Below are 57,212 nucleotides of genomic sequence, written 5' to 3' on the forward strand. Positions count from 1 at the left end.
GGGCGTCGGCTTCGCCTCGGCAGCGGCTTCGGCCAGGGCGATGTAGGTGTAGGGGTCGGAGGTGGGTGCGGGGGGCGGGGTGGATGCGGGTTCCGGGGCCGGGGTGGGTTCCGGGGCCGGGGTGGGTTCCGGGGCCGGGGTGACTTCGAGGGCCGGGGCGTGTTCCGGTGCCGGGGCCTGTTCTGGTGCCGCGGTGGCTTCCGGGGCCGGGGCGAGTCCCGCGGCCGGGGTGGCTTCCGGGGCCGGGGCGGCATCCGGGGCCGGGGCGGTGGAGACCTGCGGAGCAACGGCGGATATGGCGGGCGCGGGCTGCGTGGCGGCCGGAGGCGTGCCGGGCCGGGACATCTCGGGCGGCGGGCCGAAGACTCCCTGGGGCACGGTGACCGCGCCGGGGGCGGTCCCGTCCCGCTGCGGCTCGGGAACCGCCCGCAGCGGGACCGTCCGGGGCGCCTGCGGTTGCCCCTGCCCCTGCCGCTGCGGCTGCGGCTGCGGCTGCGGCTGCGGCTGCGGCTGCGAGGTCAGGTGGCTGGAGCCGTCCGGGTCCACGCGCAGGGGGACGACGTAGCCGAGACGTTCGTCGTGGATCGTGGCGAGGACGGAGTGGCCGCCGGCGCGGGCCAGGCGGTGCAGATGGGCGAGGACGGCGTCCTGAGCCTCCTCACCGGGCCCCACCGGCAGCGGCACACCCGCGACCCAGGCAGCGGCCCGGGCCACCGCGCGGCCTGCCTCATCCGCGACCGAGCCGTCCACCGCGACACGGACCTCCAGCGTCTTCACGCGGCTGAGTCGAGTCATCGCTTCCCTCACTCCCGATGCGTCATTCGGACTCGACGGCGAGCCGGCGGACGGCACATGCGTTTCCCATGGTGTTCCGGGCCGCACAACCCGTGTGAACACGCACTGTCGAGTCTCGCTCCTCCTGCCCCGCGCGCGGGTCACCACCCCGTCACAGACTCGTCCCGACTTCCGGCCCGGCTCCCCGAGCCCACCGGGATTAAATGCGCGTGCATGCAACGTTGACGCCTCTGATCACCGTAACCGAGTACCAGGGGGATGCCATGACCCGCCGTTTCCTGTTCGTGCTGGGCAGCAGCCGCGACGACGGCAACACCGAACTGCTCGCCCGCAAGGCCGCCGAGCAGCTCCCCGAGGACGTGGAGCAGGAGTGGATCAGCCTCGCGGAGCACCCGCTGCCCGACTTCACCGACCTGCGCCACGACAGCGACCACGTGAGGCCCAGCGGGGACAACACCGCACTGCTGCTGGACGCCACGCTCGCCGCGACGGACCTGGTGATCGCGTCCCCGCTGTACTGGTACTCGGTCTCCGCCCACACCAAGCGCTATCTGGACCACTGGTCGGGCTGGCTGCGCACCCCCGGCCTGGACTTCAAGTCCCGGATGGCCGGGCGCACCCTGTGGGGCGTGACCGCCCTCGCCCACCCGGAGCAAGAGGTCGCCGACCCGCTCGTCGGCACGCTCAACAACTCCGCCGCCTACCTGGGGATGCGGTTCGGCGGCGTCCTGCTCGGCAACGGCAGCCGCCCGGGCGACGTGCTGTCCGACCACGCGGCGCTGACCCGCGCCAAGACCTTCTTCGCCGGTGACGCACCGCTCGCCCGCTTCCCGTACGAGCGCCCGTGAGCCGCTAGACGGTGATGTCCTTCGCCGTGAAGCGAGCCCATGCCGCCGAACCGAACACGGCGGCGTACAGGCCCTGGAGACCGAGGTTCTTCACCAGGTCGTCCCAGTAGACCGGTTCGCGCATCAGATCGGCGAAGGACAGCCAGTAGTGCGAGAAGAGATACGGCTGTATCGCGTGCAGCTGCGGGAACTGGTCCAGGATCTGCACGGTGATCAGCAGCCCCACGGTCGTCGCCATCGCCGCGATACCGCTGTTGGTGAGCGTGGAGACGAACAGTCCGAGCGCCGCCAGCCCGATCAGGGACGCGGCGACGGCCAGCGCGATCAGCAGGGCCCGGCCGAGCCCCTCCGCGAAACCGATCCTGGTGCCGGAGATGGTCGTCAGATCGCCGAGCGGGAACAGCAGGGCCCCGACCAGCAGCGCCGACACCGCGACGACGAGAGTGGCGAGCAGACAGAAGGCCATCACCGTCGTGTACTTGGCGAGCAGCAGCCGCGTACGCCCGGCCGGCGCGACCAGGAGATAGCGCAGGGTGCCCGCGCCGGCCTCGCCGGCGACGGCGTCGCCCGCGACCACACCGACCGCCATCGGCAGGAAGAACGGCAGGGTCGCGGCGAGCGCGGTGAAGACGAGGAACAGGCCGTTGTTGGTGACCTGTGAGATGAACGCCGGTCCCCCGCCGCCGGACCCCGACGACGAGCCGTCCCCCGTCTCGATCCGCACGGCGATCCCGACCAGGACGGGCACCGCGGCCAGCACTCCCAGCAGCGCGAGCGTGCGCCAGCGCCGCAGAGTGATCAGCAGTTCGCTGCGGAAGAGCCCCAGGGTCCACAGGAGCCGTACCGCACGGGCCGGACCAAAGGCGGTGCCACCGCCCGCGGTGACGGCGGTCGTGCTGCTGGTGTCAGCCGGCGACATCGAAGCCCTCCCCCGTCAGCGCCACGAACACGTCCTCCAGCGAGGCCCGTTCCACGCCGAAGCCCCGCACTCGTATCCCCGCCGCGACCAACGCGGCGTTGAGGTCGGCCGGTTCCGACTCCGGCGGCTCGCCCGTCACCCGGTCCTCCGCCACGACGACGTCCCCGACGCCCCGTTCTTTCAGCACCCTGGCCGCGTCGGAGACGTCCGGCGTCGTCACCACCAGCCGTCCGCGGGCCCGCGCCGCCAGGTCGGCGACCGCGCCCTGGACGACGAGCCGGCCGCGCGCCATCACCGCGGCGTGCGTGCACACCTGCTCGATCTCGTCGAGGAGGTGCGAGGAGAGGAAGACGGTCGTGCCGTCCGAGGCCAGCTCCCGCACGAGCGCCCGGATCTCGCGCATGCCCTGCGGGTCGAGCCCGTTGGTCGGCTCGTCCAGCACGAGCAGGCGCCGGGGCTGGAGCAGCGCGGCGGCGAGCCCCAGCCGCTGCTTCATCCCGAGCGAGTACGCCCGCGCCTTCTTTCCGGCGGCCGCCGTCAGCCCCACCCGCTCCAGCGCCGTGGCGACGCGGGTGCGCCGGGTGCGCGGGTCGGCGGTCGGGTCGGCGGCGTCGTAGCGCAGCAGGTTGTCCCGGCCGGAGAGGAAGCCGTACAGCGCGGGCCCTTCGATCAGCGCGCCCACCTGCGGCAGTACCGAGCGGGCGGCCCGGGGCATCGGCTGCCCGAGCACCCGCGCGGCGCCGGAGGTCGGCTCGATCAGGCCCATCAGCATGCGGATGGTGGTGGTCTTGCCCGACCCGTTCGGACCGAGGAAGCCGAAGACGCTGCCCGCCGGGACGGTCAGGTCCAGGCCGTCCACGGCGAGCTGCCCGCCGCGGTAACGCTTGGTGAGGGCGCGGGTGTGGATGACGTACTCGTCCTCCGGCTCCTGCTCACCCCGCGCGGCGGGCGCTGCGTCCATCGGCTCCCCGATCGTCTCCCGTGGGCCGGCGGTGTCTCCCGCCGGCTTACCTGCCCGCGTCGGCGGCCTTCACCAGGGCGTCCTTGGTGACCGCGCCGACGTAGACCTTGCCGTCGTCGGTGATCAGGGCGTTCACCAGGCGGGTGGAGAACACCGTGCCCTTGCCGAACTTGCCCGAGACCTTGTCGCCGAGCGAGTCCAGGAAGCCGCCGAGGTCGCCGCCGACCTCGCTGCCGGAGGGCACACCGCCCTTGGCGCCGGTGTCGAGGACCGCGATGGCGTTCCAGCCCTCACCGAGGACCTTGGCTCCGCCGAGCCCCTTGCCCGGCGCCCCGCCCGGCACGGGCAGGAGGTGCTCGGGGAGCCCGCCCTTCAGCGGACCGTCGCCGTGGGGGCGATCGCCCTTGGCGTGCTCACGGTCGCCGCCCTCGGTGACCTTGGCCCCCTTGGGCGGGGTGAAGTCGAAGGTGGAGGCGGCCGGTCGGGCGAAGCTGACGTGCGTGAAGCCGGCGTCGACCACGGCTGCGCCGCCGCTCTTCGGGGTCAGGGTGAACTTCAGCGGCACGCCGGTCTTCGCGTCCACGGCGATGGTGATCCCGCCGACCGTGCTGCCGGACTGCTTGGGCTTGATCAGCAGCTTGTAGGCGTCGCGGCCGGCGACCTGGGCGGTGCCGTCCACCGTGACGGCGGTCGTGGAGTCGACGGCCTTGAGGGCCTGCTCGGCGAAGTCCTTGGGGGTGCCGGAGAAGTCGTCCGTGCCCCGCGTGTCCTTGCGCTGGTCCTTGCCCTGGTCCTCGCCGGTGGCGTCCGAGGTGGCGTGGTACACCTCGTTGGACTTGCTGTCGTAACCCCAGACGTCCTTGCCGTTGTGGATCAGGCTGTACTCGGCGGCGTCCTCCAGCACCGACACCTTCTGCCGGTCCGGACCGTCGGCCGCGACCCGCAACGTGTGCGAACCGGTGGCGAGTTCGGTGATCTTGGCGGACGGATCGGCGGCCGAGCCGTCACCGGAGCCGCCCGCCTTCCCGCCGAGACCGCCCGCGAGCCCGCCTACGTCGGGCAGCCCGAGGTCGGTGGTGATCCGCACGGTGCCCGACATCTGCCGGCCGTCCGACGCCGCGATCTTCTCGATGAGCTGCTGCGCGGTGATCTTCGGCAGATCCGGGTCGCCCGAGCTGGCGAGCGCGGGGACGATCCCGATCGTCGCGGCGGCCACGCCCACGACGGTCGCGGGCACGACGTACCGCGCGGCCCTGCGACGCCCCCCGCCCGACGAGCCGGGCTCCTGCACGGCCGTCGCCCTGTCATCGCTTCCATACGGTGCCATGTGTGCGCTACCTCCGTCGTCGGCGGCGGCTGTCCTTCCCGTGACCCCCGGCGCGTGCTCCCGGCGGGCCCCACCCCAAGCCGCCATTCTCACCCGAATCGGTGAGGAGTGGTGTCTTCCGTGCTTTCCATGAGACCAAATCGGCCGCCGGGAAGCGTCACTCCACGGACGCAACTGCGTGTACTGCTGGGGTATGACATGGCGGGGGCTCAGGTCGCCCTACCCGTAGGGGAGGTGGGGGACCGGAGAGCCACGGGAACGAGCAGCTGGGCCCCACCCGGGGGTGCGGATGCGCCGGGAGGAGGTGTCCACCCGAGCCGTGGTGCGGCGGTAGGTCAACCCGGGGGTGCGGTCACGCCAGGGGGAGGTCTCCAGCCGGGGTGTGGCGACGGCTCCACCGAGGGTGCGCTCACGCCAGGAGGAGGTGTCCATCCGGGGGTGGGCACGCCGCGCCCGCGAGGCGGAACCGCCCGGGCGGCTGCGGTCAGCCCGCCCGGTGCACCACCGCGTCGCACAACTCCATCAGCGCCGCCTTGGCGCCGCACTCCCGCAGCGGAGCCAGCGCCGCACGCGCCTCCTCGGCGTAGCGGACGGTGTCGCGCCGCGCCTGCTCCAGCGCGGGGTGCGCGCGCAGCGCGGTCAGCGCCTCCGCGTGTCGCGCGTCGTCGCTCAGATCGGAGTCCAGCAGCTCGCACAGCGCCCGGTCCTCCGGCAGCCCCAGCCGCTCGGCCTGCTCCCGCAGCCGCAGCACCGGCAGCGTAGGAATGCCCTCGCGAAGATCCGTGCCCGGCGTCTTGCCGGACTCGTGCGAGTCGGAGGCGATGTCGAGCACGTCGTCGGCCAGCTGGAAGGCGACACCCAGCCGCTCGCCGTACTGGGTCAGCACGTCCACGACCGTCTCGTCGGCGCCGGACATCATCGCGCCGAACCGGCACGACACCGCCACCAGCGATCCGGTCTTGCCGCCGAGCACCTCGAGGTAGTGGTCGACCGGGTCGCGCCCGTCCTGCGGCCCCGCGGTCTCCAGGATCTGCCCGGTGACCAGCCGCTCGAACGCCAGCGCCTGAACCCGCACCGCCTCGGGACCGAGGTCGGCGAGGATCTGCGAGGCCCGCGCGAAGAGGAAGTCGCCGGTCAGTACGGCGACCGAGTTGCCCCACCGCGTGTTCGCGCTGGGCACCCCGCGCCGTACGGCGGCCTCGTCCATGACGTCGTCGTGGTACAGCGTCGCGAGGTGGGTCAGCTCGACCACGACCGCCGACGGCACCACACCCGGCGCATACGGATCACCGAACTGCGCCGCCAGCATCGCGAGCAGCGGCCGGAACCGCTTCCCGCCCGCCCGCACCAGGTGCTGCGCGGCCTCCGTGATGAAGGGAACCTCGCTCTTGGTGGCCTCGAGCAGCCCTTCCTCGACAGCCGCCAATCCGGCCTGGACATCGGCCTCGAGAGCCTGGTCCCGCACGCTAAGCCCGAACGGCCCGACGACGGTCACGAGGGGTCTCCTGTCTGCTGGTGCCGGTAGGCGATTACACGGTTTGTCGATAGGTCGCTGACATCACTCAAGTCAGCGTATCCGGTCACGTTTCGATCACCGATAGCGCCCACGGTTACAGGCCAGGTGGTATCGGATCACGCCCGATATGTTTATCGATCAAATCTGATCGGCCGAAAAGTACCGATATCAACCACGCGCGTGCCGCGAAGACCATCCCCCACCCTCCGTGAGGCACCCCGTCACAGCGCGCCACAACACGACCCGACTGCCCGTTTTGCCGTAATTAATCAGCCGATTCACCTTGGCCGCCTTAGTACCAAATGTGTTTCCCGTGTGACACCAGTGAATTGGGTCACGCGCCGCCCTCACCGGCCTTCTCTCCGTCTGCCCCGGGTTTCGCCAGTCCCCACAAGCGAGTTGAGCCTTGCCGATCACAAAGGATCAAGCCCCCCAAACACCCCGGACCAAGGTCAACCAGGGCATTAGGTGAAACCGGTACTTGTTCCCGGCATCAGCTCTCGCATAACTTCCCGGCCTGTCGGATGGACGCCCAATCCTGCCGCCGTCCGGCATCCACCATCGGACCAACTCATCCGTGTACGGCAGGAGCGGGGGACCCAGGTAAGTCGCCGAGCCGGACGTCGTCACCCCGACGACGCCCCGGACCGGCTTGGGGTGAAGCCGTGCCGCAACCGCGGCCGGCCGGGCATCTCCAGCCCGAACCCGACAGCTCACCTCGCAGGCGTGGGAGAGGAACTTCGTCATGTCTGCTGCCGGTCAGCACCGCCGCACCCGCACGTCCCGCCTCGTCCGCACCCTCGCCGTCGCCGGCACCGGTGCCGCCGCCCTCGCGCTGCCGCTCTTCGGCGCCACCAGCGCCTCCGCCGCCACCCCGGCGACCAGCGCCACCGTGATCACGGCCGCCAACTCGGTCTACCCGAACAACCTCGACGGCTGGATCCGCCAGTCGCTGGACATCATGTCCCGGCACGGCATCCCGGGCACCTACGACGGGATCTACCGCAACATCATCCGCGAGTCCTCCGGCAACCCCGCCGCCATCAACCTGTGGGACTCCAACGCGGCCGCCGGCACCCCGTCCAAGGGCCTGCTCCAGGTGATCGACCCGACGTTCCTCGCCTACCACGTGTCCGGCACCTCCATGGACCCGTACGACCCGATCGCCAACATCACCGCTGCCTGCAACTACGCGGCCGCCCGCTACGGCTCGATCGACAACGTCTTCAGCGCGTACTGAGCCACCACCCCACGCGAGAAGCCGTGAGTCGCTGCCTCACGGGAAGAGTCGTTCGAGGACGACGGCGATGCCGTCGTCCTCGTTCGACAAGGTGACCTCGTCGGCCACGGCCTTCAGCTCCGCATGGGCGTTGGCCATGGCCACCCCCCGGGCGGCCCAGGCGAACATCGGGATGTCGTTCGGCATGTCCCCGAACGCGAGCGCCCGCTCGGGGCCGAGGCCGAGATGGTCGGCCGCCAGCGCGAGCCCCGTCGCCTTGGTGACGCCGCACGGCTGCAGTTCCACGGTCCCCGGCCCCGACATGGTCACCGTCGCGAGGGAACCGACCACCGCGCGCGCCGTCGCCGCCAGTTCGTCGTCGGACAGCTCGGGATGGCGCAGCAGCACCTTGCTGATCGGCTCGCCCCACAGATCGTCGCGCCGCCCGACCCGCACCGCCGGCAACGTCGGGTGCGGCATCCGGTAGCCGGGCTCGATCAGCGTCAGCCCGTCCACGCCGTCCTGGTCGACCGCGGCGTACACCTCCCCCACCTCGGCCTCGATCTTGCCGAGCGCGGTCTCGGCCAGCTCCCGGTCGAGCGTCACCGACCACAGCAGACGGCCGGCCCCCGCGTCGTACACCTGCGCGCCCTGGCCGCACACCGCGAGCCCCGTGCAGCCGAGGTCCTCCAGCAGCGGCCGCACCCGGGGCGCCGGGCGGCCCGTCACCACCAGGTGGCGGGCGCCGGCGTTCGCCACCCGCGCGAGCGCGGCCCGGGACCGGTCGGACAGCGTGTCGTCGCCGCGCAGCAGCGTTCCGTCCAGGTCAGTGGCGATGAGGGCATATGCGAGGGGTGCGGCCATGATCAGAGAATACGGACCCCGCAGGTCACCCGTTCACCACTCGTTACGCCGCTCCGTCCGGCCCCCGCACAGGGCCGCCGCCGCTCCGCGCGGGTCCGCCGTCCCCTCAGCCGTGCGCCGCCACCAGATGCCGGGCCAGCCGTGGCGAGGCGAACTCCGTGCCGCACACGAACCGCATCACCGGGCCGTACGATCCGGCCGCCGGCAGACCCGTGAAGTACAGGCCGGGGACCGACGAGACGTACCCGGCGCCGAGCCTCGGGGTGCCGCGGCTGACGGCGAGCGCGGTGCGCAGCCCGTGGCCGAGGAAGTCCATGGCGGCGAGGTTCACCCGGTAGCCGGTGGCCGCGATGACGTGGTCGGCGGCCAGCCGCTCGGTGCGGCCGGCGTGACTGCGCACGGTGAGGGTGGCGCCCTCGCCCGTCGACTCCGCCCGCACGATCCGCTGCACCTCGCTGACCTGCACCTTTCCCGCGAAGCGCTCACGCAGCCACCAGGCGCCGAGCGGTCCGAGGACCCGGCGGACCAGGTAGTGGCGTATCTCGGCGGGCAGATAGCGGTACGGGTGCGGGTAATAGCTGAGGGCCCACAGCGACCAGGCCCGGCCGAAGGGCGACTGAGGGCGCAGCCGGGGCTGGTCCCACGGCGCCGCGCCGAAGGCGACCCGCCCCCGGCCGCGGGCCACCACCCGCACCCGGGCCCCGGCCTCGGCGGCGAGCGCCGCCGTCTCCAGCGCGGACTGTCCGGCGCCGACGACGATCAGCTCACGGCCGGCGAACCGGGACAGGTCGTGGTGCTGGGAACTGTGCGAGACGGGCGCTGTCGGAGCCGGTCCGTCCGGGGCGGCCGCGGCCAGCTCGCGGGGCAGGTGGGACAGGCCGGACAGTCCGGTGGCGACGACGACGGCCCGCGCGGCGAGCTGCTCCCCCGAGTCCAGCTTCAGTTCGAAGCCGCCCCCGGTGCGCCGGTCCACGGAGACCACCCGCACCCGCTCCAGGTCGGGCACCAGCTTCTGCTGGAACCACTCGCCGTAGGCGATGAACGTCTCCACGGGAATGATGTCCTCGTCGGTGACCAGCCGCCGGATGCCGGCCGCGTCGCAGTAGTCGGCGAGGGTGTAGCCGCGCTGCGGGCAGTCGATGCTGGAGGCCACGGGGGTCGACTTCAGGAGCATGCCGGCGGGCATGTTGTCGCGCCAGCTGACCATGGGGTCGCCGAAGACGCGGACGGGCACGCCACGGGCGCGCAGATGGGCGGCGGTGGACAGGCCGAAGGGGCCTGCCCCGAGGACTGCTACCGGTTGGTTCACGAAGTCCCTCCCCAGGACGTCATGTCGTCACTTCGCGGTGTAGTCGTGGTGCGGCGCCACTTAGCGGTGTCGTGGCCTCGCGATGGCGCCACTTCGCTGTGTCGTGGCCTCGCGGTGTCGTGGCTTCGCGGTGTCGTGGCTTCGCGGTGTCGTGGCTTCGTGTTCCGGCCGGGAGGAGGCTACGGCTGGTGGCGTCCGCCCGGTCCGGTGCTGCCGCGGCGGTGGGTCCGCCACAGCTGACTGAGGTGCTTCGCGCCGGGTCGCACGAAGCGCGCGAGCATCGTGAGGAACGGCAGCGGGTCGTCACCCGCGAACCAGGCCAGTTCCGTGCCGCTCGCCCGGGCCGGTGCGTGCGGCGTCGTATAACCGCTGCGGCGATAGGCGAGCAGGGCGGCCAGGTCGATGTTCTCCACGATGTAGCGGTGGCCGGCGCGCTGTTCCCCCTCCGGAACGGTGCGGCCGGTCAGGTCCAGATGCAGGGCGCGGACCACGTCCACCCCCGCCTCGTTCTCGAAGAGGCGGAACTGGGCGCCCATGCGCGGGTTGAAGTCGAGGAGCTTGTACTGCCCGTCGCGGCGGTCGAAGCGCAGGTCGAGGTCGATGATCCCGGTGAAGCCGATCTGTTTGACGAAACGTGCGGCGACGTCGGCGAGTTCCGGGTTGTCGACGACGTAGGCGTTCGCCGTCATCCCGGCGTGCGGCGGCCAGGACCGGACCTTGACGCCGGTGAACATCGCCAGCGGTGACGAGTCCGCGCCGAAGCAGGCGTGCACGATCCAGTCCTCGGCCTGCTCACGCGGCAGGTACTCCTGCAGGATCACCCCGGGCCGTTCCCCCCAGTCCCGCGCCAGCGCGAGCAGCCCGTCGCGGGTGGTGATGCGCGTGGTGCCGTTGACGGCGGGCCGCGTACGGCGCACGAACGCCTCCCGGTTCTTCGCCACCACCGGGAAGCGGGCCTTCTGGGCGAACGCCACGACGTCGCCGTACGACCGCGGGAACGCGGCCGCCGGGCTGGGGATGCCGTGCTGCGCGCACAGCTCGTGCAGCCCCTGCTTGCTGGCCAGCCGGCGCGGCAGGTCCGGGGCGACGCGCGGGAAGAGGAACGGCCCGGCGAGGTCGCCCTGGTGCTCGGCGATCAGCACCGCGGCCTCCTCGTCGGTGGGGATCAGCACGGTCGGCCGCCCGATCCGGCGCCCGATCCGCAACAACCCCTCGACCAGGCGCCCCGCCTCCTCCGCGCCCGTCGTCGGCCACACGAACGCGCGCCGCAGATAACGGGAGGAGGCGGCCGGGGTGTAGGGGTCCTCGGTGATCGCGTACATGGGCACGCCCAGACGCCCCAGACTGCGGATCGCCCCGACCCCGCCGTGGTGCAGCGGATAGTCTCCGAACTTCACGATCAGGCCAGGTACTTCACGGTCGACTTGGAACGGCAGGCTTGCGGCACTGCTGGCCACGGGTCCCCCCACGTGTCCCCCCGACGGAACGGATGCCCTCCGTCCGTGTTCCCCGCAAAGGACGCTAAGCCGGAATTGCCACCTCCGACAAGGCTATAACGGACATTGCAAACTCTTTAGACACTGCCCAAGACAGCCGACTCGGCCGTAACGTGTGCCGCGACCACCTGGATCGCACGGCCCTGGCGCCGTGTCCGACGTGCACGAAAGCGAGGCGGCACCGCATGCCCCCCTTCGACGTCCCCGAGGGCGACCCCTTCGGTGCGCACAACCTTCCGTACGGCGTCTTCTCGCCCGCCGGTTCTCCGGCCGAGCGGCGGGTCGGTGTCCGGCTCGGCGACCACGTGCTCGACGCGGGCGCGGCGGCGATGGCGCTCGGCTCTCCCTACGCCGCGCTGCTCGCCCAGCCCTCGCTGAACCCGCTGCTCGCCGCCGGCCGCACCGCCTGGTCCGACGTCCGGCGCGCACTGACGGCGTGGGTCACGGTGCCCTCGCATCGCGAGGCCGTCGAGCCCTTCTTCCACCCCCTGTCCGCGGTGACCCTGCACCTGCCCTTCGAGGTCGCGGACTACGTCGACTTCTACGCCTCCGAGAACCACGCCCGGAACGTCGGCCAGATCTTCCGCCCCGACGCCGCCGACTCCCTCACCCCCAACTGGAAGCACCTGCCGATCGGTTACCACGGCCGCTCCGGCACCGTCGTCGTCTCCGACACCGACATCGTGCGCCCCTCCGGCCAGCGCAAGGCCCCGACGGACCCGGCGCCCGTCTTCGGCCCGTCCGTCCGCCTCGACATCGAGGCCGAGGTCGGCTTCGTCGTCGGCGCTCCCTCCTCCCTCGGCGAGCCGGTCGCCCTCGGCGACTTCCGTGACCACGTCTTCGGGCTGTGCCTGCTCAACGACTGGTCGGCCCGCGACATCCAGGCCTGGGAGTACGTCCCCCTCGGCCCCTTCCTCGGCAAGTCCTTCGCCACCTCGGTCTCCGCGTGGATCACCCCGCTGGAGGCCCTGGACGAGGCCCGCGTCGCACCCCCGGAGCGCACCCACCCGCTGCTGCCCTACCTCGACGACTCCACCGACGAACCCGGCGGCTACGACCTGCGGATCTCCGTCGCCATCAACGGCCACGTCGTCTCCGAGCCCCCCTTCTCCACCATGTACTGGACGGCCGCCCAGCAGCTGGCGCACATGACGGTCAACGGCGCCTCGCTGCGCACCGGCGACCTCTACGGCTCCGGCACCGTCAGCGGCCCCGAGCCCGCCCAGCGCGGTTCCCTGCTGGAGCTCACCTGGAACGGCCAGGACCCCCTGGACCTCCCCGACGGCAAGCGGACCTTCCTGGAGGACGGCGACGTGGTGACCCTGTCCGCCTGGGCCCCCGGCCCGGACGGCGTCCGGGTGGGCCTCGGCGAGGTGACAGGACGGATCGTCACGCGCTGACGCGCTCCGGCGGGCCACCGTGAGGCGTGGCCGGACGGGGCCACGGCGGGCTGCCCCCGATCCCGGCGGGACACGGGATCAAAGGCCGCCCCTCCGCCCCGCATAGCCGTGATCACTGGCCGCCCCTTCCACCCGCAGAGTCCGTGATCACGGACCGCTCCCTCCCCTGCGCGGTCCGTGATCAGCGGCCACTGCGTGCCCCGCAGGGCCCGTGATCACCGGCCGCGCATGCCCCGCAGGGACCGTGATCACCGGCCGCTGCATGCCCCGCAGGGGCCGTGATCACGAGCTGCCCCTCCGCCCCCGCGGGCGCTCCTTTCAGAGGGCTGACGCACCGCCCCCGGGGCCGTCATACTGGCGACGGACGCCCTCACCGAGCCGTCGAGCGATCGCGTCCGTCGCCCGTACGACCACCCCCGCCCTGCCCGACCAGGATCCGGAGCCCGTGGCATGACCGTCTGCCTGCTCCTGCTGAGCGCCGTCGCTCTGACGGCCGCTGTGCCGGTCCCGCGCGCGCTGACCCGGGCCGCCTGGCCCGAGCGGGAACCGGTCGTCGCCCTGTGGGTGTGGCAGTGCCTCGTCGCGACCGTCCTGCTGTGCTGTCTGACGGCCCTGGCACTCAGCACGGCCGCCGTCTTCCACACCGTGCGCACCCAGCTGTTCGCGCCCGCACCGCCCGGCGTGACCGAGGCGTACGACCTGTCTTCCGCGCCGCCCTGGGCGGTCGCGCTCACCCTCCTGCTGGCCTGCGGTGCCGCCTGGACCACCGCCATGCTGGCGCGTGAGCTGGTCGAGGCCCGCCGGCGCCGTGGCGTGACCCGCGCCCACCTGCGCGAACGCGCTCCCGAACTGCCAGTCGGCCTGGGCCCCGCGCGCGGCCCGCTGCTCGTCCTGGAGGACGAGTATCCGGACGCCTGGTGGATGCCGGGCCATCCGCCCCAGTTGGTCGTCACCACGGGCGCCCTGCACCGCCTCACCGCCCACCAGCTCGACGCCGTCCTCACCCATGAGCGCGGCCACGCCCGCGCCCACCACGACTGGCTGCTGCACCTGTCCACCGCACTGGCCACCGGTTTCCCCCGCATCCCGCTCTTCGCCCACTTCTGCGACCAGACCCACCGCCTGGTCGAGCTGGCCGCCGACGACACCGCCTCCCGCCGCTGCGGCCACATCACCACCGCCCTCGCCCTGATCGAGCTCAACCAGCACCGGGGCGTCCTGTCCTGCGCCTCCAGCCACCGCCTTCTCGGTGAGCGGGTCGACCGGCTGCTGGAGCCTCCGCCCCGGCTGGACCGCAGGCGGCGGGCCCTGACGACCACCGTGGCCGCGCTGGTCCCCCTGCTGCCGCTCCTGATCGCCTTCGCGCCCGGCCTGACAGCACTGGCCTGACAGCACTGGCCTGACGCCGCCTCTCCACCGGCCCGACGCCGACCCGGCGCCCGCTGCCCGACGGCCCCGCACCGGCCCGACACCCGCTGCCCGACGCCCCGGCCCTGGCTGCCACCGCCCGCTCCCGGGTGGCAGATCTCCCCCGATTGCCATCGAAGCCCGAGGTCAGCGGCGTATTCGATGGGTCGTCAGGTGGCGCAACATTTCAGCAACCCTCCTTTTCCTACCTGCTCGGTATGGTTCCAGCCATGCCAGCCACCGACCGCATCCGGGACCACGCCGGCCAGGGCGCGACCACCGTCGCCGCCCACCGCGCGCGGCGCCGGCTGCGTGCGGACCGGGCCCGGCAGCTCGCCGACCTGCTCCGCCGCCAGCTCCTCACCGGCGGCTTCGAGAGCGGCACACTCCCCCATGAATCCCTTCTCGCCACCGACTACCGCACCTCCCGCAACACCGTCCGGCAGGCTCTGGACCTGCTGCGCTCCGAGGGCCTCGTCGACCGTCTGCCCGGCGTCGGCACGGTCGTCGTCGCCCGTAAGTACCCCCATGGGCTCGACCGCCTGATGGGTCTGGCCGAAACCCTGCACGAACACGGCCGTGTCACCAACGAGGTCCGCACCATGGGCCCCGTCCCCGCGCCGGGCCCCGTGGCCGACCGGCTCCACGTCCAGCCCGGCGCCGACGTCCTCTACATCGAACGACTGCGCCGCCTGAACGGCCTGCCTCTCTCGCTCGACCTGACCTATGTCCCGCTCGACATCGGCACCGCCCTGCTCGGCGCCGACCTGGAGAACACCGACGTCTTCCGTCTCCTTGAGGCCATCACCGGCCGGCGTCTCGGCCACGCCGAGATCACCCTGGAGTCCGTGAACGCGGACGCCCACTCCGCCGCCGTACTGGAGGCGCCCCGCGGAGCGGCCGTCCTGATGCTGGAGCGCCTCACGCACCTGTGTGACGGGCGCCCGGTGGACCTCGAGTTCATCCGCTTCCGTGGCGACCGCATCTCCATGAGCGGTCTGCTGCACCGCTCCCTCTGACCCCTGCCTGTCCGCATACCGCCCCCTTCCGGTCTTCCGGCCCCTTCCGCCTTCACCTCTTCATCGTTCGGCGGGGCCCGACCGGTTCACGGCCGCGGCGACTTCTTTCCGCGGATCCCCGCCTGTCCGGCGGACTTCCGCAGACCTTTCCCGGATCTCTGGAGACAGCCATGCCCTTGGTGCCCCAGCGGGCCGACGTGCCCGTGACCATCGACGAGTCGAAGTGCATCGACGGCTGCACGCTCTGCGTCGACATGTGCCCGCTGGACTCCCTCGCCATCGACACCTCCAGCGGCAAGGCGTACATGCACGTCGACGAGTGCTGGTACTGCGGCCCGTGCGCGGCCCGCTGCCCCACCGGAGCCGTCACCGTCAACATGCCGTACCTGCTCCGGTGAAAGGTCCGACCCGATGAAGCACACCACGCCCCTCCCGGTGAAACGCACCGCACTCGGCGCCGCCTCCCTGCTCCTGCTGCCGCTGACCGCCTGCGGTGGCACCGCCGCCGCGGGCGGTGACGGCGCCACGGTCACCGTCACCGTCGGCTACCAGTCCAAGACCATCAACACCGTCACCGCCGGCACCCTGCTGCGCTCCCTCGGTTCCTTCGAGAAGCAGCTGGACGCCCTGCACGACGGCCACACCTACAAGGTCGTCTGGCAGGACTACGCCACCGGCGCCCCCATCACCGCCCAGATGACCGCCGGAAAGATCGACATCGGGTCGATGGGCGACTTCCCGCTGCTCATCAACGCCGCCCGCGGCAAGCAGCTGAACCGCCCCACCCACCTGGTCTCGGTCACCGGCTACAACCTCCGTGGCGGCCTCAACACCATCGTCACCGCACCCGGCTCCCAGCTCGCCTCCGTGACGGACCTGAAGGGCAAGAAGGTCTCGACGTCCATCGGCTCCGCCGCCGACGGCACCCTGGTGCGGGCCCTGCAGCGCGCCGGGATCGACCCCGACAAGGGCATCGAGAAACTCAACCAGCAGCCCGCCGTGGGCGCCTCCGCCCTCACCGCGGGCAGCGCCGACGCGTTGTCGCAGTTCGTCGCCTGGCCGGGCCTGCTCGCCTACCAGGGCAAGGCGAAGGCCCTCTACGACGGCGCCCAGCTGAACCTGCCCACCTTCCACGGCGTCACCGCCCGCGAGGACTTCGCCGAGAAGCACCCGGCCGTCCTGGAGGCCTTCCTCAAGGCGCAGGCCGAGGCCACCGACTACCTGGGCGCCCACCCCGTGACCGCCGCCGAGAAGGTCGCCGACGCCACCGGCCTGCCCGCTGAGGTCGTCTACCTCTACAACGGCGCCCACGGCATCGCCACCTTCGACCCGGCCGTCAAACCGCAACTGGTCTCCGCGCTCAAGCAGGACGTGGCCATCCTGAAGGCCGCGAAACTGACCGGCGACATCGACGTGGACGCCTTCGTCGACGACCACTACGTGAAGCAGGCCCTCGGCGCCTCCTACGCCCGGCGCCTGACCGCCACGCCCGCGCCCGCCGCGGCCGAGGTCTGGCCCAAGGGTGCGGACAAGACCCTCGAGCTGCCCTCGCCCGCCGCGCTCCTCAGCCACGTGAAGCGGCACCACGACACCGTCCGCGCCGCCTACGTCGCCGACGCCACCACCGGCACCCTGTGGTTCGCCGACAAGGCGATCTGGGTGGCCGACGGCACGAAACTGCTGCCGTTCGTCGCCCCGGCCACCGCCCGGGCCTACGTCTCGGGCCACGGCGGCGCGCGCGTCGTCACGTACGCCGAAGCCCTGGAGCGGGCCTCATGACCCGGTACGCGCTGCGCGTCCTCTCCCTCGCCGCCGCTCTCGGCGTGTGGCAGCTGCTGACCAGCCTGGACGTCGATCTGTGGCTGCGCTTCTCGCAGTTCCCCACGGTCACCGACATCGCCCATGCCTTCGCCCGGAGGCTGTCCGGTCCCGACTACTGGACGGACCTCACCGACAGCCTGACCCGTATCGCCTCCGGCTTCCTCCTCGCGGCCGTCCTGGGCGTCGCCGCCGGCGTGCTCGTGGCCCGCTCGCGGCTCGCCGAGGACCTGCTCGGCACGCTGCTGGAAGTGGTCCGCCCGATCCCCGCCATCGCCCTCGTCCCCGTCGCGATCCTCCTCTTCCCCTCCAACGAGCAGGGCATCGTCTTCATCACCTGCACCGCCGCCTTCTTCCCCGTCCTGGTCTCCACCCGGCACGCGGTGCGCGCCCTGACCCCCGTGTGGGAGGAGGCGGTGCGCACCATGGGCGGCGGCCGGTGGCGGGTCCTCGGCTCGGTCGTCCTGCCGGGCGCCCTGCCCGGCATCTTCGGCGGGCTGTCCGTCGGCATCGGCGTGTCGTGGATCTGCGTGATCTCCGCCGAGATGATCTCCGGCCAGTACGGCGTCGGCTACCGCACCTGGCAGGACTACACCGTCGTCGACTACCCGGGTGTCTTCGTCGGCATGGTCACGATCGGCGTGCTCGGCTGGCTCACCTCCACCGCCGTGGAACTCCTCGGCCGCCGCCTGACCCGCTGGCTGCCCCGCACGTCCCCCGCCCCCACGGCACGCGTCCGCCCCGCCGGAGCCGCCGGATCGAAGGCGCCCGGGGGCACCGCCGTGGCCACGGCGTCCCCCGCGCCGAGCAAGGAGGCCCGTGATGAGCACCTCGTCTGAGACCCGCACGCCCGGCACCTCGTCCGGCACCAGCACACCCGACCGGCCAGCGGCCCGCCCGGCGCAGACCGCGGGCGGCACCCGGCTCACCCTGCGCGGCGTCACCCTCGGCCGCCCGGACGCCCCCGCCGTCCGCGGCGTCGACGTGGACATCGCCCCCGGCGAGATCCTCACCGTCGTCGGACCCTCCGGCTGCGGCAAGTCGACACTGCTGCGCACCCTCGCAGGGCTGCTGCCACCGCTCGAGGGAACGGTCGAGCAGGACGGCCGGCCACTGACCGGACCGGCGGCCCAGCGCGCCCTGGTCTTCCAGGAGGACGCGCTGCTGCCCTGGCGCACCCTGCGCGGCAACGTGGAACTCCCGCTCGCCATCGCCGGCGTCCCGCGCCGCGTGCGCCGGGACCGCGCCGAGGAGTGGCTGGACCGCGTCCACCTCGCCGGCCACGCCGGGCAGTTGCCCCACCGCGTCTCCGGCGGACAGCGCCAGCGCGCCCAGCTGGCCCGCGCCCTGGCCGGCCGGCCGCGCGCCGTGCTGATGGACGAACCCTTCGGCGCGCTGGACGCCCAGACCCGGGCCGGCATGCAGGACCTGCTGGTGGAAGTGCTGCACGGCACGGGCGCCACCGTCGTCTTCGTCACCCACGACGTCGACGAGGCGCTGTTCCTCGGTGACCGGGTGGCGCTGATCGGCTCCGGCGAGGTGACCGCCGTACGCGATGTGCCGCGCCCCCGTGACCGGACGGCACACGACGACCCCGCGCGCGTGGCGCTGCGCCGCGACATCCTCTCCTCGCTCGGCACGTGAAAGGCACCCCGGTGACTGTCGTGAACACCACTGTGGACACCCCCCTGGCGATCCCCGCCCTCGGTGACGCCGAGGAGCTGACCTGCGACGTCCTCGTCATCGGCGGTGGCACCGCCGGCACGATGGCCGCGCTGACCGCGGCCGAGCGCGGCGCGGACGTGCTGCTGCTGGAGAAGGCCCACGTGCGCCACTCCGGTGCGCTCGCCATGGGCATGGACGGCGTCAACAACGCGGTCGTCCCCGGCCGCGCCGAACCCGACGACTACGTCGCCGAGATCACCCGCGCCAACGACGGCATCGTCGACCAGTCCACGGTCCGCCAGACGGCGACGCGCGGCTTCGCGATGGTGCAGCGGCTGGAGTCGTACGGCGTGAAGTTCGAGAAGGACGAGCACGGCGAGTACGCGGTCCGCCAGGTGCACCGCTCCGGCTCCTATGTGCTGCCCATGCCGGAGGGCAAGGACGTCAAGAAGGTCCTCTACCGGCAGCTGCGGCGGCGGGAGATGCGGGAGCGGATCCGCATCGAGAACCGGGTGATGCCGGTACGGGTGCTGACGGCGCAGGGGCGGGCCGTGGGAGCGGTCGGCTTCAACACGCGCACGGGCGCGTTCGTCGTGGTGCGCGCGGGCGCGGTGATCCTCGCCACCGGCGCGTGCGGCCGGCTCGGCCTGCCCGCCTCCGGCTACCTGTACGGCACGTACGAGAACCCCACCAACGCGGGTGACGGCTACGCCATGGCCTACCACGCGGGCGCCGAACTCACCGGCATCGAGTGCTTCCAGCTCAATCCGCTGATCAAGGACTACAACGGCCCGGCCTGCGCCTATGTCGCCAACCCCTTCGGCGGCTACCAGGTCAACCGGCACGGTGAGCGCTTCGTCGACTCCGACTACTGGTCGGGGCAGATGATGGCGGAGTTCGCCGCCGAGGTGGCCTCCGACCGGGGGCCGGTCTACCTCAAGCTCAGCCATCTGCCGGAGGAGTCCGTCGCGGCACTGGAGTCGATCCTGCACTCCACCGAACGCCCCACCCGCGGCACCTTCCATTCCGGGCGCGGCCACGACTACCGCACCCATGACATCGAGATGCACATCTCCGAGATCGGTCTGTGCGGCGGTCACTCCGCCTCCGGCGTCCGCGTCGACGACCACGCGCGCACGACCGTGCCCCGCCTGTACGCGGCCGGCGACCTGGCGTGCGTGCCGCACAACTACATGATCGGCGCCTTCGTCTTCGGCGACCTGGCCGGCGCGGACGCCGCACAGTACACCGCCTACGAGGGCGAGTTGCCCGAGGACCAGCTGCGCGAGGCGCACGAGCTGATCTACCGCCCGCTGCGCAACCCGGACGGCCCGCCGCAGCAGCAGGTCGAGTACAAGCTGCGCCGCTTCGTGAACGATTACGTCGCCCCGCCGAAGTCGGGCGCCCGGCTCTCGCTGGCCCTGGAGGCGTTCGAGCGGATGCGCACCGACATCGCCGCGATGGGGGCGACGACGCCGCACGAGCTGATGCGGTGCGCGGAGGTCACCTTCATCCGCGACTGCGCGGAGATGGCCGCGCGCGCCTCCCTGGCCCGCACGGAGTCCCGCTGGGGCCTCTACCACGAGCGCCTGGACCATCCGGCCCGTGACGACGCCTCCTGGTTCCACCACCTCGATCTGCACAAGTCCCCCTCCGGTGCGATGGAGTTCACGGCCCGTCCCGTGGCTCCCTATCTGGTCCCCGTGGAGGGGTACGCGCCGGTCGGCGGCTCCTCCCGCGCCCTCGGCGAGGTGCGCCCGCAGGATGTGGCCACCGCCGGGTCCCGGGACGCGGCACCCGTGGCGGTCACGGGCGTCGTCACCGGTGGCCCCGAGCCTGAGCCGGCCGCGGAACAGCCGTCGGACGCCGTCCCGCGCACCGGGCCGTCCGCCGAACGCCTCCTGGAGCTGGTGGCCCTCGCCGAGGAACAGCCCGAACTGGAAGCCCTGCGCCCGTACTTGGCGGACCCGGCTGCCGCCGTCCGGCGTGAGGCGGTCGCCGTCCTGACCGAGACACTGCCCGCCGGGACCGGGCCGGCCCTCGCCGCCGCGCTGCGCGACACGGCCGCCGAGGTGCGCTCCGCGGCCGCCGCGTCCCTGCGTGAGCTGGTCGAGACGCTGCCGCCCGAGCCCGCCCTGCGCGACGGCCTGGCCGCCGCTCTGGCCGAACCGGACCCCGTCGTCCGCGCCGCCGCCCTCGACACCCTGCGGGCCCTGCGCCTCGGTGACGCCGGCCTGTTCGCCGGGGCCCTGGCCGACACCGACATCACCGTGCGCATCGCGGCCGTACGGGCTCTCGTCTCCGTCGACGCGGCCGACGAACTGGCCCGCGCCGCCGGAGCCGACCCCTCCCGCGAGGTTCGGGTCACGCTCGCCAAGGCGCTGGCCGCGGTGGCGGTGACCACCCGCGCGACCGACGCCCCGGCCTCCGCGTCGCCCGGTACGGTCCTCGCTGCCCTCGCCCACCTCAGCGAGGACCCCGACGCACTGGTGCGCGGGGCGGCGTACCAGGCGCTGGGCACCGCCGGATGCCCCGCCGAGCCGGCCGCACGTGCCGTCGCCGCCCTGGCGGACGCGGCCTGGCAGGTCCGCGCCGGAGCCGCCACCGCCCTGTCGGCCGCGGACGCCGCCCTGGCCGTCCCCGCGCTCGCCAAGGCGGTCGCCGACCCGAACGCCGACGTACGCAAGGCCGCCGTCCTCGCCCTCACCCGGCACGGCGACGCCGAGGGCGCCCGCGCGGCCCTGGCCACGGCCACCGCGGACACGGACGCGGACGTCAGGGCGTACGCGGCGCGGGGGCTGTGACGGGCGGGACTCCGGGGTGCGCGGCGCTCGCCGTCGGACGGCGCACGCCGCGCACCCGGTGTCCGGCTATCTCCACTCCTCCGGCTCCGGTTCCACGTCCGGCCAGTCGTCGTCCGGCTCCGCCGCGCCGCGCATGGCCCCCTGCGGGGCCGCCGTGCCGGGGCCGGCCTCCTGGGGCGCCGCCGGAGCGGGCTGCTCGCCCAGAGCGGCCAGGACCTCGATCACGCCCTCCCCGTACGTCTCCAGCTTCTTCAAACCCACCCCGCTGACCGTTCCGAGTTCCTGCACCGACGTCGGCCACACCGTGACGATCTCGCGCAGCGTCGCGTCGTGGAAGATGACGTACGCCGGGACGCCCTGCTCGCGGGCCTGCTCGGCGCGCCAGGCACGCAGGGCCTCGAAGGCGGGCTGGAGCGAGGCGGGCAGCTCGGCGACGGCGGTCCTGGCCTTGCGTTCGCCGCCGCGGCCGGAGGCGCCCGAGGAGCCCGACGCCGACCGGGAGGCCGCCGGCTTCTTCGGCTCCTTGCGCAGGGGCACCTCCCGCTCGCGCCGCAGCACCGACCCGCTGGCCTCGGTCAGCACCAGCGTGCCGTACTCCCCCTCGACGGCGAGCAGTCCCTGGGCGAGCAGCTGGCGCACCACACCGCGCCATTCGCCCTCACCGAGGTCCTGGCCGATGCCGAACACCGACAGCTGGTCGTGGTCGAACTGGATCACCTTGCCGGTGCGCTTGCCCAGCAGGATGTCCACGATCTGACCGGTGCCGAACTTCTGCCCGCGCTCGCGCTGCAGGCGCACCACCGTCGACAGGACCTTCTGCGCGGCGACCGTGCCGTCCCAGGTCTCCGGCGGGGTCAGGCAGGTGTCGCAGTTGCCGCAGCCCGCCGCGTCCGGCTCCTGCCCGAAGTAGGCGAGGAGCTGGCCGCGCCGGCACCGGGCCGTCTCGCACAGGGCGAGCATGGCGTCCAGGTGGGACTGGGCCCGCCGCCGGAAGGCCTCGTCGCCCTCGCCGGACTGGATGAGCTTGCGCTGCTGTATGACGTCGTTGAGGCCGTAGGCCATCCAGGCCGTGGAGGGCAGTCCGTCGCGGCCGGCCCGGCCGGTCTCCTGGTAGTAGCCCTCGACCGACTTCGGCAGGTCCAGGTGGGCGACGAAGCGCACGTCCGGCTTGTCGATGCCCATGCCGAAGGCGATCGTCGCCACCACGACCAGTCCGTCCTCCCGCAGGAAGCGCGACTGGTGCGCGGCACGCGTGCCGGCGTCCAGGCCCGCGTGGTACGGCACCGCCTGGATGCCGTTGCGGGTGAGGAACTCCGCCGTCTTGTCCACGGAGTTGCGCGACAGGCAGTAGACGATGCCGGCGTCGCCCGCGTGCTCCTCCCGCAGGAAGCTCAGCAGCTGCTTCTTGGGGTCGGACTTCGACACGATCCGGTACTGGATGTTGGGCCGGTCGAAGCTGGCCACGAAGTGCCGGGCCCGCGGCATGTTCAGCCGCTCGGTGATCTCCCGGTGCGTGGCGTGGGTCGCCGTCGCGGTGAGGGCGATGCGCGGGACGTCGGGCCAGCGCTCACCGAGCAGGGACAGGGTGAGGTAGTCGGGCCGGAAGTCGTGGCCCCACTGGGAGACGCAGTGCGCCTCGTCGATGGCGAAGAGGGAGATCTTCCCCCGGGAGAGCAGGTCCAGGGTGGCGTCGACCCGCAGCCGCTCCGGCGCGAGGTACAGCAGGTCCAGCTCGCCCGCCAGGAACTCGGCCTCCACCACGCGGCGCTCGTCGAAGTCCTGCGTGGAGTTGATGAACCCGGCGCGCACACCGAGCGCCCGCAACGCGTCCACCTGGTCCTGCATGAGCGCGATGAGCGGCGAGACGACGATCCCCGTGCCCGGTCTGACCAGGGCCGGGATCTGGTAGCACAGCGACTTGCCGCCACCGGTCGGCATGAGGACGACCGCGTCCCCGCCGGCCACCACATGCTCGACGATCGCTTCCTGCTCGCCGCGGAAGGCCTCGTATCCGAAGACGCGGTGCAGCGTGGCGAGCGCCTCGCTCTCGCCCGCGCCCGGCGCCTCGGTCATCTCTGCCATCTCGCTGATCACGCCCGTCCCGGCCATCGTCCCGTCCCCCGTGCGTCGTCCCTCGACCACTGCCTCCACGATAGGGGCCCGCGCTGACAGCCCCCGAGTTGTCCACAGGCGCGCGGTGTGATCATCCGACCGTTCCCCCGCATGTGTGTGCCGCCGTCGCACCTCAGCCCAATGGACCGTCCGGCATGGCGAGCCCCGGACCTGCGGGACATGCTGCTCGGGCGGGCCCGGGGGACCCGCCGCCGTCGTGTCCGTCCGTCGCCCGAGGAGATGTCCCGCATGCGTCCCCGTCTCGCCAAGGCCGTCCTCGCCCTGACCGCGTCTCTCTCCCTGCCCCTGGTCGCCGCGCCCGCCCACGCCGACTCCGCGGGCCCGGACCCGGTCCTGCGCGGGCAGCTCGCCCGCACGTACGAGGCGACCGCGAAGTACGGCTACCTGCCGAACGCGCTCGCCGACGGCTACCGGGCGCACATGTGCCTGGCCCGCGACCAGGGCGGAATGGGCTACCACTACTTCAACGAGTCCCGCTTCGGCTCCCTGGACCCGGCCAAGCCGGCCGGTCTTCTCTACGAGGACGACGGCAACGGCGGGCGCCGGCTGGTCGGTGTGGAGTGGGTCGTCCCGACCGCCGACGCCCAGGGCAAGCGGCCGCAGATCTTCGGCCAGGACTTCCAGGGCCCCATGGCCGGTCACTACCCCGGCATGCCGCGCCACTACGACCTGCACGCGTGGCTGTACAAGCCGAACCGCAAGGGTCTGTTCGCCCAGTGGAACCCCGACGTGACCTGCCCGGCGTCCGACATGCCGCACGCCTGACACACATCACCACCCACGCGGGCAAGCACGGGGCCCCGGCTCCTCAGCAGAGGAACCGGGGCCCACGGCCGTCCCGCCCAGCGGGTCAGCGCACGAACACACCTGCCTGGCTCGCCAGGTCCAGGAAGTACTGCGGCGCCACACCGAGCACCAGCGTGACCGCCACGCCGACACCGATCGCCGTCATCGTCAGCGGCGACGGCACGGCGACCGTCGGCCCCTCCGGACGCGGCTCGCTGAAGAACATCAGCACGATCACCCGGATGTAGAAGAACGCCGCGATCGCCGACGAGATCACACCGATCACGACCAGCGGGGCCGCGCCGCCCTCGGCGGCCGCCTTGAAGACGGCGAACTTCCCGGCGAAGCCGGAGGTGAGCGGGATGCCGGCGAAGGCCAGCAGGAACACCGCGAAGACGGCCGCCACCAGCGGCGAGCGCCGGCCGAGCCCCGCCCATTTCGACAGGTGCGTCGCCTCGCCGCCCGCGTCGCGCACCAGCGTCACCACGGCGAACGCGCCGATCGTCACGAACGAGTACGCGGCCAGGTAGAACAGCACCGACGAGACGCCGTCCGGTGTGGTCGCGATGACACCCGCGAGGATGAATCCCGCGTGCGCGATGGACGAGTACGCCAGCAGGCGCTTGATGTCGGTCTGCGTGATGGCGACGATCGCGCCGCCCAGCATGGTGACGATCGCGACGCCCCACATGACCGGCCGCCAGTCCCAGCGCAGCCCGGGCAGGACGACGTACAGGATGCGCAGCAGCGCGCCGAACGCCGCCACCTTGGTCGCCGCGGCCATGAAGCCGGTCACCGGGGTGGGAGCGCCCTGGTAGACGTCGGGTGTCCACATGTGGAAGGGCACCGCGCCGACCTTGAACAGCAGGCCCATCACGATCATCGCGGTGCCGAGCAGCAGCAGCGCGTCGTTGCCCATGGTGCCCGCCAGGGCCGGGTCGACGTTGCTGATCGTGCCGTCGACGACCTGGGCGATCGTGCCGTAGGAGACCGAGCCCGCGTAGCCGTACAGCAGGGCGATGCCGAACAGGGTGAACGCGGAGGCGAACGCGCCGAGCAGGAAGTACTTGACCGCGGCCTCCTGCGACATGAGCCGCTTGCGGCGGGCCAGGGCGCACAGCAGGTACAGCGGAAGCGAGAACACCTCCAGCGCGACGAACAGCGTCAGCAGGTCGTTGGCCGACGGGAAGACCAGCATGCCGGCGACCGCGAACAGCAGCAGCGGGAAGACCTCGGTGGTGGTGAAACCGGCCTTCACGGCCGCCTTCTCGCTCTCCCCGCCGGGCACGGAGGCGGCCTGCGCGGCGAAGGAGTCCACCGGCCGGCCGTGCGCCGCCGGGTCCAGGCGCCGCTCCGCGAAGGTGAACAGGCCGACCAGGGCGGCCAGCACGATGGTGCCCTGAAGGAAGAGCGAGGGCCCGTCGACGGCGATCGCGCCCATCGCAGCGATGCGCGCCTTGGTGGTGCCGTACCCGTCCGCCGCCAGCGCGACGACCGCGGCGAAGGCAGCGGCGAGCGCGACGACGGACACGAACAGCTGGGCGTGGTAGCGCGCCTTGCGCGGCAGGAACGCCTCGATCATGACGCCCACGATCGCTGCGCCGATGACGATCAGGGTGGGCGACAATTGCCCGTATTCGATCTTCGGCGCGTCGATCTTGGAGATCGGGTCGGCCGCGGTTGTCCACAGGCTGTGGACGGCTGGGGTGCTCACTTGGCCGCCTCCACCTCGGGCCGGGGGTCCTTCTTGTGTACGTCGGACAGGGTCTGCTTGACCGCCGGGTTGACGATGTCCGTGACGGGCTTCGGGTAGACGCCCAGGAAGATCAGCAGGACGACCAGCGGGGCGACGACCACCAGCTCGCGCACCCGCAGATCGGGCATCGCGGAGACCTCCGGCTTCACCGGACCGGTCATCGTCCGCTGGTACAGCACCAGCGTGTACAGCGCGGCCAGCACGATGCCGAACGTGGCGACGATGCCCACGGCCGGGTAGCGGGAGAACGCGCCGACCAGGACGAGGAACTCGCTGACGAACGGCGCCAGCCCCGGCAGCGACAGGGTCGCGAGACCACCGATCAGGAACGTGCCGGCGAGCACCGGGGCGACCTTCTGCACACCGCCGTAGTCCGCGATGAGCCGCGAGCCGCGCCGGGAGATCAGGAAGCCGGCGACCAGCATCAGCGCGGCCGTCGAGATGCCGTGGTTGACCATGTACAGCGTCGCGCCGGACTGGCCCTGGCTGGTCATCGCGAAGATGCCGAGGATGATGAAGCCGAAGTGCGAGATCGACGCGTACGCCACCAGACGCTTGATGTCGCGCTGGCCCACGGCGAGCAGCGCGCCGTAGATGATGCTGATCAGGGCCAGGACGAGGATCACCGGCGTCGCCCACTTCGACGCCTCCGGGAAGAGCTGGAGGCAGAAGCGCAGCATCGCGAAGGTGCCGACCTTGTCGACGACCGCCGTGATGAGGACGGCGACCGGCGCGGTGGACTCCTGCATGGCGTTGGGCAGCCAGGTGTGCAGCGGCCACAGCGGCGCCTTCACCGCGAAGGCGAAGAAGAAGCCGAGGAACAGCCAGCGTTCGGTGTTCGTCGCCATGTGCAGCGAGCCGTTGGCCCGGGCCTGGGCGATCTCGGCGAGGCTGAAGTTCCCGGCGACCACGTACAGGCCGATCACCGCGGCCAGCATGATCAGACCGCCGACCAGGTTGTAGAGGAGGAACTTCACGGCCGCGTACGACCGCTGCCGGGACGCCGCCTCCTCGCCGTGCTCGTGGGCACGGTCCCCGAAGCCGCCGATGAGGAAGTACATCGGGATGAGCATGGCTTCGAAGAAGATGTAGAACAGGAAGACGTCGGTGGCCTCGAAGGAGAGGATCACCATCGCCTCGACGGCCAGGATCAGCGCGAAGAAGCCCTGCGTGGGCCGCCAGCGCCGGCTGCCGGTCTCCAGCGGGTCGGCGTCGTGCCACCCCGCCAGGACGATGAACGGCATCAGCAGCGCGGTCAGCGCGACCAGCGCGACCGCGATGCCGTCCACGCCCAGTTCGTAGCGGACCCCGAACTCGGCGATCCAGGCGTGCGACTCGGTGAGCTGGTAGCGGGCGCCGTCCGGGTCGAAACGGACCAGGACGGTGACCGCCAGGGCGAGCGTGGCGAGCGAGAACAGCAGCGCCAGCCATTTGGCGGCGGTGCGCCGCGCGGCCGGGACGGCGGCCGTGGCGATGGCCCCGATGGCCGGGAGCGCCGCCGTCGCTGTCAGCAGAGGAAAGGACATCGGTATCAGACCGCCCTCATCAGCAGGGTCGCGGCAATGAGCAGTGCCGCACCGCCGAACATCGAGACCGCGTACGACCGCGCGAAGCCGTTCTGCAGGCGCCGCAGCCGTCCGGACAGGCCGCCGACCGAGGCCGCCGTGCCGTTGACGACACCGTCGACCAGGGTGTGGTCGACGTAGACCAGGGAGCGCGTCAGGTGTTCGCCGCCGCGGACCAGGACGACGTGGTTGAAGTCGTCCTGCAGCAGGTCACGGCGGGCGGCCCGGGTGAGCAGCGAGCCGCGCGGGGCGACGGCCGGGACGGGCTTGCGGCCGTACTGGGCCCAGGCGATGGCCACTCCGATGACGAGGCACACCATGGTGGCGCCGGTGACCACCGCCGCGCTCAGCGGCGAGTCGCCCTCGCTGTGCCCGGTGACGGGCTCCAGCCAGTTCAGAAAGCGGTCGCCGATGCTGAAGAACGCGCCGCCGAACACCGATCCGACGGCCAGCACGATCATCGGGATCGTCATGACCTTCGGCGACTCGTGCGGGTGCGGTTCGCTGTGCGCGCCGCCGGTCTCGGCGGCCGGCTCGACGCTGGGCTCGGCCGGGGACGGCGTCGGCGCGTTGCGCCAGCGCTCCTCTCCGAAGAACGTCATCAGCATCACCCGCGTCATGTAGAAGGCGGTGATGGCCGCGCCCAGCAGGGCCGCGCCGCCGAGGATCCAGCCCTCGGTGCCGCCCTTGGCGAACGCCGCCTCGATGATCTTGTCCTTGGAGAAGAAGCCGGACAGGCCGGGGAAGCCGATGATCGCGAGGTAGCCGAGGCCGAAGGTGATGAACGTGATGGGCATGTACTTGCGCAGGCCGCCGTAGCGGCGCATGTCGACCTCGTCGTTCATGCCGTGCATGACCGAACCGGCGCCGAGGAAGAGGCCGGCCTTGAAGAAGCCGTGCGTCACCAGGTGCATGATCGCGAAGACGTAGCCGATCGGGCCGAGGCCTGCGGCCAGCACCATGTAGCCGATCTGCGACATCGTCGAGCCGGCCAGCGCCTTCTTGATGTCGTCCTTGGCGCAACCGACGATCGCACCGAACAGCAGCGTGACCGCGCCCACCACGGTGACCACGAGCTGCGCGTCGGGCGCCGCGTTGAAGATCGCCGCGGAGCGGACGATGAGGTAGACACCGGCGGTCACCATCGTCGCCGCGTGGATGAGGGCCGAGACCGGGGTCGGGCCCTCCATCGCGTCGCCGAGCCAGGACTGCAGCGGCACCTGGGCGGACTTGCCGCACGCGGCGAGCAGCAGCATCAGCGCGATCGCGGTGAGCTTGCCCTCCGTGGCACCGCCGGCCAGACCGGGGGTCTCGTGGGTGCCGAGGACGGGGCCGAAGGCGAAGGTGCCGAAGGTGGTGAACATCAGCATGATGGCGATCGACAGGCCCATGTCGCCCACGCGGTTGACCAGGAAGGCCTTCTTCGCCGCGGTGGCCGCGCTGGGCTTGTGCTGCCAGAAGCCGATGAGCAGGTAGGAGGCGAGACCGACGCCCTCCCAGCCGACGTACAGCAGAAGGTAGTTGTCGGCGAGGACGAGCAGCAGCATCGCCGCGAGGAACAGGTTGAGGTAGCCGAAGAAGCGGCGGCGGCGCTCGTCGTGCTCCATGTACCCGACCGAGTACAGGTGGATCAGCGAGCCGACGCCGGTGATCAGCAGGACGAACGTCATCGACAGCTGGTCCAGGCGGAACGCGACGTCCGCCTGGAAGCCCTCGACGGGCACCCAGCTGAACAGGTGCTGGGTCAGGGTGCGGTGTGCGGCGTCCTTGCCCAGCAGGTCGGAGAAGAGGACGAGACCGAACACGAAGGACAGGGCGGACAGCAGCGTGCCGATCCAGTGGCCGGCGCGGTCCAGGCGCCGGCCACCGACCAGGAGGACGGCCGCTCCGAGCAGGGGCGCCGCGATGAGCAGCGCGATCAGGTTCTCCACGATTCTTCCGACCCCTTACAGCTTCATCAGGCTGGCGTCGTCGACCGAGGCCGAGTGGCGGGAACGGAACAGCGACACGATGATCGCGAGCCCGACCACGACCTCCGCCGCCGCGACGACCATCGTGAAGAACGCGATGATCTGGCCGTCGAGGTTGCCGTGCAGCCGGGAGAAGGCGACGAACGCGAGGTTGCAGGCGTTCAGCATCAGCTCGATGCACATGAAGACCACGATGGCGTTGCGCCGGATCAGGACGCCGGTGGCGCCGATCGTGAACAACAGCGCTGCCAGGTACAGGTAGTTGACCGGGTTCACTGCGACGCCTCCTTGTTCCGCTTGAAGGTCGCCGGTGCGATCGCGCCGCGCTCCAGGCGGTCCTGCGCGCGCTGTTCCAGCGCCTTGAGGTCGCTCAGCGCCTCGGTGGACACGTCACGGATCTGACCGCGCTCGCGCAGCGTCCGGCTGACGGTGAGCTCGGACGGGGTGCCGTCGGGGAGCAGACCGGCGATGTCCACGGCGTTGTGCCGGGCGTAGACGCCGGGCGCCGGCAGCGGCGGGATGTGCGCGCCCTCACGGATGCGCTGTTCCGCCAGTTCCCGCTGTGTCTTGGCGCGTTCGGTGCGCTCGCGGTGCGTGAGCAGCATGGCTCCGACGGTGGCCGTGATGAGCAGGGCGCCGGTGATCTCGAAGGCGAAGACGTACTTGGTGAAGATGAGGGACGCGAGCCCCTCCACGTTGCCGTTCGCGTTCGCCTGGCCGGTGCCGTTGAACTCCTTCAGGGAGGCGTTGCCGATCCCGGCGAACAGCAGGATGCCGAAGCCGAGGCCGCACAGCAGGGCCAGCCAGCGCTGGCCCTTGATGGTCTCCTTCAGGGAGTCCGCCGCGGTGACACCGACCAGCATCACCACGAACAGGAACAGCATCATGATCGCGCCGGTGTAGACGACGATCTGCACGATGCCCAGGAAGTAGGCGCCGTTGGCGAGATAAAAGACCGCCAGGACGATCATGGTCCCGGCGAGGCAGAGGGCGCTGTGCACGGCCTTCTTCATGAAGACGGTGCACAGGGCGCCGATCACCGCGACCGTGCCGAGGACCCAGAACTGGAAGGCCTCTCCGGTGGAGGTGGAGTAGGCGGCGAGCTGCGCTGTCATCGCCCGATCACCTTCTCCGACGCCGGTTCCTCCTCGCCGAAGGTGGACGCGGCCTCCTGAGGGACCTCTCCCTTGGAGACGGCGACCTGCGGGACCGTGCCGGGGGCGGCCTCGGTGACCAGGCCCCGGTAGTAGTCCTGCTCGTCCATCCCCGGGTAGATCGCGTGCGGGGAGTCGACCATGCCCTCTTCGAGGCCGGCGAGCAGCTGCTCCTTGGTGTAGATGAGGTTGGCGCGGCTGGAGTCGGCCAGTTCGAACTCGTTCGTCATCGTCAGGGCGCGCGTGGGGCACGCCTCGATGCACAGTCCGCACAGGATGCAGCGGGCGTAGTTGATCTGGTAGACGCGGCCGTACCGCTCGCCCGGCGAGTAGCGCTCCTCGTCGGTGTTGTCGGCGCCCTCGACATAGATGGCGTCGGCGGGGCAGGCCCAGGCGCACAGCTCGCAGCCGACGCACTTCTCCAGGCCGTCCGGATGGCGGTTGAGCTGGTGCCGTCCGTGGAACCGCGGAGCCGTGGTCTTCTTCTGCTCCGGGTACTGCTCGGTCAGCCGCTTCTTGAACATGGCCTTGAAGGTCACGCCGAAGCCGGCCACCGGGTTGAGGAAACCGGGCTCGGTCTCCTTGGGCTCCTCAGCCATCGGACGCCTCCTTTCCATCCAGAGATCCGTCACTGTGAGTATCGGACCCACCACTGACAATCAGCTCCCGCTCGCGGCGCGAGCGGCGCCGGGGAACGGGCGGAAGCTCCTGTCCGGGCAGCGGTGGCACGGGGAATCCGCCGGCCATCGGGTCGAACCCGGCCGGCTGCTCGGCGGGCGCCTCGTCCTTCTTCGCCTTCGCGCGGAACATGTCGGCGACGAAGGACAACAGCAGCAGGGCGAGGACGGCGCCACCGACGTAGAGGGCGATGTCGGCGAAGTCGTAGTTCTCGTTGCGCAGCGCCCGCACGGTCGCGACCAGCATCAGCCACACCACCGACACCGGGATGAGGACCTTCCAGCCGAGCTTCATCAGCTGGTCGTAGCGGACGCGGGGCAGGGTGCCGCGCAGCCAGATGAAGAAGAACAGCAGCAGCTGGACCTTGATCACGAACCAGAGCAGCGGCCACCAGCCGTGGTTGGCGCCCTCCCAGAAGGTGCTGATGGGCCAGGGGGCGCGCCAGCCGCCGAGGAAGAGGGTGGTCGACACCGCCGACACCGTGACCATGTTCACGTACTCGGCGAGCATGAACATCGCGAACTTGATCGACGAGTACTCGGTGTTGAAGCCGCCGACCAGGTCGCCCTCGGACTCCGGCATGTCGAAGGGGGCGCGGTTGGTCTCGCCGACCATGGTGACGACGTAGATGATGAACGAGACCGGCAGCAGCAGGATGTACCAGCGGTCGTGCTGCTGCTCGACGATCGTCGACGTCGACATCGACCCGGAGTACAGGAACACCGAGGCGAACGCGGCGCCCATGGCGATCTCGTAGGAGATCATCTGCGCGCAGGAGCGCAGACCGCCGAGCAGCGGGTACGTCGAGCCGGAGCTCCAGCCCGCGAGCACGATGCCGTAGATGCCGACCGAGGCGACCGCGAGGATGTACAGCATCGCGATCGGCAGGTCGGTGAGCTGCATCGTGGTGCGGTGGCCGAAGATCGAGATCTCGTTGCCGGCCGGGCCGAAGGGGATCACCGCGATCGCCATGAACGCCGGGATGGCGGCGACGATCGGCGCGAGGACGTAGACCACCTTGTCCGCGCGCTTGACGATGACGTCTTCCTTCAGCATCAGCTTGATGCCGTCGGCGAGCGACTGGAGCATGCCCCAGGGGCCGTGCCGGTTGGGGCCGATGCGCAGCTGCATCCACGCGACGACCTTGCGCTCCCACACGATGGAGAAGAGCACGGTCACCATCAGGAAGGCGAAGCAGAACACCGCCTTGACGACGACCAGCCACCACGGGTCGCGGCCGAACATCGAGAGGTCTTCAGCGGCGAGGTACGGGCTCATGCCTCCACCTCCTTGGGGGCGTCGGCGACGGCGGTCGCCGGGCCGATGCGGACGAGCGAGCCGGGCAGCGCCCCGGTGTCGGAGGCGACGCCGCCACCGGCGGAGTTCAGCGGTAGCCAGACGACACGGTCGGGCATCTCGGTGACCGCGAGCGGCAGTTCGGTGGTTCCGGCCGGGCCGGTCACGGCGAGCAGATCGCCCTCCGCGACGCCCGCCTCGGCGGCCGTGGCGGCCGACACGCGCGCGTGGGCGGCGTGCCGGGTGCCGGCGAGCGCCTCGTCGCCCTCCTGCAGCACGCCCTGGTCGAGCAGCAGCCGGTGCCCGGCGAGCACCGCCTCACCGGCTGCGGGCCGGGGCAGCTGACCCGCGGTCTCCAGCGGGTCGGTGGCACGCGGCCCGTCCCAGGCGCCGAGCCGGTCGATCTCCGCGCGTGTGGTGCGCAGATCCGGCAGTCCGAGGTGGACGTCCATGGCGTCGGCGAGCATCTGCAGCACGCGCGCGTCGGTCGGCTCGATACGGCGGGTCATCTGGTCGGGCTTGAGCGCGGCGTCGAAGAAGCGGACTCGCCCCTCCCAGTTGAGGAAGGTGCCGGGCTTCTCGGCGACCGCGGCGACCGGCAGGACGACGTCGGCGCGCTCGGTGATCTCGCTGGGCCGCAGCTCCAGCGACACCAGGAAGCCGACCTCGTCGAGTGCGGCACGCGCGCGTGCCGGGTCGGGCAGGTCGGCCACCTCCACTCCGGCCACCAGCAGGGCCTGGAGTTCACCGCCGGCGGCGGCCTCCACGATCTGCCCGGCGTCCCGGCCGTAGCGGTGCGGGAGTTCGGCGACGCCCCAGACGGCGGCGACCTCCTCACGCGCGCGTGGATCGGTGGCCGGGCGTCCGCCCGGCAGCAGCGACGGCAGCGCACCGACCTCGATCGCGCCGCGCTCCCCGGCCCGTCGCGGGATCCACACCAGGTCGGCGCCGGTCGCGGACGCGGCCCGTACGGCGGCGGTGAGCCCGCCGGCCACCCCGGCCAGCCGCTCACCGACGACGATCACGGCGCCCTCGGTACGCAGCGCCTCGGCGGCCCGGGCCCCGTCGTCCTCCATACCGACGCCGCTCGCGAGGGCGTCCAGCCATTCGGTCTCGGTGCCGGGAGCGGCCGGCAGCAGCGTGCCGCCCGCCTTGGTCAGGCCCCGGGTCGCGTGCGTGGCCAGCGCGAACACCTTCTGCCCGTGTTTGCGCCAGGCCTTGCGCAGCCGGAGGAAGACGCCGGGCGCCTCCTCCTCCGACTCGAAGCCGACCAGCAGCACCGCCGGCGCCTTCTCCAGGGAGGTGTACGTGACGCCCGTACCGTCGAGGTCACGGCCCCGGCCCGCCACCCGGGCGGCGAGGAAGTCGGCCTCCTCGCTGCTGTGCACGCGCGCGCGGAAGTCGATGTCGTTGGTGTCGAGCGCCACGCGCGCGAACTTGCTGTAGGCGTAGGCGTCCTCGACGGTGAGCCGGCCACCGGTCAGCACACCGGTGCGGCCCCGCGAGGCGAGCAGCCCCTGCGCGGCGATCTGCAGCGCCTCCGGCCAGGACGCCGGCTCCAGCTCGCCCTCCGCGTTGCGCACCAGCGGCGTGGTGAGACGGTCCTTCTGCTGGGCGTAGCGGAAGGCGAAGCGCCCCTTGTCGCAGACCCACTCCTCGTTGACCTCGGGGTCGAACGCGGCCAGCCGCCGCATGACCTTGCCACGCCGGTGGTCGGTGCGCGTGGCGCAGCCGCCGGAGCAGTGCTCGCACACCGACGGCGAGGAGATGAGGTCGAAGGGACGGGAGCGGAACCGGTAGGCGGCCGAGGTGAGCGCGCCGACCGGGCAAATCTGGATGGTGTTGCCGGAGAAGTACGACTCGAACGGGTCGCCCTCACCGGTGCCGACCTGCTGCAGCGCGCCCCGCTCGATCAGCTCGATCATCGGGTCGCCGGCGATCTGGTTGGAGAAGCGGGTGCAGCGCGCGCACAGCACGCACCGTTCGCGGTCCAGCAGCACCTGCGTGGAGATCGGCACCGGCTTCTCGTAGGTCCGCTTCTTGCCCTCGAACCGGGACTCGGCGTTGCCGTGCGACATCGCCTGGTTCTGCAGCGGGCACTCACCGCCCTTGTCGCAGACCGGGCAGTCCAGCGGGTGGTTGATGAGCAGCAGCTCCATCACACCCTTCTGCGCCTTCTCGGCGACCGGGGAGCTGAGCTGCGTCTTGACGACCATGCCGTCCGTGCAGGTGATCGTGCAGGACGCCATCGGCTTGCGCTGGCCCTCGACCTCGACGATGCACTGGCGGCAGGCGCCTGCCGGGTCGAGCAGCGGATGGTCGCAGAACCGGGGGATCTCGATGCCGAGCTGCTCGGCGGCCCGGATGACCAGGGTGCCCTTGGGCACGCTGATCTCGGCGCCGTCGATGGTCAGCGTGACCAGATCCTCCGGCGGGACCGCCGCCTCTCCCCCGCCCGTGGGGGCGCTGGTGGTCACGGTCATGCGTTCACCTCCGTGCGGTCGGCCCAGGCCGTCGACTTGGCCGGGTCGAAGGGGCAGCCGCGGCCCGTGATGTGCTGCTCGTACTCCTCGCGGAAGTACTTCAGCGAGGAGAAGATCGGCGAGGCGGCACCGTCGCCGAGGGCGCAGAAGGACTTGCCGTTGATGTTGTCGGCGATGTCGTTCAACTTGTCGAGGTCGCTCATCGCGCCCTTGCCGGCCTCGATGTCCCGCAGCAACTGCACCAGCCAGTAGGTGCCTTCACGGCAGGGCGTGCACTTGCCGCAGGACTCGTGGGCGTAGAACTCCGTCCAGCGGGTCACGGCACGCACCACGCAGGTCGTCTCGTCGAAGCACTGCAGGGCCTTGGTGCCGAGCATGGAACCGGCGGCGCCCACTCCCTCGTAGTCCAGCGGGACGTCGAGGTGTTCGTCGGTGAACATCGGGGTCGAGGAGCCGCCCGGGGTCCAGAACTTCAGGCGGTGCCCGGGGCGCATGCCGCCGCTCATGTCGAGCAGCTGGCGCAGCGTGATCCCGAGCGGCGCCTCGTACTGGCCGGGGCTCGCGACATGGCCGGAGAGGGAGTACAGCGTGAAGCCCGGGGACTTCTCGCTGCCCATCGACCGGAACCAGTCCTTGCCCCGATGGAGGATCGCGGGAACCGACGCGATCGACTCGACGTTGTTCACAACAGTCGGGCAGGCATACAGGCCCGCGACAGCAGGGAAGGGGGGACGGAGCCGCGGTTGACCCCGGCGGCCTTCGAGCGAGTCCAGCAGCGCGGTCTCCTCACCGCAGATGTACGCCCCGGCCCCGGCGTGCACGGTGAGTTCGAGGTCGAGTCCGCTGCCGAGGATGTTCGTCCCGAGGTAGCCGGCCTCGTAGGCCTCGCGCACGGCCTCGTGCAACCGCCGCAGGACGGGGACGACTTCACCCCGCAGATAGATGAAGGCATGCGACGACCTGATGGCGTAGCACGCGATCACGATGCCCTCGATGAGGCTGTGCGGGTTCGCGAAGAGGAGCGGGATGTCCTTGCACGTCCCGGGCTCCGACTCGTCGGCGTTGACAACAAGATAGTGCGGCTTTCCATCACCCTGCGGGATGAACTGCCACTTCATGCCCGTCGGGAAGCCCGCGCCGCCGCGCCCGCGCAGACCGGAGTCCTTGACGTACGCGATCAGGTCGTCCGGCGACATGGCGAGCGCCTTGCGGAGCCCCTCGTACCCGTCGTGCCGTCGGTAGACGTCCAGGGACCAGGACCGGTCCTCGTCCCAGAAGGACGACAGCACGGGCGCGAGCAGCTTCTCGGGGCTGTTTTCCTTCAGTTCGGGTGCCAAGGTCATCACTCCCCCTCCTCGGCGGTGGGACCGGCCGGGTGGGCCGAGTCGCTGGCCGACGTGTCCTGCGGCGCGTCATGGGAGCTGAGGTGCTCGGCCGGCGACGGCTCGTGCACCCTGTCCTGCGGCTCCTGATGAGCACCGCCGCGCGGATGGACCACGCGTGCGGGTCCGGCCTCTCCCTTGGCCAGGCGGAGGCCCACCAGCGACGCCGGTCCCGCACTGCCGCCCGCCTCGACGGCCCCTGGCCGCTCGTCGGGGAAGCCGGCCAGGATCCGCGCGGTCTCCTTGAAGGTGCACAGCGGCGCACCGCGCGTGGGGGTGACCGGGCGTCCCGCGCGCAGGTCGTCGACGAGCCGGCGGGCGCTGTCGGGGGTCTGGTTGTCGAAGAACTCCCAGTTGACCATCACGACGGGGGCGAAGTCGCAGGCCGCGTTGCACTCGATGTGCTCCAGGGTGACCTTGCCGTCGTCGGTGGTCTCGCCGTTGCCGACGCCGAGGTGCTCCTGGAGCTGCTCGAAGATCGCGTCGCCGCCCATGACCGCGCACAGCGTGTTGGTGCACACGCCGACCTGGTAGTCGCCGCTCGGCCGGCGCCGGTACATGGTGTAGAAGGTGGCGACGGCGGTGACCTCGGCCGTGGTCAGGCCGAGCACGTCCGCGCAGAACTGCATTCCGGTGCGCGTGACGTGGCCCTCCTCCGACTGCACCAGGTGCAGCAGCGGAAGGAGCGCCGAGCGGGAGTCGGGGTAGCGGGCGATGATCTCGCGCGCGTCCGCCTCCAGCCGGGCTCGGACCTCGTCCGGGTAGGCGGGCGCGGGCAGCTCGGGCATCCCCAGGCTGACGCCCCGCTCCGAAGAAGAGGTGGTCACCGGTCGACGCCTCCCATCACGGGGTCGATGGACGCGACGGCGACGATGACGTCGGCGACCTGGCCGCCCTCGCACATCGCCGCCATGGCCTGCAGGTTGGTGAAGGACGGGTCGCGGAAGTGGACCCGGTAGGGGCGGGTGCCGCCGTCGGAGACGGCGTGCACGCCGAGTTCGCCCTTGGGGGACTCGACCGCCGCGTACGCCTGTCCCGGCGGTACGCGGAAGCCCTCCGTGACCAGCTTGAAGTGGTGGATCAGGGCCTCCATGGAGGTGCCCATGATCTTCTTGATGTGGTCGAGGGAGTTGCCCAGTCCGTCCGGCCCCAGGGCGAGCTGGGCGGGCCAGGCGATCTTCTTGTCGGCGACCATGACCGGGCCGGGCTGGAGCCGGTCCAGGCACTGCTCGACGATGCGCAGCGACTGGCGCATCTCCTCCAGCCGGATCAGGAAGCGGCCGTAGGCGTCGCAGCTGTCGGCGGTCGGGACGTCGAAGTCGTACGTCTCGTAGTCGCAGTACGGCTGGGTCTTGCGCAGGTCGTGCGGCAGGCCGGTGGAGCGCAGGATGGGGCCCGTCGCGCCGAGGGCCATGCAGCCGGCCAGGTCGAGGTAGCCGATGTCCTGCATGCGGGCCTTGAAGATGGGGTTCCCGGTGGCGAGTTTGTCGTACTCCGGGAGGTTCTTCTTCATCTTCTTCACGAACTCGCGGATCTGGTCCACCGCGCCGGGCGGCAGGTCCTGGGCGAGTCCGCCGGGGCGGATGTAGGCGTGGTTCATGCGCAGGCCGGTGATGAGCTCGTAGAGGTCGAGGATCATCTCGCGGTCGCGGAACCCGTAGATCATGATCGTGGTCGCGCCGAGCTCCATGCCGCCGGTGGCGATGCACACCAGGTGGGAGGACATCCGGTTCAGCTCCATCAGGAGCACCCGGATGATCTTGGCCCGCTCGCTGATCTGGTCCTCGATGCCGAGGAGCTTCTCCACCGCCATGCAGTAGGCGGTCTCGTTGAAGAAGGACGTCAGGTAGTCCATGCGCGTCACGAACGTGGTGCCCTGCGTCCAGGTCCGGTACTCGAGGTTCTTCTCGATGCCGGTGTGGAGGTAGCCGATGCCGCAGCGGGCCTCGGTGACCGTCTCGCCCTCGATCTCAAGGATCAGGCGCAGCACGCCGTGGGTGGAGGGGTGCTGGGGACCCATGTTGACGACGATGCGCTCGTCGTCGGCCTTGGCGGCGGACTGGACGACCTCGTCCCAGTCGCCGCCGGTCACCGTGTAGACGGTGCCCTCGGTGGTCTCGCGGGCCGAGGCGGCCGACGCGGCGTGTGACTGCGTGTTGCTCACGAGTACGACCTCCGCTGGTCCGGAGCCGGGATCTGGGCGCCCTTGTACTCGACGGGGATGCCGCCGAGGGGGTAGTCCTTGCGCTGCGGATGGCCCTGCCAGTCGTCCGGCATCATGATCCGCGTCAGGGCCGGGTGACCGTCGAAGACGATTCCGAAGAAGTCGTAGGTCTCGCGCTCGTGCCAGTCGTTCGTCGGGTAGACGGGGACCAGCGACGGGATGTGCCGGTCGCTGTCGGGGCAGCTGACCTCGAGCCGGACGAGCCGGTTGTGGGTGATCGAGCGCAGGTGGTAGACGGCGTGCAGCTCGCGGCCCTTGTCGTTCGGGTAGTGCACGCCGCTGACGCCGGTGCACAGTTCGAAGCGCAGGGCGGGGTCGTCGCGCAGGGTGCGGGCGACCCGCAGCAGGTGCTCGCGTTCGATGTGGAAGGTGAGCTCGCCGCGGTCGACGACCGTCTTCTCGATGGCGTTCTCGGGCAGCAGGCCCTGTTCCTCCAGCGCTCCTTCGAGTTCGTCGGCGACCTCGTCGAACCAGCCGCCGTACGGTCTGCTCGCCGGCCCCGGGAGGCGGACCGAGCGGACCAGGCCGCCGTAACCGGATGTGTCGCCCCCGTTGTCGGCGCCGAACATGCCGCGCTGGACGCGGATCTCCTCACCGCCCTCACCGCGCTGGCCGGGGAGGTTCGAGGCGCTGAGGTCCTTCTCCGGGTTGACCCCGTTCGCGCCGTGGGTGCCGTTCGCGTCGCTCACCGCAGCAGCCCCTTCATCTCGATCGTGGGCAGGGCCTTCAGCGCCGCTTCCTCCGCCTCCCGGGCCGCTTCCTCGGCGTTCACGCCGAGCTTGGAGGACTGGATCTTCTGGTGGAGCTTGAGGATCGCGTCCATCAGCATCTCGGGCCGCGGCGGGCAGCCGGGCAGATAGATGTCGACGGGGACGATGTGGTCGACGCCCTGGACGATCGCGTAGTTGTTGAACATGCCGCCCGAGGAGGCGCACACGCCCATGGAGATCACCCACTTGGGGTTCGGCATCTGGTCGTAGACCTGCCTGAGGACCGGCGCCATCTTCTGGCTGACCCGGCCCGCGACGATCATCAGGTCGGCCTGGCGCGGCGAGCCGCGGAAGACCTCCATGCCGAAGCGGGCCAGGTCGTATCGGCCGGCACCGGTGGTCATCATCTCGATGGCGCAGCAGGCGAGGCCGAAGGTCGCGGGGAAGACGGACGCCTTGCGCACCCAGCCCGCGGCCTGCTCCACGGTGGTCAGCAGGAAGCCGCTCGGAAGCTTTTCTTCGAGTCCCATGTCTTTAAGGCCCCTCAGTCCCATTCCAGGCCGCCGCGCCGCCAGACGTAGGCGTAGGCGACGAAGACGGTGAGCACGAAGAGCAGCATCTCCACGAGCCCGAAGATCCCCAGGGCGTCGAAGGTGACGGCCCAGGGGTAGAGGAAGACGATCTCGATGTCGAAGACGATGAAGAGCATCGCCGTCAGGTAGTACTTGATGGGGAAGCGCCCGCCGCCGGCCGGCGTGGGGGTCGGCTCGATACCGCACTCGTAGGCCTCGAGCTTGGCGCGGTTGTACCGCTTCGGACCGATCAGCGTGGCCATGACCACGGAGAAGATCGCAAAGCCTGCCCCGAGGGCTCCCAGTACGAGGATGGGCGCATACGCGTTCACCGCTCCTCGCTCCTCTCAGTCGGCACTGACTGCTGGCGGTTGCGGTCGGCCTCACAGCCGCCTCATCGGCCCCACGAACCCCGCCCGCCCCGGCGAAGATCGGGAACATGTGAAGCAGGTCACAAGCCCAACCGCGTGCATCTTATGCCCGTGGGTCTGTGATCTGCGACACGGGGTATTGCACAAGCTTTGTGATCTCCACCACCTGACGAAGGATCATGAAGTCGTATGAGCAGTGATCTTCGTACAGGAAGCGTCCGAGTGATCACCAGAGGTGACATTTCCGCTCGTCGGGCCAGCTCAGAGGGGTCGCCTCCATATCAAGACGGATCCACGCCAGGCAAATTCGCCCTGGACTTGATCTCTTGCTAGAGGCCGCGTTCACACATCAGAGGGACCTGCGGCACACGCAGTGGACGCGTGCACGCGTTCACGAAGTCGCACCGTCGAGATCGCGCCGTGATCAGGATGTGATCATGCTGCGCGGACGCAGCCCCGTCGGCGGCCGTTCCGTGACCTCCGCCACACCCGCGAGAGGCCCCCGAGAACCAGGCTTGGCCATCGAGCCCAACCAGTGGTAGGCGCAGGGCAATTCGGGCGTAATGACGAAAGTACGTGATCAAAGCCGTGTTGAGCTGGGTCCGCAATGTCCGTTACGGCGTCAATAAAGAACGACACGCCCGGGATTCGGGGTCTCGGCTGAGCAACTGTGGCGCAGCACACGTTTCTTGAAGGTATGAAGGAGCCCCTGGTACCGCTTGTACCCATGTCCCACACCGCTCACATACGCAGCCACCGGAAGCCCCGCCGCAGCGCGTCGAAAATCGCGATGCGGGCCGGAGTTGCCGGTGGCGTCCTCAGCACCCTGGCAGTCGCCGGTGCGTCGGCCTCCTCGGCGAACGCCGCGGAGCCGGTGACGCAGACCCTTGAACTGCCCACCCTGACGGCGGACATCTCCGCCCAGGTCGCCCAGTCCGCTGAGGCCACGCAGCTGGCCGCCGCGAACTACGAGCTGCGTGCCGAGCGTGACGCGGCCGCGGCGAAGGCCGCCCAGCAGGCCGAGAAGAACCTCGCCGTGGCCAAGAAGAAGGCCGCGGAGGCCAAGAAGAAGGCCGAGGAGGAGGCCGCCCGCAAGGCCGCCGCCGAGCAGGCCGCCCAGCGCGCCTCCCGCAGCGCCGAGCGCCCCACGCTCTCCGCCTCCGTGAGCGCCGACGTCTCCACCAGCTCGTCCTCGGCGACCGGTTCGGCCGCCGCGGTCGTCGACTTCGTCAAGGCGCAGGTCGGCAAGGCCTACGTCTCCGGCGCCACCGGCCCCTCCGCCTACGACTGCTCCGGCCTGGTGCAGACGGCCTTCAAGCAGGTCGGCATCGACCTGCCGCGCGTCTCGCAGGACCAGTCCACCGCCGGCACCCAGGTCTCCCTGAGCAACCTTCAGCCGGGCGACATCCTCTACTGGGGCGGTGCGGGCAGCGCCTACCACGTGGCCGTGTACGTCGGTGACGGCATGTTCGTCGGCGCGCAGAACCCGTCCTCGGGCGTCGTCGAGCGGGACCTGTCGTACGACCCGCCGAGCGGTGCGGTGCGCGTCCTCTGACACACGCGCACGTACGACCGTAAAAGGGACGAAGGGCCGCAAGTCTCCTGGAGACCGCGGCCCTTCGGCACACCCCGGCGCGGCGACGGCCGCACGCCGCACACCCCTCGGGCGCGGCACATACGCACAAGCCGGACGTCTTCGGCGCGGCGCTTACGCCCAACCCACACCTCCCCCGGGCGCGGCACATACACACAAGCCGCACGCCCTCGGCGCGGCAAATACGCCCAAGTCACGCATCCTTGGCGGGGAAAACGTACAAACCGGCGCTCCCCCGAGGGGAGCGCCGGCTGTCGCTGTCCGCGCGGGGGGGGGGCTACGCCTTCGGCGCCACCTTGCTCAGGCCGTTGATAATGCGGTCCATCGCGTCGCCGCCCGTCGGGTCGGTCAGGTTGGCGAGTAGCTTGAGGGTGAACTTCATCAGCACCGGGTGGGTCAGACCGCGCTGGGCGGCGATCTGCATGACCTTGGGGTTGCCGATGAGCTTCACGAAGGCGCGGCCGAGCGTGTAGTAGCCGCCGTAGGTGTCCTTGAGGATCCGCGGGTAGCGCTGGAGGGCGAGCTCGCGCTGGCCCGGCGTGGCACGCGCGTGCGCCTGGACGATGACGTCGGCGGCGAGCTGCCCCGACTCCATGGCGTAGGCGATGCCCTCACCGTTGAACGGGTTCACCAGACCGCCGGCGTCGCCGACGAGCAGCAGGCCCTTGGTGTAGTGCGGCTGGCGGTTGAAGGCCATCGGCAGGGCGGCGCCGCGGATCGGGCCGGTCATGTTGTCCGGGGTGTAGCCCCAGTCGTCCGGCATGGACGCGCACCAGGCCTTGAGCACCTCACGCCAGTCCAGCTCCTTGAAGGAGTCGGAGGTGTTGAGCACACCCAGACCGACGTTGGAGGTGCCGTCACCCATGCCGAAGATCCAGCCGTAGCCGGGCAGCAGCCGGTCCTGGGGGCCGCGGCGGTCCCACAGTTCCAGCCAGGACTCGAGGTAGTCGTCGTCGTGGCGGGGGCTTTCGAAGTACGTCCGCACCGCGACGCCCATCGGACGGTCCTCGCGGCGGTGCAGGCCCATCGCCAGGGACAGCCGGGTGGAGTTGCCGTCGGCGGCGACGACGAGCGGCGCGTGGAAGGTGACCTCGCGCTTCTCCTCGCCCAGCTTGGCGGTGACACCGGTGATGCGGCCGGTCCGGTCGTCGACGACGGGGCCGGAGACGTTGCAGCGCTCGAAGAGCCGCGCCCCCGCCTTCTGGGCCTGGCGGGCCAGCTGCTCGTCGAAGTCGTCGCGCTTGCGGACCAGGCCGTAGTCGGGGAAGGAGGCGAGATCCGGCCAGTCCAGCTGGAGGCGCACCCCGCCGCCGATGATGCGCAGGCCCTTGTTGCGCAACCAGCCGGCTTCCTCGGAGATGTCGATGCCCATCGCGACGAGCTGCTTCACCGCGCGCGGGGTGAGGCCGTCACCGCACACCTTCTCCCGTGGGAACGCGGTCTTCTCCAGCAGCAGCACGTCGAGGCCCGCCCGGGCGAGGTGGTACGCGGTCGTGGAGCCGGCCGGGCCCGCGCCCACGACGATCACATCGGCGGTGTTCTCGGAGAGGGGCTCGGTCACGACACTCACGGCGGGATCTCCCCAAGTCTGAAATCTGTGTGCCGAGCGGCACGGGACATGGGCAGTCTATTCAGCAGCATGGATCGATCGGCTGAAGGGCTGCCCCGTGAACCGAACTCTGCCCGTGGTACGACTGCGTGTCCCCACCGACGAGGACGCGGTGGCCTGGCACCGGGTCTTCGCTCATCCGGACGTCATGGAGTTCCACGGCGGCAGACCCGCCGAGCTGTCCGTCTACGAGGAACTCACCGCCCGCCAGCGCAGACACGACGCCGAACGCGGCTTCTGCCTGTGGACCATGGTGGACGAGGAGAACCGGGTCATCGGCTTCACCGGCGCCCAGCCCTGGCCGCACGCCTGGGGACCGGCCGGCGAGATCGAGATCGGCTGGCGGCTGGGCCGGGAGCACTGGGGCAAGGGGTACGTCACCGCCGCCGCCGAGATGACCCTGGAACGGGTGCGCGCGGCGGGCGTGGACAGCGTGGTCGCCCTGGTCGACGCGCGTAACGCCCGCTCGATCGCGGTGACACAGCGGCTGGGGATGAGGCTGGCGGAGACATTCCTGACGCCGGAGTCGGAGCGGAAGGGGCACTGCTACCGGCTCGACCTGTAACCCTCAGTAACAGGTCACTACGGACTGCGACGCGACGCTTCCGGTGGGCACCCCTGGGCGGTTACCCTGCCAGTACCGCTGGGGGTGACATCTGTGCCGATAACACCCAGAACACCGGAAGTCCGTGTGCCCAGGCTCGTCGGTCTGATGGCCGTCGACGCGCGCGAGAGAGCCACCGCGCACGGGGTGCTGCTCGCCGCTCCCGACCGGCCCGACTTCCGCCGCACCGTCGTCGACTACGTCGTACGGCAGTACCCGCCGCCCGGCGCCGAGGTGCCGCGCGGAGCCGTGGTCACCGTGTGGTTCGACCTCGGCGAGGGCGAGGGGGGCGGCGGAGCGGGCGTGCACGAGCCGCGCCTGCCGCAGCCCCCGCACGGCGGGCTGCAGCGGGAGCTGGACGAGCCGGGCGACCCGTACGCGATGATCGGCCGCTGACCGGCCCGCGGGCCGCCCCTGCCCGGGCCGGCCCGCCCCCGGAACCGCCGGCGGGCTCAGCTCTCCTTGAACCCCCGGTGCAGCGCCACCACGCCACCCGTCAGGTTCCGCCAGGCCACCTTCGTCCAGCCGGCCTTGCGCAGGTGCTCGGCGAGGGCGGGCTGGTCCGGCCAGGCACGGATGGACTCGGCGAGGTACACGTAGGCGTCCGGGCTGGAGGACACGGCGCGGGCGACCGGCGGCAGCGCGCGCATCAGGTACTCGGTGTAGACGGTCCGGAAGGGCGCCCACGTCGGGTGCGAGAACTCGCAGATGACGATCCGCCCGCCGGGCCGGGTCACCCGGTGCATCTCCCGCAGGGCCGTGTCGAAGTCCTGCACGTTGCGCAGCCCGAAGGAGATCGTCACCGCGTCGAAGGTGTCGTCCTTGAACGGCAGCTTCGTCGCGTCCCCGGCGGTGAAGGGCAGCCAGGAGCGCTTGCGCTTGCCCACCTGGAGCATGCCGAGGGAGAAGTCGCAGGGGACGACGTAGGCCCCGGTCTGCGCGAACGGCAGCGAGGAGGTCGCCGTACCGGCGGCCAGGTCCAGCACCTTCTGCGCGGGCCGGGCGTCGACCGCCCTGGCCACCTCCTTGCGCCAGCGGCGGTCCTGCCCCAGGGACAGCACGTCGTTGGTCAGGTCGTACCGGTCCGCCACGTCGTCGAACATCGAAGCGACTTCGTGCGGCTGCTTGTCCAGGGATGCGCGGGTCACCGGACCATTGTGGCAGGGGGCCCTGCCGGCAGGAGCGTCGGCTTCTGGCGCGCCACGAGGAACGCGCCGCGGTCCGTGAACCGCCCGCCGTCCGGGGAGCGCCCGCCCCCCGGGAAGCGCCCGCCGTCCGCGGGCGCGCACGGACGTTCTCGGGATGGTCAGCGACGCCGGTACAGCAGGCGGCCCGCGACGACCGTCGCCACGCACGTTCCCGCGCCGCGTTCCAGCAGCTCCGTCTCGTCCGCCACGTCGAACACCGCGAACCGGGCGGCCGAGCCCGCCTCCCGCTCGGGCGCGAACTGCACGGGCGTCCCACAGGCGTACGGGTCGAGCGACGCCCGCCCCTCCGGCCTGCCGGTCCGCCCCACCACGCCCAGCCCGGTGCGCCGTACCGCGTCCTGCACCGCGCGGTTGCGCAGCGGCTCGCAGGCGGCGGCGACCGTGCCGTGCGCCAGCATGCGCTGCACTCCCCGCCGGGCGCTCGCACCCCAGCGGGCGTCGTCCAGGGCGAGCGCCGCCAGCGCGTCGCCGGTCAGCGGCTCGGTGCCGAGCTCGTCCGCCTCGCGCGGGTCCGGGTGGTAGGCCTCCTCCAGCAGCTCGTTGCCGTACAGGGTGACCAGGCCCGGGGTGAGGATGCCGGGCCACTCGCGCACCCGCGCCCGCGGATGCGCGGCGCGGGCCTCCTCCACGGGCCCGGCGGTGGTGATCCACTCGCCCTGCACGACCAGGGCACGGCCCCGGGAGTCGGCGTGAATCGTCAGCACTGCCGGATCAGTTGGACGCGAGCAGCTTCAGCTCCGGATGAGCCGTGCCGCCCTCGATGGCGGTGGAGGAGATGTGGGAGACCACGCGGTCGTCGACGGGGTCGTTCGCCGGGTCGTCGTGCACGACCAGGTGCTCGTACGTCGTCGAGCGCTGCGCCGGGACCCGGTCCGCCTTGCGGATCAGGTCGATGATCTCCATGCGGTTGGAGCGGTGCTTGGCGCCGGCGGAGGACACGACGTTCTCCTCCAGCATGATCGAGCCGAGGTCGTCCGCGCCGTAGTGCAGGGAGAGCTGGCCGACCTCCTTGCCGGTGGTCAGCCAGGAGCCCTGGATGTGCGCCACGTTGTCGAGGAAGAGGCGGGCGATCGCGATCATCCGCAGGTACTCGAAGAGGGTCGCCTGCGTGCGGCCCTTCAGGTGGTTGTTCTCCGGCTGGTAGGTGTACGGGATGAACGCGCGGAAGCCGCCCGTGCGGTCCTGTACGTCGCGGATCATCCGCAGGTGCTCGATGCGCTCGGCGTTGGTCTCGCCGGTGCCCATCAGCATGGTGGACGTCGACTCCACGCCCAGCCGGTGCGCGGTCTCCATGATCTCCAGCCAGCGCTCGCCGGACTCCTTCAGCGGCGCGATCGCCTTGCGCGGCCGCTCCGGCAGCAGCTCGGCGCCGGCGCCCGCGAAGGAGTCGAGGCCGGCCTCGTGGATACGGGTGATGGCCTCCTCGACCGTCACACCGCTGATCCGGGCCATGTGCTCGACCTCGGACGCGCCGAGGGAGTGGATCACGAGCTGCGGGAACGCGTCCTTGATGGCCTTGAAGTGCGTCTCGTAGTACTCGACGCCGTAGTCCGGGTGGTGGCCGCCCTGGAACATGATCTGGGTGCCGCCCAGCTCCACGGTCTCCGCGCAGCGGCGCAGGATGTCGTCGAGGTCGCGGGTCCAGCTCTTGGCCGTGTCCTTGGGGGCGGCGTAGAAGGCGCAGAACTTGCACGCCGTGACGCACACGTTCGTGTAGTTGATGTTCCGCTCGATGATGTACGTCGCGATGTGCTCGGTGCCCGCGTACCGGCGGCGGCGCACGGCGTCGGCGGCGGCGCCGAGCGCGTGCAGCGGGGCGTCGCGGTAGAGGTCGAGCGCCTCCTCGGGCGTGATCCGTCCGCCCGCGGCGGCACGGTCGAGGACGGACTGGAGGTCGGCCTTCTCGGTCACCGGAGCGTCCCTTTCGTAAGGGGTGTAACGGACCGAACCAGCGTACGCCAGCCCTCCGACAGCGCTGACCTTGGCCTTGCCGGTCTCAGGCCGTGTACGCCCCCACCAGCACCCCCGCGAACGCCCCCGCGAGCAGGAACGGCCCGAACGCGATCGCCGTACGCCGCCCGGCGCCCCGCGCGACGACCAGGAAACCGCCGTACAGCGCGCCGAGGAGGAATCCGGCGAAGGTGCCCAGCAGCAGTGTCGGCCAGCCGTACCAGCCGAGGACGGCCCCCATGCCCAGCGCCAGCTTCACATCACCGAAGGCCATGCCCGCCGGGTTGATCAGGAACAGCAGGAAGTAGCCGCCGCCCAGCGCCAGGGCGCCGAGCAGGGCCGTCGTCCAGTGCCCGGCGTGTTCCGGCAGCAGCGCGGCCAGTCCCAGCAGGACGGCGGCGGCACCCGCGAGGGGCAGGGTGAGCGGGTCGGGCAGCCGCTGCACCCTCAGGTCGACCACGGCGAGCAGGACGCCGACGGGCGCCAGCAGCAGCCAGACGAACAGCTCGGGCCGGGTGCCGGTGGCGGCGGCGAGGGCGGCGCACAGCACGGCGGTGACGACGGCCGGCCCCCAGGCGTGCGGGCCGTACGACGCCGTCGCGGGCGGGCACGCGCGGCAGCGGGCCGGGCCCAGCCAGCCGCGGACCGGATGCCCGTGCGGACACTCCCGCCGCCAGCCCTGCCGCTCCTCGCCCTCCGCGGCGGAGGGCACGCTGAACCGGTACGCCGCCCGGGGCAGCCGTGCCCCCGCCACCGCACCCCACAGCGCGGCGACGGCGGCCAGGATCAGGTCGTTCATCCGACGGCCGCGGCGCCCTCGCGCCACGTCGGCAGCAGCTCGTCGAGGAGGGCCTCGGTGCGCGGCGGCACGCCGCGGGCCCCGCTGCGGGCGACGAGATCGCCGGCGAGCGCCGCGAGCCGCTCCGGGTCACCGGTGGCGTGGGTGGCGCGCAGCAGCTCGTGCCACAGGCGCTCGTCGTCCGGGGCGGTCCGCAGCGCGGCGTTCAGCGCCTCGATGGCCCGCTCGGCGCGGTCCTTCTCCAGGTGGAACTCCGACAGCGCCAGCCCGATGTCGGCGACGAGCAGCGGGAGTTGGGCGTCCACGATCTCGTGCGTCAGCCAGCGGTAGCGGCCGTCGGGCCGGTCGGCGAGCAGCGGGCCGCGCACCAGGACGAGCGCGTCGGTGAGCAGCCGTCCGCGCACGGCACGGCTGTCGACGCCCCGGCCCTGCGTGGCCTCGTGGTAGAGGGAGCGCAGCACGTCCAGGTCGGAGACGACCGACTTGGCGAGGACGAGCCGGCCGGTGGCGTCGGTGGTGAGGCGCGGCGTGCCGTCCGGGTCGGCGCCGAGCCAGACGCGCAGCCGCTCCAGCAGCGCCTCGCGGACGTCGTCGGTGACACCGCGCGGCCACAGCGCGGAGGACAGCACGCGCGGGTGCACGCCCTCGCGGTGCAGCAGGAGCAGGGCGAGCGCCTCGTGCAGCAGCGCGCTGCGCTCGTCGTCGGGCGCCTGAAGACCGATGATCTCGTACGACCCGACGAGGCGGGCGTAGACCGCGGGGCGGCCCTGCTCGCTGACGTCGACCAGGAACGGCGGGGTGGTCGTCGGCCCGTCCGGACCGCCGTGCTCGGGGTCGGCCTTGACGAACAGCTCGACGACCGCCTGCCGCAGCGCCGCGGGCAGGAGCTGCGCCTGAAGCTCCAGGCCGAGCAGCGGGGCGCGCAGCCTGCCGTCGCCGGAGATCTCCATCTCCCAGGCGGCTCCGGGCAGTTCGCCGCTCTCGCTGCCGACGAGGTAGCCGATGCCGAGGCGGCTGGCGTCGGCGGCCAGTTCGGCGAGCCGGCGGGCGTCCTCGGCGGAGGGCTGCGCGGCGAGCAGTACGAGGTGCGGTGCCCAGCGGGCGTGCTGCGCGGGTCCGGTACGGCCGGTCAGCACCGAGTCGTGTCCGGCGGCGCCCAGCGCGCCGCGCCGCTGCCGGGTCTCGGCCTCCATGGTCTCCAGCAGGGCCTCGATGCCGTCGAGGTGGCGCAGCCGGTTGGGGGCGAGCGCGGTGAGGTCCTCGCCGAAGCCGACGAGGGTGATGGTCATGCGGTCCGACCAGCCGTTGGTGGCGAGTTCTGCGGCCACGGAGGCGAAGACGGCGTCCCGGTCGGCCTCGCGGCCGCTCAGCGAGACGATGCCGGGCACGGCCTCCAGGTTGAGCAGGAGGCGGGAGTCGTCCATGGTGCCGAGGCTGACCAGGCCCGGGTAGGGAGCGGCGGTGTCGGTGTCGCCGTAGGAACGGGCGTCGCTGCCCGCCAGCACCCAGAACGTCTGGTCCTGCCCGAGCTGCCAGGGCGCGGGCGGCTTGCCGGAGGGCTGGGCGAGCTGCAGGTGCAGTTCGCCGCCGGTCAGCCAGGCCGCGTAGACGACCGGCAGCGGCCGCGATTCGGCGGCGAGGGCGGCGGCGAGGCCGCGCAGCGAGCGGTCGAGGAGGCGTACGCCCTCGGGGTCGGCGCCGACGAGGAGCGCGTCCTGCGCGTCGAGCGCGTCACCGGTCGGCGTGGGCGGCTCCATGCCGCGTCCGCGCACGGTGCTGATCGCCGACTGCCACAGCGCCTGCCGGCGGCGCCGGCCGAGGGCGCCGAGCAGGCCGGCGGCGAGGAGGGGGGCTCCGAGGAGGGCCTGGCCGAGCCGGAAGGAGGCGTCGTCGGCGGCCTGCTGCCGCTGGTCCTGCTGCTGGTGCGGCTGCTGGTGCTGCGGGCTGCCGGACCCGGGGCGCTGCTCGGGCACGGAGGCATGAGCACCGCCTTGGGCGTGGCCGCCGCCCTGGGCGTGGCCGCCGCCTTGAGCGTGGTCGCCGCCTTGAGCGTGGTCGCCGCCCTGGGCGTGGTGGCCGCTCTTGGCGTAGTCGTGGATCTGGTGCTGGATCTCGGGCGAGACCTGGGCGGCGTCGTCGGGCATCTCGACGAGGTCGCCGCCGCGGGCGTCACCGGGCATCTCCATGATCCAGCCGGGCCGGATGAGGCTGGCCTCGGACAGCCGGGAGCCGTCGGGCTGGATCCGGTCCTTGTTCAGCTCGTAGATCTCCTTGTACCGGCGGCCGTCGCCGAGATGGCGCTGCGCGATCTCCCACAGGGAGTCGTGGTGGCGGCCCTCCGGCGGCTGGATCCGGTAGTACTTCGTGTCCCCGTGCTTGGCCTGGCTGTCGGCACGCGCGTGTGCGGCCTGCTCCGCGAGCGCGGAGGCGGCGTTGGCGGTCTGCTCCTGCGTCTGCGCGAACAGCCCCGGCGTCTGCTGGGCGGCGGCGACGGTCGGCTTCTGGTTGCCCTCCAGGCTGTGGCCCAGCTGCGACAGCCCCGGCGTGAGGCTCGCGGCGGTGGCGCCGACGAGCAGCAGCGCGGCGACGAGCTGCCGTGCGAGCAGCTGGCTCGGCCCAGCACCGGGCACCCGCCCCGGCACACCGACCCCGGACACCGCGGCCTTGACCTCGACGAGCACGCACGCGGTGAACTGCGCCCACGCGAACCACACGACGACGGTCAGAATGTGCAGGAACGTCTGGACGGTGATCTCCTGCTGGAGCCAGTCGAGACTGGGCACACCGCTGGGCAGCGGCCAGCCGACCTGCGAGGCCAGTGCGAGAGGAACGCCGACGACGAGCGCGACGAGGGCGACGAAGGCGAGGAACGCCTTCACGAAGTCCCCGAACGAGCGCCGCCGCACCCGCACCGGCTGCGGAGTCCGGTTCCGCGGGCCCGTCGAATTGCCCGAGCTTCCCGTCGAGCTGGAAGTCCTGCGTCGCGCCATGGCGGATGTCCTGGGGTCGAGGTCGAGTGAGGTCGAGTGGGGAGGGACGGTGTGCAGCGTGGGGGGCGTCAGGTGCCCGGGGTGGGTGCTTCGGTAGGTGCCTGGGGTGGGTGCTTCGGTAGGTGCCTGGGGTGGGTGCTTCGAGCCTACAGAGATCTTATGGACGGGAACCGACAGCGCGGAGAGGCCGGGACGGAACCGGAACACACCGGCGGAGTCCGCCCGGAGCATTGCGCACCGCTTGCCGCGGAAGCCCGAGTTGTCCGTCCCGTCCCACGACCCTCACGCCTGCCTCAGCACGGCCAGCGCGAAGGCCAGCCGCCGGTCCAGCCAGTCCACCTTGGGCATGTATGCCCGGACTTTTCCCAACTGCTCCGACGTGAGGGCCACTTCGTCGTTCGCGCGCCAGGTGACCGGCTTGGGGGTGTGCGGCCGTCCGGCACTGTCGTCCTCCGCGCCGAAACTGAGCAGGGAGTCCACCACGCCCTCCACGACCGCGCCCGCCCCGCGCACCACGTTCTCTTTTCCTCGCTCCACCACGTCCCGGGCGGTGCCGCGGGCCCAGTGGTAGCGGGCGACGACATCGGGGTGACCGGGCTGGCGGAGCCACCAGTTGTGCTGGACGGCCCGTTTGGCGGCGGGGGTGCGGAGCACGAGCCCCAGCTCCTCCCCCTGCGCACCGGTGACCCGGTACCGTGCCCCGCCCTTCTCCGGCACGGCGACGCACACCGTCACCGCGGGCTGCGTGGCGTCGTGCAACCGGTACGAGGGTGTCTCGTCCGCGGAGGCGGTGACGAGCGCCGCCGGCGCGTAGTAGCGCGTTCCGTCCTGGGTCGACGGCACGCGCACCGCGAGCGGCCCCGTCAGGTCCTTGCGGCGCAGCGATCCGTGCCGCGCCACCGTGCCGACGGTGAACCACTCCGGCCCGTGCCAGGGCACCGGCGCGACCGCCGGTTCACTCCTGCGACGACCGAACACGCGCCACCTCCCTGCCTTCAGACACCGGCCGACCACCGCACCACCCGCAGTCCCCTCGCGTCCTGTTGCCCCACGTCGCTGTCGGTGGCCACATGCAGGGGTACGCGACGACGGCCCAGACACGTGGTGTGGTGGTCATCGGCTCACCGGGCGCCGACGGCGCTGCCCAGGGCCGTCAGGAACGCCGTGCGGTCGCGGGTGGCGATGGTCAGGGCCTCGCCGCGGCGGGTGGTGAGGACCACGCTGTCCATTCCCATGGGCACGCTCCACCCGCCGCCGACCAGCCGCGCCTGGACCGGTGCGTTGGTGTTCAGCGACGTCGCGTAGCGCTGCGGGGCCGTCGGCACCGCCTGCTGGGACGCCGCGTACACGCCGGCGGGGTCGAGGTCCGCGAGGGCGATGCGCTCCCGGCCGACACGCAGGGTCTGCGCGTCGACCTGGATGCGGTTGAAGAAGTACTTCGACAGCGGCACGGCGTTGAACGGCACCCAGATCAGCACCAGGAACATCGCCGACAGGCCGAGCCACAGCCCGAAGTCGTCGGGCAGGCTGCCCGCGCCCATCGCGGCGACACCGGCCAGGTAGAGCACGGTGGTGATCGCCAGCCAGGTCTTGGGAATCTTCTCTTCGTACAGCATGGGTTCCTTCCGGCCCTGCTCGCTCAGCGGTTCACCGACTGGATCTCGCGCACGGTCACGTTCTGGGTGGCGCCGAAGGTGCCGTCGGGGAGGCGGTCACCCTCGCCGGTGGTGCTGGTCCAGGTGATCTTCCAGGTGACGGTGGCCTTCAACGCGTAGGAGCCGTTGGCGCCGGTCGAGCGGAGGTAGCGGACGCCGCAGGGCGGAGTCTGGTTCGCCTTGCCCTTGGCGTACGGCTCGCCGATGCCGCCGCCCTCGAACGTGCAGTCGCCGGACGCCGGGAAGGTCTCGGCGTCGCTGGTGCCGGGGTCGATGTGCAGGGACTCGGGTGTGGCGGTGGTGGTCGCCGACAGGCCGGTGCCGGGCAGACTGGCGGTGACGGAGACCGGGTGGAAGTCGGCCTTGTTCAGCCATATCCAGGTCGGCAGGTTCACCGTGGAGGTCCCGGCCGGGGCCATCTCGACCTTGGTCTCCGGGATGGGCAGCTCGTCGTAGGCGTACTCGGCGAGGACCTTGGGGCTGACGGCCAGGGGGTCGGGCGGAGTCTTTCCGTTGTCCACCCAGAAGGGCATCTTGTCGCAGGCGCTGGCCTCGGGGTCGTCCTTGCGGTTCGGATTGACCACGGCCGCCCAGAACATGCCCTTGCCCTGTTTGTCGAGGTTGTAGTCCTTGTAGGGCTTGCCGTCCTTGTAGTACGAGTCCAGCAAGTCGCCGACGACGTTGCCGATCCCGAAGAAGGTGAACGAACGCCACGTCTTGACGTCCGCCTCGATCTCCTTCGGCGAGAAGGCCGGCTCGTACCAGCAGGCGGGAGGCGTCCAGTTGGAGTCCGTCGAGGAGAGAGTGCCGGTCTTGCCGCCACTGCTGCCGCCGTTGACGGTGGTCTGGATCTTCGTCTCGACCGTGATCTTGTTGCCGCTGCGGTTGCCGTTCGCGGTGCCGAGGCTGGTCCCACCGTGTGTCTTGTCTCCGGCGTACGACACCGCCGGAATCAGAGCCAACGGGACCGCTATGAAGGCGGCGATACGGATTCGTGTCTTGGTACGACTCACGGCTGGCACTTCTTGGCACCTCGCTCCGACGTAACGTTCGTGGTCTGCCAAACACCCTGGGCGTTCTTCTCCATGCGCGCGCTGTAGGAGACGTAGTCGTCCGCGTCCCCCGGCGACATGGTGACCTTCTTCGTCTTGCGGTCCTTGCTGTAGGACTTCGTCTCGTCACTGCAGTACGTCATCGTGGCCGCAGTCGTGCCCTTCAGCATGACCTCGCGGTTGAAGTACCGGGTCTCTCCCGTCCACGTCGTTCCCGAGTCATAGAAGGACTGGATGTACGAGGCGGCGGAGATCAGCGCGTTGCCCTTGTTGTAGAACTTCAGCGCCGGGTGGTCCTTGGCGTCAACGGTGACGGCCTCGTCGATCGAGTTGATCATCCGCTCGTTGTCTGCGAGCACAGCGTCCTTGACCGGGTCACCGGTGGTACCGCCGTCGAAGACGTTCTTCACATCGCCCGGCAGCTTGATCTCCGGCCGCTTGATTGTGTCCGCGCTCGCCGAAGGCGTCGGCGACGCGCTCGCCGACGCCCCCGTGTCCGCGCCCGCGATCTTGTCGTTGCCGGCGGAGTCCGAGCCGCCGCCGCAGGCGGACAGCAGCAGGACCGCCGTCGTCGTCAGGGCAGCCGCCGCTGCCGTCGTCGTGCGTGTGCGCATCGGGTCGTAACCTCCGAGGGGGGATCGTTCACAAAGGGACAGCAAGAAGGGCACGTCAGCCCACCTCGTTCTCCGCGACCGCCTGGCCGTGGACCACCACGTCGCCGCCGTAGAACATGCCGCTGAACACCGGGCTGTACGTCAGCTGGACCTCGACCTCGACCCGCTGGGCGTCGGCCGCCACGCAGTGGGTCGCGGCGATGTCCGCGCCGGTCATGTCCATCTCGCGGGCGAAGGTCTTCACGCGGGCGTCGCAGTTCTGGTAGTTGATCGGTGCCGGGCCGCCCACGTTGTCGTAGAGAGCTTCCTTGTCGATGTCCTGCGCGGCGTACCGCGCCGCCTGTTCCGCGATGTCGGCCGCCCGCTCCCGTTTGGAGATGGACAGGCCGCCGTCGATGACGAACGCCGACAGCGCCAGGAAGACCAGCGCGAAGATGATCACCGCGCCGGCGCCCGAGCCCCGGTCGTCCAGGCGGGAGTAACGCCCCTGCCACCACTGCTTCACGCCGACCTCCGGAAGGGGTCCAGCGGGGAGCTGAAGCTCGCCGTCAGGGTTGTCGGCACGTTCAGGCCGAGCATCGCCAGGCCCCGCACCTGACAGCTGACCTCGACCGTGAAGATGGTGTCCGGCGCGAAGCCCCGGCTCGTCTGAACGACCGACACCGGGCCGGAACAGACGTCCGCCAGATCCGCCTCCGCGGCCTTGCGCGCCTCCGCGATGGCCGTGCCGTGGTCCTTCTGGATGGAACCCGCCCGCGCCGCGTCCCGCGCCGCGCCGTCGAGCGCGCCGCGCCCTTCGACCAGCTGTCCGAAGGCCACCAGCACCAGGATGAAGAGGATCATCACCGGGGCCAGGATCACGACCTCGACCGTGGACAGGCCCCGGTCGTCGCTTCGCAGACGTTCTCTCAGGGAGCCCATCTACCTCTCCCCCTCCCGCACGAACCGCTCCACCGGCCCCGCCGACTGCGCGTGCACCGTCAGGTCGAGGCCCGGGAACACCGTCGGGATACGGGCCGAGATCTCCACGCCGACCGTGTTCTGCTCCGGCTGGATCAGCTTCACGTCCGGCGACAGCACCAGCTGCGGGCCGAGCTGGCGGATGTAGTCGTCGACCACGTCACGCGCCTTGCCCCGCCACGCGCCCGGCTCCTCGTGCGCCGTCGCACGCGCCTTGCGGGCGCCGGCCTGGGCCGCCGCCTGGGCCACGTGGTCGGCGAAGAAGTACAGCGCGAACTGCACCGTGGCGAAGATCATGAAGAACAGGACGGGGGTGAGCAGCACGAACTCGATCGCCGTCATGCCGGAGTCGCCGCGGTGGGCCGCCGCCTCGCGTACGGCCGACACCCTGCGGCGCACCCATCTGCCCACGCCCACGTGCAACCCCGTCACCCCGTTGTGTCCGTACGACCCGTTGTGTCCGTACGACCCGTCGTGTCCGTACGACGGATCAGCAGGTCTTGCCGGCGTCAGCGCCCTTGATGCAGTCGCCGACCTTGTTGGCGCCCTCGCTCAGCGCGGCGTTGATGATCGCGGCCACCACCCCGACGATCGCCACCACGACCGCGGAGATGATGACCCACTCGACCGCGGAGGCACCACGGTCCAGTTCGCCGGAGCGGGCGCGCTCGACGCGGCCGCGCAGGAAGGTGACCAGGAAGTCCACGGCGGGGATGCCGGTGGAGAAGTTCCGTCCGTTCATGGTGAGTTGTCCTCTCGAGGTCCTGTCGAAGGCTGGCAAACGGTTGGCTGAAGACGGTGTGCGAAGGTGAGAAGTGTCAGACCTGGAACACCCGCATCGCCGCCGGGAAGATCAGGAACACCAGGAAACCCGCGCACAGCAGCAGCTGGGCGACGAGCATCGACTGCGACTTCTCGCCCGCGCTGCCCTCGATCTCGGAGAGCTCGCGGTGGCGCATCGTCTCGGCCCGGGAGGCGAGCGATTCGCGGACCTTCGCGCCGTCGTCGGCGACCAGCGCCAGGGAGGCCGAGAGGTCCTTCAGCTCCTCCACGCCCAGTTCCTCGCCGAGCGCCCCGAGCGCCTGCCACTGGCTGATGCCGGTGATCCGGGCGTCGGCCAGGGCGTACTTGATGCGCTGGTTGGCCCAGCCGTCGGAGATCTCCGCCGCCGCCATCAGCGCCTCGGGCAGACCGCGGCCGCCGGCCAGGCTCATGGACACCAGGTCGAGATACGCCCCGATGACGCGCCTGAGGTCCCGCCGCTTGTCGGCGGCGTCGCGCCGTACCTCCAGGTCGGGCAGAAAGAAGAACACCGCGCCGCACATCAGCGCCAGCCACACCGGGATGACCGGACTCCTGCTGAAGCCCAGCGTCCACACCACCGCGAACAGGAACGGGCCGAAGAACAGGCCCGCCACGCCCAGCAGCGCCTTGGTCGCGAGGAACTTCTCCCAGCTGCGGTCCAGCACCGCCAGATCGGCGCGCAGCGAGCGCTGCTCCCAGCCCTGCTGGAGGTAGAACTCCGCGACTCGGGCACCGACCTGGGCCCGCAGCGACCCGAACCGCCCGCTGTCCTGGGCCGGCGCCTGCGTCTCGTACGCCGAGCCGCGCGCCCGCATCGCGTCGATCCGCGCGACCTGCTGCAGCGCGCTGCGCTTGCTCGGCATCAGGGCGCGGACGAGGGCGTAGACGCCCAGGCCGAAGACCACGCCGACCACGATCGGCATCGT

52 protein-coding genes and 1 riboswitch (2 of these 53 running past the window's edge) are annotated in these 57,212 nt (G+C 71.3%); of the genes, 14 read left to right on the plus strand and 38 right to left on the minus strand.

Annotation, left to right across the window (positions count from 1 at the left end; genetic code table 11):
• A protein-coding gene (locus AB0E88_RS16930; protein WP_361630722.1) for a tetratricopeptide repeat protein crosses the window boundary here: on the minus strand, positions 1-795 show its 5' portion. It extends 525 nt beyond the left edge of the window; only the first 795 of its 1,320 coding nucleotides appear in the window; it begins with the start codon at positions 793-795; its stop codon lies off the left edge, out of view.
• A 263-nt stretch (positions 796-1,058) separates the two neighbouring features.
• On the opposite strand from AB0E88_RS16930, the gene AB0E88_RS16935 reads away from it, so the two are divergent.
• The gene (locus AB0E88_RS16935) at positions 1,059-1,643 is read left to right on the plus strand and encodes an NAD(P)H-dependent oxidoreductase (RefSeq protein WP_361630725.1); all 585 of its coding nucleotides are present in this window, start codon (positions 1,059-1,061) and stop codon (positions 1,641-1,643) included.
• Between the two features lie 4 nt (positions 1,644-1,647).
• On the opposite strand, the gene AB0E88_RS16940 is transcribed toward AB0E88_RS16935, so the two are convergent.
• The 4 genes from AB0E88_RS16940 to AB0E88_RS16955 form a co-directional block, all read right to left on the minus strand.
• Positions 1,648-2,562, minus strand: a complete 915-nt coding sequence (locus AB0E88_RS16940; RefSeq protein ID WP_361630728.1) for an ABC transporter permease — start codon at positions 2,560-2,562, stop codon at positions 1,648-1,650.
• Positions 2,549-3,523 carry an ABC transporter ATP-binding protein gene (locus AB0E88_RS16945; RefSeq protein WP_361630731.1) on the minus strand — a complete coding sequence of 325 codons (975 nt, stop codon included), beginning with the start codon at positions 3,521-3,523 and terminating at the stop codon, positions 2,549-2,551. Before AB0E88_RS16945 ends, AB0E88_RS16940 begins: the two co-directional genes overlap by 14 nt.
• A gap of 46 nt (positions 3,524-3,569) precedes the next feature.
• Positions 3,570-4,850: a DUF2092 domain-containing protein gene (locus AB0E88_RS16950; protein WP_361630734.1), complete on the minus strand. Its 1,281-nt coding sequence runs from the start codon at positions 4,848-4,850 to the stop codon at positions 3,570-3,572.
• Positions 4,851-5,334: 484 nt separating this feature from the next.
• Entirely contained in the window at positions 5,335-6,345 is a 1,011-nt protein-coding gene (locus tag AB0E88_RS16955) for a polyprenyl synthetase family protein (protein ID WP_361630737.1), read from the minus strand.
• Between the two features lie 578 nt (positions 6,346-6,923).
• A riboswitch (cyclic di-AMP (ydaO/yuaA leader) is annotated at positions 6,924-7,106 on the plus strand.
• Between the two features lie 5 nt (positions 7,107-7,111).
• Between AB0E88_RS16955 and AB0E88_RS16960 the strand changes: the two genes are divergently transcribed.
• Positions 7,112-7,606 carry a transglycosylase SLT domain-containing protein gene (locus AB0E88_RS16960; RefSeq protein ID WP_361630740.1) on the plus strand — a complete coding sequence of 165 codons (495 nt, stop codon included), beginning with the start codon at positions 7,112-7,114 and terminating at the stop codon, positions 7,604-7,606.
• Positions 7,607-7,642: 36 nt separating this feature from the next.
• Here AB0E88_RS16960 and AB0E88_RS16965 read toward each other — a convergent pair whose 3' ends face one another.
• The 3 genes from AB0E88_RS16965 to AB0E88_RS16975 all read right to left on the minus strand — a co-directional run bounded on the left by AB0E88_RS16965 (position 7,643) and on the right by AB0E88_RS16975 (position 11,194).
• The gene (locus AB0E88_RS16965; protein ID WP_361630743.1) at positions 7,643-8,449 is read right to left on the minus strand and encodes an HAD family hydrolase; all 807 of its coding nucleotides are present in this window, start codon (positions 8,447-8,449) and stop codon (positions 7,643-7,645) included.
• A gap of 106 nt (positions 8,450-8,555) precedes the next feature.
• Entirely contained in the window at positions 8,556-9,758 is a 1,203-nt protein-coding gene (locus AB0E88_RS16970) for an FAD-dependent oxidoreductase (RefSeq protein WP_361630746.1), read from the minus strand.
• 179 nt (positions 9,759-9,937) lie between these two features.
• Positions 9,938-11,194, minus strand: a complete 1,257-nt coding sequence (locus tag AB0E88_RS16975) for an ATP-grasp domain-containing protein (RefSeq protein ID WP_361630941.1) — start codon at positions 11,192-11,194, stop codon at positions 9,938-9,940.
• A gap of 245 nt (positions 11,195-11,439) precedes the next feature.
• On the opposite strand from AB0E88_RS16975, the gene fahA reads away from it, so the two are divergent.
• The 8 genes from fahA (at position 11,440) to AB0E88_RS17015 (ending at position 21,367) form a co-directional block, all read left to right on the plus strand.
• Positions 11,440-12,654, plus strand: coding sequence for a fumarylacetoacetase (fahA, locus tag AB0E88_RS16980; RefSeq protein ID WP_361630749.1), 1,215 nt, complete (start codon positions 11,440-11,442; stop codon positions 12,652-12,654).
• A 450-nt stretch (positions 12,655-13,104) separates the two neighbouring features.
• Positions 13,105-14,043, plus strand: a complete 939-nt coding sequence (locus tag AB0E88_RS16985) for a M56 family metallopeptidase (RefSeq protein ID WP_361630752.1) — start codon at positions 13,105-13,107, stop codon at positions 14,041-14,043.
• A gap of 248 nt (positions 14,044-14,291) precedes the next feature.
• The gene (locus AB0E88_RS16990) at positions 14,292-15,080 is read left to right on the plus strand and encodes a GntR family transcriptional regulator (RefSeq protein ID WP_361630755.1); all 789 of its coding nucleotides are present in this window, start codon (positions 14,292-14,294) and stop codon (positions 15,078-15,080) included.
• Positions 15,081-15,250: 170 nt separating this feature from the next.
• Positions 15,251-15,478, plus strand: a complete 228-nt coding sequence (locus tag AB0E88_RS16995) for a ferredoxin family protein (protein ID WP_053852588.1) — start codon at positions 15,251-15,253, stop codon at positions 15,476-15,478.
• Positions 15,479-15,515: 37 nt separating this feature from the next.
• On the plus strand, positions 15,516-16,859 hold the full coding sequence (locus AB0E88_RS17000) for an ABC transporter substrate-binding protein (protein WP_361630945.1): 1,344 nt from the start codon (positions 15,516-15,518) through the stop codon (positions 16,857-16,859).
• Positions 16,856-17,737 carry an ABC transporter permease gene (locus AB0E88_RS17005; protein ID WP_361630759.1) on the plus strand — a complete coding sequence of 294 codons (882 nt, stop codon included), beginning with the start codon at positions 16,856-16,858 and terminating at the stop codon, positions 17,735-17,737. Before AB0E88_RS17000 ends, AB0E88_RS17005 begins: the two co-directional genes overlap by 4 nt.
• Positions 17,721-18,542, plus strand: a complete 822-nt coding sequence (locus AB0E88_RS17010) for an ABC transporter ATP-binding protein (protein WP_361630762.1) — start codon at positions 17,721-17,723, stop codon at positions 18,540-18,542. Before AB0E88_RS17005 ends, AB0E88_RS17010 begins: the two co-directional genes overlap by 17 nt.
• A gap of 50 nt (positions 18,543-18,592) precedes the next feature.
• On the plus strand, positions 18,593-21,367 hold the full coding sequence (locus tag AB0E88_RS17015) for a fumarate reductase/succinate dehydrogenase flavoprotein subunit (protein ID WP_361630948.1): 2,775 nt from the start codon (positions 18,593-18,595) through the stop codon (positions 21,365-21,367).
• Between the two features lie 66 nt (positions 21,368-21,433).
• On the opposite strand, the gene recQ is transcribed toward AB0E88_RS17015, so the two are convergent.
• Positions 21,434-23,476, minus strand: coding sequence for a DNA helicase RecQ (gene recQ / locus AB0E88_RS17020; RefSeq protein ID WP_361630951.1), 2,043 nt, complete (start codon positions 23,474-23,476; stop codon positions 21,434-21,436).
• 252 nt (positions 23,477-23,728) lie between these two features.
• Here recQ and AB0E88_RS17025 point away from each other — a divergent pair, with 252 nt between their 5' ends.
• A complete protein-coding gene (locus AB0E88_RS17025; protein ID WP_361630765.1) occupies positions 23,729-24,265 on the plus strand; it encodes a hypothetical protein in 537 nt (178 codons plus the stop codon).
• A gap of 85 nt (positions 24,266-24,350) precedes the next feature.
• Here AB0E88_RS17025 and nuoN read toward each other — a convergent pair whose 3' ends face one another.
• The 14 genes from nuoN to AB0E88_RS17095 are packed head-to-tail and all read right to left on the minus strand — an operon-like array spanning position 24,351 to position 40,408.
• The gene (gene nuoN, locus AB0E88_RS17030) at positions 24,351-26,000 is read right to left on the minus strand and encodes an NADH-quinone oxidoreductase subunit NuoN (RefSeq protein ID WP_361630768.1); all 1,650 of its coding nucleotides are present in this window, start codon (positions 25,998-26,000) and stop codon (positions 24,351-24,353) included.
• The gene (locus tag AB0E88_RS17035; RefSeq protein ID WP_361630771.1) at positions 25,997-27,568 is read right to left on the minus strand and encodes an NADH-quinone oxidoreductase subunit M; all 1,572 of its coding nucleotides are present in this window, start codon (positions 27,566-27,568) and stop codon (positions 25,997-25,999) included. Before AB0E88_RS17035 ends, nuoN begins: the two co-directional genes overlap by 4 nt.
• A 5-nt stretch (positions 27,569-27,573) precedes the next feature.
• A complete protein-coding gene (gene nuoL / locus AB0E88_RS17040; protein ID WP_361630774.1) occupies positions 27,574-29,538 on the minus strand; it encodes an NADH-quinone oxidoreductase subunit L in 1,965 nt (654 codons plus the stop codon).
• Positions 29,539-29,553: 15 nt separating this feature from the next.
• Positions 29,554-29,853, minus strand: coding sequence for an NADH-quinone oxidoreductase subunit NuoK (nuoK, locus tag AB0E88_RS17045; protein ID WP_121405432.1), 300 nt, complete (start codon positions 29,851-29,853; stop codon positions 29,554-29,556).
• Complete coding sequence (locus tag AB0E88_RS17050) at positions 29,850-30,692, minus strand: NADH-quinone oxidoreductase subunit J (protein ID WP_361630777.1); 843 nt, start codon at positions 30,690-30,692, stop codon at positions 29,850-29,852. Before AB0E88_RS17050 ends, nuoK begins: the two co-directional genes overlap by 4 nt.
• A complete protein-coding gene (nuoI, locus tag AB0E88_RS17055) occupies positions 30,689-31,330 on the minus strand; it encodes an NADH-quinone oxidoreductase subunit NuoI (protein WP_361630780.1) in 642 nt (213 codons plus the stop codon). The genes AB0E88_RS17050 and nuoI overlap by 4 nt, the downstream gene beginning before the upstream one ends.
• The gene (gene nuoH, locus AB0E88_RS17060; RefSeq protein ID WP_361630783.1) at positions 31,323-32,687 is read right to left on the minus strand and encodes an NADH-quinone oxidoreductase subunit NuoH; all 1,365 of its coding nucleotides are present in this window, start codon (positions 32,685-32,687) and stop codon (positions 31,323-31,325) included. The genes nuoI and nuoH overlap by 8 nt, the downstream gene beginning before the upstream one ends.
• Positions 32,684-35,188 carry an NADH-quinone oxidoreductase subunit G gene (locus tag AB0E88_RS17065; RefSeq protein ID WP_361630786.1) on the minus strand — a complete coding sequence of 835 codons (2,505 nt, stop codon included), beginning with the start codon at positions 35,186-35,188 and terminating at the stop codon, positions 32,684-32,686. Before AB0E88_RS17065 ends, nuoH begins: the two co-directional genes overlap by 4 nt.
• A complete protein-coding gene (gene nuoF, locus AB0E88_RS17070) occupies positions 35,185-36,534 on the minus strand; it encodes an NADH-quinone oxidoreductase subunit NuoF (protein WP_361630789.1) in 1,350 nt (449 codons plus the stop codon). Before nuoF ends, AB0E88_RS17065 begins: the two co-directional genes overlap by 4 nt.
• Complete coding sequence (gene nuoE, locus AB0E88_RS17075; protein WP_361630792.1) at positions 36,531-37,397, minus strand: NADH-quinone oxidoreductase subunit NuoE; 867 nt, start codon at positions 37,395-37,397, stop codon at positions 36,531-36,533. Before nuoE ends, nuoF begins: the two co-directional genes overlap by 4 nt.
• Positions 37,394-38,734: an NADH-quinone oxidoreductase subunit D gene (locus AB0E88_RS17080; RefSeq protein ID WP_361630795.1), complete on the minus strand. Its 1,341-nt coding sequence runs from the start codon at positions 38,732-38,734 to the stop codon at positions 37,394-37,396. Before AB0E88_RS17080 ends, nuoE begins: the two co-directional genes overlap by 4 nt.
• Positions 38,731-39,483 (minus strand): NADH-quinone oxidoreductase subunit C, encoded by a 753-nt coding sequence (locus AB0E88_RS17085; RefSeq protein ID WP_361630798.1) that lies wholly within the window; start codon positions 39,481-39,483, stop codon positions 38,731-38,733. Before AB0E88_RS17085 ends, AB0E88_RS17080 begins: the two co-directional genes overlap by 4 nt.
• Entirely contained in the window at positions 39,480-40,034 is a 555-nt protein-coding gene (locus AB0E88_RS17090) for an NADH-quinone oxidoreductase subunit B (protein WP_007383964.1), read from the minus strand. The genes AB0E88_RS17085 and AB0E88_RS17090 overlap by 4 nt, the downstream gene beginning before the upstream one ends.
• Positions 40,035-40,048: 14 nt before the next feature.
• Positions 40,049-40,408 carry an NADH-quinone oxidoreductase subunit A gene (locus tag AB0E88_RS17095; RefSeq protein ID WP_003992243.1) on the minus strand — a complete coding sequence of 120 codons (360 nt, stop codon included), beginning with the start codon at positions 40,406-40,408 and terminating at the stop codon, positions 40,049-40,051.
• 766 nt (positions 40,409-41,174) lie between these two features.
• Here AB0E88_RS17095 and AB0E88_RS17100 point away from each other — a divergent pair.
• Entirely contained in the window at positions 41,175-42,002 is an 828-nt protein-coding gene (locus tag AB0E88_RS17100) for a C40 family peptidase (RefSeq protein WP_361630801.1), read from the plus strand.
• Positions 42,003-42,318: 316 nt separating this feature from the next.
• Here AB0E88_RS17100 and AB0E88_RS17105 read toward each other — a convergent pair whose 3' ends face one another.
• Positions 42,319-43,611, minus strand: coding sequence for a geranylgeranyl reductase family protein (locus AB0E88_RS17105; protein WP_361630804.1), 1,293 nt, complete (start codon positions 43,609-43,611; stop codon positions 42,319-42,321).
• A gap of 97 nt (positions 43,612-43,708) precedes the next feature.
• On the opposite strand from AB0E88_RS17105, the gene AB0E88_RS17110 reads away from it, so the two are divergent.
• Both AB0E88_RS17110 and AB0E88_RS17115 read left to right on the plus strand, forming a co-directional pair.
• Positions 43,709-44,215 carry a GNAT family N-acetyltransferase gene (locus tag AB0E88_RS17110; protein WP_361630807.1) on the plus strand — a complete coding sequence of 169 codons (507 nt, stop codon included), beginning with the start codon at positions 43,709-43,711 and terminating at the stop codon, positions 44,213-44,215.
• A 93-nt stretch (positions 44,216-44,308) separates the two neighbouring features.
• Positions 44,309-44,650 carry a PASTA domain-containing protein gene (locus AB0E88_RS17115; protein ID WP_361630810.1) on the plus strand — a complete coding sequence of 114 codons (342 nt, stop codon included), beginning with the start codon at positions 44,309-44,311 and terminating at the stop codon, positions 44,648-44,650.
• Positions 44,651-44,706: 56 nt separating this feature from the next.
• Here the strand turns inward: AB0E88_RS17115 and AB0E88_RS17120 are convergent, their stop codons facing one another.
• The 14 genes from AB0E88_RS17120 to AB0E88_RS17185 form a co-directional block, all read right to left on the minus strand.
• On the minus strand, positions 44,707-45,402 hold the full coding sequence (locus AB0E88_RS17120) for a demethylmenaquinone methyltransferase (protein WP_361630813.1): 696 nt from the start codon (positions 45,400-45,402) through the stop codon (positions 44,707-44,709).
• A 158-nt stretch (positions 45,403-45,560) separates the two neighbouring features.
• Positions 45,561-46,166, minus strand: a complete 606-nt coding sequence (locus AB0E88_RS17125) for a hypothetical protein (protein ID WP_361630816.1) — start codon at positions 46,164-46,166, stop codon at positions 45,561-45,563.
• A 7-nt stretch (positions 46,167-46,173) separates the two neighbouring features.
• The gene (gene mqnC, locus AB0E88_RS17130) at positions 46,174-47,373 is read right to left on the minus strand and encodes a cyclic dehypoxanthinyl futalosine synthase (RefSeq protein ID WP_361630819.1); all 1,200 of its coding nucleotides are present in this window, start codon (positions 47,371-47,373) and stop codon (positions 46,174-46,176) included.
• A gap of 85 nt (positions 47,374-47,458) precedes the next feature.
• The gene (locus tag AB0E88_RS17135; protein ID WP_361630822.1) at positions 47,459-48,211 is read right to left on the minus strand and encodes an A24 family peptidase; all 753 of its coding nucleotides are present in this window, start codon (positions 48,209-48,211) and stop codon (positions 47,459-47,461) included.
• Positions 48,208-51,201: a BTAD domain-containing putative transcriptional regulator gene (locus AB0E88_RS17140; RefSeq protein WP_361630825.1), complete on the minus strand. Its 2,994-nt coding sequence runs from the start codon at positions 51,199-51,201 to the stop codon at positions 48,208-48,210. Before AB0E88_RS17140 ends, AB0E88_RS17135 begins: the two co-directional genes overlap by 4 nt.
• Before the next feature lie 282 nt (positions 51,202-51,483).
• A complete protein-coding gene (locus AB0E88_RS17145; RefSeq protein ID WP_361630828.1) occupies positions 51,484-52,179 on the minus strand; it encodes a hypothetical protein in 696 nt (231 codons plus the stop codon).
• Between the two features lie 143 nt (positions 52,180-52,322).
• Positions 52,323-52,817: a hypothetical protein gene (locus tag AB0E88_RS17150; protein ID WP_361630831.1), complete on the minus strand. Its 495-nt coding sequence runs from the start codon at positions 52,815-52,817 to the stop codon at positions 52,323-52,325.
• A gap of 23 nt (positions 52,818-52,840) precedes the next feature.
• Positions 52,841-53,800, minus strand: coding sequence for a hypothetical protein (locus AB0E88_RS17155; protein WP_361630834.1), 960 nt, complete (start codon positions 53,798-53,800; stop codon positions 52,841-52,843).
• 65 nt (positions 53,801-53,865) lie between these two features.
• Positions 53,866-54,522, minus strand: a complete 657-nt coding sequence (locus AB0E88_RS17160; RefSeq protein WP_361630837.1) for a hypothetical protein — start codon at positions 54,520-54,522, stop codon at positions 53,866-53,868.
• A 55-nt stretch (positions 54,523-54,577) separates the two neighbouring features.
• On the minus strand, positions 54,578-55,027 hold the full coding sequence (locus tag AB0E88_RS17165) for a pilus assembly protein TadG-related protein (RefSeq protein WP_361630840.1): 450 nt from the start codon (positions 55,025-55,027) through the stop codon (positions 54,578-54,580).
• The gene (locus tag AB0E88_RS17170) at positions 55,024-55,443 is read right to left on the minus strand and encodes a TadE/TadG family type IV pilus assembly protein (protein WP_361630843.1); all 420 of its coding nucleotides are present in this window, start codon (positions 55,441-55,443) and stop codon (positions 55,024-55,026) included. The genes AB0E88_RS17165 and AB0E88_RS17170 overlap by 4 nt, the downstream gene beginning before the upstream one ends.
• A complete protein-coding gene (locus AB0E88_RS17175) occupies positions 55,444-55,824 on the minus strand; it encodes a TadE family protein (RefSeq protein ID WP_361630954.1) in 381 nt (126 codons plus the stop codon).
• A 148-nt stretch (positions 55,825-55,972) separates the two neighbouring features.
• Entirely contained in the window at positions 55,973-56,224 is a 252-nt protein-coding gene (locus AB0E88_RS17180; RefSeq protein WP_103780267.1) for a hypothetical protein, read from the minus strand.
• 76 nt (positions 56,225-56,300) lie between these two features.
• On the minus strand, positions 56,301-57,212 hold the 3' portion of the coding sequence (locus tag AB0E88_RS17185) for a type II secretion system F family protein (protein ID WP_361630846.1). 9 nt of this gene lie beyond the right edge of the window; the window shows 912 of its 921 coding nt (coding positions 10-921); the start codon falls outside the window, past its right edge; the stop codon is at positions 56,301-56,303.

It is taken from the genome of Streptomyces sp. NPDC028635, from assembly GCF_040637635.1.
Classification (GTDB): Bacteria; Actinomycetota; Actinomycetes; order Streptomycetales; family Streptomycetaceae; genus Streptomyces.

What these genes read in the sequence shown, in the direction of transcription:
- AB0E88_RS17100 (WP_361630801.1), top strand. Translation starts at nt 41,175, where the DNA reads ATGTCCCACACCGCTCACATACGCAGCCACCGGAAGCCCCGCCGCAGC.
- AB0E88_RS16940 (WP_361630728.1), bottom strand. Translation starts at nt 2,562, where the DNA reads ATGTCGCCGGCTGACACCAGCAGCACGACCGCCGTCACCGCGGGCGGT.
- AB0E88_RS16935 (WP_361630725.1), top strand. Translation starts at nt 1,059, where the DNA reads ATGACCCGCCGTTTCCTGTTCGTGCTGGGCAGCAGCCGCGACGACGGC.
- AB0E88_RS16985 (WP_361630752.1), top strand. Translation starts at nt 13,105, where the DNA reads ATGACCGTCTGCCTGCTCCTGCTGAGCGCCGTCGCTCTGACGGCCGCT.
- AB0E88_RS17140 (WP_361630825.1), bottom strand. Translation starts at nt 51,201, where the DNA reads ATGGCGCGACGCAGGACTTCCAGCTCGACGGGAAGCTCGGGCAATTCG.
- nuoI (WP_361630780.1), bottom strand. Translation starts at nt 31,330, where the DNA reads ATGGCTGAGGAGCCCAAGGAGACCGAGCCCGGTTTCCTCAACCCGGTG.
- AB0E88_RS17035 (WP_361630771.1), bottom strand. Translation starts at nt 27,568, where the DNA reads ATGTCCTTTCCTCTGCTGACAGCGACGGCGGCGCTCCCGGCCATCGGG.
- recQ (WP_361630951.1), bottom strand. Translation starts at nt 23,476, where the DNA reads ATGGCCGGGACGGGCGTGATCAGCGAGATGGCAGAGATGACCGAGGCG.
- nuoH (WP_361630783.1), bottom strand. Translation starts at nt 32,687, where the DNA reads ATGAGCCCGTACCTCGCCGCTGAAGACCTCTCGATGTTCGGCCGCGAC.
- AB0E88_RS17010 (WP_361630762.1), top strand. Translation starts at nt 17,721, where the DNA reads ATGAGCACCTCGTCTGAGACCCGCACGCCCGGCACCTCGTCCGGCACC.
- AB0E88_RS16995 (WP_053852588.1), top strand. Translation starts at nt 15,251, where the DNA reads ATGCCCTTGGTGCCCCAGCGGGCCGACGTGCCCGTGACCATCGACGAG.
- AB0E88_RS17135 (WP_361630822.1), bottom strand. Translation starts at nt 48,211, where the DNA reads ATGAACGACCTGATCCTGGCCGCCGTCGCCGCGCTGTGGGGTGCGGTG.
- AB0E88_RS17050 (WP_361630777.1), bottom strand. Translation starts at nt 30,692, where the DNA reads ATGACAGCGCAGCTCGCCGCCTACTCCACCTCCACCGGAGAGGCCTTC.
- AB0E88_RS17065 (WP_361630786.1), bottom strand. Translation starts at nt 35,188, where the DNA reads ATGACCGTGACCACCAGCGCCCCCACGGGCGGGGGAGAGGCGGCGGTC.
- AB0E88_RS17160 (WP_361630837.1), bottom strand. Translation starts at nt 54,522, where the DNA reads ATGCGCACACGCACGACGACGGCAGCGGCGGCTGCCCTGACGACGACG.
- AB0E88_RS17180 (WP_103780267.1), bottom strand. Translation starts at nt 56,224, where the DNA reads ATGAACGGACGGAACTTCTCCACCGGCATCCCCGCCGTGGACTTCCTG.
- AB0E88_RS16945 (WP_361630731.1), bottom strand. Translation starts at nt 3,523, where the DNA reads ATGGACGCAGCGCCCGCCGCGCGGGGTGAGCAGGAGCCGGAGGACGAG.
- AB0E88_RS17005 (WP_361630759.1), top strand. Translation starts at nt 16,856, where the DNA reads ATGACCCGGTACGCGCTGCGCGTCCTCTCCCTCGCCGCCGCTCTCGGC.
- AB0E88_RS16960 (WP_361630740.1), top strand. Translation starts at nt 7,112, where the DNA reads ATGTCTGCTGCCGGTCAGCACCGCCGCACCCGCACGTCCCGCCTCGTC.
- AB0E88_RS17150 (WP_361630831.1), bottom strand. Translation starts at nt 52,817, where the DNA reads ATGCTGTACGAAGAGAAGATTCCCAAGACCTGGCTGGCGATCACCACC.
- fahA (WP_361630749.1), top strand. Translation starts at nt 11,440, where the DNA reads ATGCCCCCCTTCGACGTCCCCGAGGGCGACCCCTTCGGTGCGCACAAC.
- AB0E88_RS17090 (WP_007383964.1), bottom strand. Translation starts at nt 40,034, where the DNA reads ATGGGACTCGAAGAAAAGCTTCCGAGCGGCTTCCTGCTGACCACCGTG.
- AB0E88_RS16990 (WP_361630755.1), top strand. Translation starts at nt 14,292, where the DNA reads ATGCCAGCCACCGACCGCATCCGGGACCACGCCGGCCAGGGCGCGACC.
- AB0E88_RS17175 (WP_361630954.1), bottom strand. Translation starts at nt 55,824, where the DNA reads ATGACGGCGATCGAGTTCGTGCTGCTCACCCCCGTCCTGTTCTTCATG.
- AB0E88_RS16965 (WP_361630743.1), bottom strand. Translation starts at nt 8,449, where the DNA reads ATGGCCGCACCCCTCGCATATGCCCTCATCGCCACTGACCTGGACGGA.
- AB0E88_RS17170 (WP_361630843.1), bottom strand. Translation starts at nt 55,443, where the DNA reads ATGGGCTCCCTGAGAGAACGTCTGCGAAGCGACGACCGGGGCCTGTCC.
- AB0E88_RS16950 (WP_361630734.1), bottom strand. Translation starts at nt 4,850, where the DNA reads ATGGCACCGTATGGAAGCGATGACAGGGCGACGGCCGTGCAGGAGCCC.
- AB0E88_RS17025 (WP_361630765.1), top strand. Translation starts at nt 23,729, where the DNA reads ATGCGTCCCCGTCTCGCCAAGGCCGTCCTCGCCCTGACCGCGTCTCTC.